The organism is Bacillus sp. NPDC057893, assembly GCF_042796455.1.
Classification (GTDB): domain Bacteria; phylum Bacillota; class Bacilli; order Bacillales; family Bacillaceae_G; genus Bacillus_A.
On record NZ_JBHVNG010000002.1, the window covers coordinates 55,993 to 113,663 of the forward strand.

General features: G+C 35.5%; 59 protein-coding genes, 1 pseudogene and 1 riboswitch (1 of these 61 running past the window's edge). Of the genes and pseudogenes, 39 read left to right on the top strand and 21 right to left on the bottom strand.

Annotation, left to right across the window (positions count from 1 at the left end; all coding sequences use genetic code 11):
* Positions 1-154, top strand: partial view of a YhdH/YhfP family quinone oxidoreductase gene (locus ACFVQC_RS08955; RefSeq protein ID WP_377891252.1) — the 3' portion only. It extends 845 nt beyond the left edge of the window; the window shows 154 of its 999 coding nt (coding positions 846-999); the start codon falls outside the window, past its left edge; the stop codon is at positions 152-154.
* Between the two features lie 35 nt (positions 155-189).
* On the opposite strand, the gene ACFVQC_RS08960 is transcribed toward ACFVQC_RS08955, so the two are convergent.
* Together ACFVQC_RS08960 and ACFVQC_RS08965 are read right to left on the bottom strand one after the other, a co-directional pair.
* A complete protein-coding gene (locus tag ACFVQC_RS08960) occupies positions 190-1,845 on the bottom strand; it encodes a Na/Pi cotransporter family protein (RefSeq protein ID WP_377891254.1) in 1,656 nt (551 codons plus the stop codon).
* Positions 1,846-2,306: 461 nt separating this feature from the next.
* On the bottom strand, positions 2,307-3,509 hold the full coding sequence (locus ACFVQC_RS08965) for an MFS transporter (RefSeq protein ID WP_002029919.1): 1,203 nt from the start codon (positions 3,507-3,509) through the stop codon (positions 2,307-2,309).
* Between the two features lie 317 nt (positions 3,510-3,826).
* Here ACFVQC_RS08965 and ACFVQC_RS08970 point away from each other — a divergent pair, with 317 nt between their 5' ends.
* From ACFVQC_RS08970 to ACFVQC_RS09000, 7 genes are all read left to right on the top strand, one after another.
* The gene (locus ACFVQC_RS08970) at positions 3,827-4,915 is read left to right on the top strand and encodes a DUF871 domain-containing protein (RefSeq protein WP_002063900.1); all 1,089 of its coding nucleotides are present in this window, start codon (positions 3,827-3,829) and stop codon (positions 4,913-4,915) included.
* 76 nt (positions 4,916-4,991) lie between these two features.
* Positions 4,992-6,932, top strand: coding sequence for a BglG family transcription antiterminator (locus tag ACFVQC_RS08975; protein WP_377898176.1), 1,941 nt, complete (start codon positions 4,992-4,994; stop codon positions 6,930-6,932).
* A gap of 109 nt (positions 6,933-7,041) precedes the next feature.
* Positions 7,042-7,362, top strand: a complete 321-nt coding sequence (locus ACFVQC_RS08980; protein ID WP_000131326.1) for a PTS lactose/cellobiose transporter subunit IIA — start codon at positions 7,042-7,044, stop codon at positions 7,360-7,362.
* A 1-nt stretch (position 7,363) separates the two neighbouring features.
* A complete protein-coding gene (locus ACFVQC_RS08985) occupies positions 7,364-7,669 on the top strand; it encodes a PTS sugar transporter subunit IIB (protein ID WP_097831287.1) in 306 nt (101 codons plus the stop codon).
* 76 nt (positions 7,670-7,745) lie between these two features.
* Complete coding sequence (locus ACFVQC_RS08990) at positions 7,746-9,056, top strand: PTS sugar transporter subunit IIC (protein ID WP_377898177.1); 1,311 nt, start codon at positions 7,746-7,748, stop codon at positions 9,054-9,056.
* Positions 9,032-9,310 (top strand): hypothetical protein, encoded by a 279-nt coding sequence (locus ACFVQC_RS08995; protein WP_144508364.1) that lies wholly within the window; start codon positions 9,032-9,034, stop codon positions 9,308-9,310. Before ACFVQC_RS08990 ends, ACFVQC_RS08995 begins: the two co-directional genes overlap by 25 nt.
* Complete coding sequence (locus tag ACFVQC_RS09000; protein ID WP_377898178.1) at positions 9,300-10,385, top strand: DUF871 domain-containing protein; 1,086 nt, start codon at positions 9,300-9,302, stop codon at positions 10,383-10,385. The genes ACFVQC_RS08995 and ACFVQC_RS09000 overlap by 11 nt, the downstream gene beginning before the upstream one ends.
* A 169-nt stretch (positions 10,386-10,554) precedes the next feature.
* Here the strand turns inward: ACFVQC_RS09000 and entC are convergent, their stop codons facing one another.
* The 4 genes from entC to ACFVQC_RS09020 all read right to left on the bottom strand — a co-directional run bounded on the left by entC (position 10,555) and on the right by ACFVQC_RS09020 (position 15,694).
* Positions 10,555-12,024, bottom strand: coding sequence for a cell wall-binding protein EntC (entC, locus tag ACFVQC_RS09005; RefSeq protein ID WP_377898179.1), 1,470 nt, complete (start codon positions 12,022-12,024; stop codon positions 10,555-10,557).
* Between the two features lie 717 nt (positions 12,025-12,741).
* Positions 12,742-13,893, bottom strand: a complete 1,152-nt coding sequence (locus ACFVQC_RS09010) for an ABC transporter permease (protein ID WP_420042240.1) — start codon at positions 13,891-13,893, stop codon at positions 12,742-12,744.
* A gap of 26 nt (positions 13,894-13,919) precedes the next feature.
* Entirely contained in the window at positions 13,920-14,594 is a 675-nt protein-coding gene (locus tag ACFVQC_RS09015; RefSeq protein ID WP_377891269.1) for an ABC transporter ATP-binding protein, read from the bottom strand.
* Positions 14,591-15,694 carry an efflux RND transporter periplasmic adaptor subunit gene (locus ACFVQC_RS09020; protein ID WP_377891273.1) on the bottom strand — a complete coding sequence of 368 codons (1,104 nt, stop codon included), beginning with the start codon at positions 15,692-15,694 and terminating at the stop codon, positions 14,591-14,593. Before ACFVQC_RS09020 ends, ACFVQC_RS09015 begins: the two co-directional genes overlap by 4 nt.
* A gap of 223 nt (positions 15,695-15,917) precedes the next feature.
* On the opposite strand from ACFVQC_RS09020, the gene ACFVQC_RS09025 reads away from it, so the two are divergent.
* From ACFVQC_RS09025 to ACFVQC_RS09040, 4 genes are all read left to right on the top strand, one after another.
* Positions 15,918-16,652, top strand: a complete 735-nt coding sequence (locus ACFVQC_RS09025; protein ID WP_377898180.1) for a YwaF family protein — start codon at positions 15,918-15,920, stop codon at positions 16,650-16,652.
* 89 nt (positions 16,653-16,741) lie between these two features.
* The gene (locus tag ACFVQC_RS09030) at positions 16,742-17,608 is read left to right on the top strand and encodes an ABC transporter permease subunit (RefSeq protein ID WP_377891277.1); all 867 of its coding nucleotides are present in this window, start codon (positions 16,742-16,744) and stop codon (positions 17,606-17,608) included.
* Position 17,609: 1 nt separating this feature from the next.
* Positions 17,610-18,614, top strand: a complete 1,005-nt coding sequence (locus tag ACFVQC_RS09035; protein WP_377891279.1) for an ABC transporter permease — start codon at positions 17,610-17,612, stop codon at positions 18,612-18,614.
* Positions 18,615-18,753: 139 nt separating this feature from the next.
* Positions 18,754-20,676 carry an ABC transporter permease gene (locus tag ACFVQC_RS09040; protein WP_377898181.1) on the top strand — a complete coding sequence of 641 codons (1,923 nt, stop codon included), beginning with the start codon at positions 18,754-18,756 and terminating at the stop codon, positions 20,674-20,676.
* Between the two features lie 36 nt (positions 20,677-20,712).
* Here ACFVQC_RS09040 and brnQ2 read toward each other — a convergent pair whose 3' ends face one another.
* The 4 genes from brnQ2 to ACFVQC_RS09060 form a co-directional block, all read right to left on the bottom strand.
* Positions 20,713-22,029: a branched-chain amino acid transport system II carrier protein BrnQ2 gene (gene brnQ2, locus ACFVQC_RS09045; protein WP_377898182.1), complete on the bottom strand. Its 1,317-nt coding sequence runs from the start codon at positions 22,027-22,029 to the stop codon at positions 20,713-20,715.
* A 218-nt stretch (positions 22,030-22,247) separates the two neighbouring features.
* A complete protein-coding gene (cotJC, locus tag ACFVQC_RS09050) occupies positions 22,248-22,817 on the bottom strand; it encodes a spore coat protein CotJC (RefSeq protein ID WP_377891286.1) in 570 nt (189 codons plus the stop codon).
* Positions 22,818-22,920: 103 nt separating this feature from the next.
* Positions 22,921-23,184 (bottom strand): spore coat protein CotJB, encoded by a 264-nt coding sequence (locus ACFVQC_RS09055; protein WP_002150382.1) that lies wholly within the window; start codon positions 23,182-23,184, stop codon positions 22,921-22,923.
* Positions 23,185-23,192: 8 nt separating this feature from the next.
* The gene (locus ACFVQC_RS09060; RefSeq protein ID WP_377891289.1) at positions 23,193-23,408 is read right to left on the bottom strand and encodes a spore coat associated protein CotJA; all 216 of its coding nucleotides are present in this window, start codon (positions 23,406-23,408) and stop codon (positions 23,193-23,195) included.
* Positions 23,409-23,516: 108 nt separating this feature from the next.
* On the opposite strand from ACFVQC_RS09060, the gene ACFVQC_RS09065 reads away from it, so the two are divergent.
* The 5 genes from ACFVQC_RS09065 to ACFVQC_RS09085 all read left to right on the top strand — a co-directional run bounded on the left by ACFVQC_RS09065 (position 23,517) and on the right by ACFVQC_RS09085 (position 25,907).
* On the top strand, positions 23,517-23,903 hold the full coding sequence (locus ACFVQC_RS09065; protein ID WP_377891291.1) for a VOC family protein: 387 nt from the start codon (positions 23,517-23,519) through the stop codon (positions 23,901-23,903).
* 272 nt (positions 23,904-24,175) lie between these two features.
* Positions 24,176-24,457, top strand: coding sequence for a YkvA family protein (locus ACFVQC_RS09070; RefSeq protein ID WP_000733843.1), 282 nt, complete (start codon positions 24,176-24,178; stop codon positions 24,455-24,457).
* Between the two features lie 11 nt (positions 24,458-24,468).
* Complete coding sequence (locus ACFVQC_RS09075) at positions 24,469-25,074, top strand: DedA family protein (protein ID WP_377898183.1); 606 nt, start codon at positions 24,469-24,471, stop codon at positions 25,072-25,074.
* Between the two features lie 105 nt (positions 25,075-25,179).
* Entirely contained in the window at positions 25,180-25,548 is a 369-nt protein-coding gene (locus tag ACFVQC_RS09080) for a DUF3992 domain-containing protein (RefSeq protein ID WP_377898184.1), read from the top strand.
* Between the two features lie 20 nt (positions 25,549-25,568).
* Positions 25,569-25,907 (top strand): DUF3992 domain-containing protein, encoded by a 339-nt coding sequence (locus ACFVQC_RS09085; protein ID WP_016094718.1) that lies wholly within the window; start codon positions 25,569-25,571, stop codon positions 25,905-25,907.
* 64 nt (positions 25,908-25,971) lie between these two features.
* Here ACFVQC_RS09085 and ACFVQC_RS09090 read toward each other — a convergent pair whose 3' ends face one another.
* The gene (locus tag ACFVQC_RS09090; protein WP_377891299.1) at positions 25,972-26,391 is read right to left on the bottom strand and encodes an S-Ena type endospore appendage; all 420 of its coding nucleotides are present in this window, start codon (positions 26,389-26,391) and stop codon (positions 25,972-25,974) included.
* Positions 26,392-26,696: 305 nt separating this feature from the next.
* On the opposite strand from ACFVQC_RS09090, the gene ACFVQC_RS09095 reads away from it, so the two are divergent.
* Positions 26,697-29,159, top strand: coding sequence for a LamG-like jellyroll fold domain-containing protein (locus ACFVQC_RS09095; RefSeq protein WP_377898185.1), 2,463 nt, complete (start codon positions 26,697-26,699; stop codon positions 29,157-29,159).
* 80 nt (positions 29,160-29,239) lie between these two features.
* Positions 29,240-29,443, top strand: coding sequence for a hypothetical protein (locus ACFVQC_RS09100; protein WP_000391508.1), 204 nt, complete (start codon positions 29,240-29,242; stop codon positions 29,441-29,443).
* Between the two features lie 131 nt (positions 29,444-29,574).
* On the opposite strand, the gene bcaP is transcribed toward ACFVQC_RS09100, so the two are convergent.
* Positions 29,575-31,011 (bottom strand): branched-chain amino acid transporter BcaP, encoded by a 1,437-nt coding sequence (gene bcaP, locus ACFVQC_RS09105; RefSeq protein ID WP_193657631.1) that lies wholly within the window; start codon positions 31,009-31,011, stop codon positions 29,575-29,577.
* Positions 31,012-31,213: 202 nt separating this feature from the next.
* Here bcaP and ACFVQC_RS09110 point away from each other — a divergent pair, with 202 nt between their 5' ends.
* The 10 genes from ACFVQC_RS09110 to ACFVQC_RS09155 all read left to right on the top strand — a co-directional run bounded on the left by ACFVQC_RS09110 (position 31,214) and on the right by ACFVQC_RS09155 (position 39,799).
* A complete protein-coding gene (locus tag ACFVQC_RS09110) occupies positions 31,214-32,395 on the top strand; it encodes a cation:proton antiporter (RefSeq protein WP_377891305.1) in 1,182 nt (393 codons plus the stop codon).
* A gap of 124 nt (positions 32,396-32,519) precedes the next feature.
* Positions 32,520-32,849: an outer surface protein gene (locus ACFVQC_RS09115; RefSeq protein WP_377898186.1), complete on the top strand. Its 330-nt coding sequence runs from the start codon at positions 32,520-32,522 to the stop codon at positions 32,847-32,849.
* A gap of 17 nt (positions 32,850-32,866) precedes the next feature.
* Complete coding sequence (locus ACFVQC_RS09120) at positions 32,867-33,730, top strand: MurR/RpiR family transcriptional regulator (protein ID WP_377898187.1); 864 nt, start codon at positions 32,867-32,869, stop codon at positions 33,728-33,730.
* Positions 33,731-33,886: 156 nt separating this feature from the next.
* Entirely contained in the window at positions 33,887-34,771 is an 885-nt protein-coding gene (gene murQ / locus ACFVQC_RS09125) for an N-acetylmuramic acid 6-phosphate etherase (protein ID WP_377898188.1), read from the top strand.
* Positions 34,772-34,794: 23 nt separating this feature from the next.
* The gene (locus ACFVQC_RS09130; protein ID WP_219917248.1) at positions 34,795-36,159 is read left to right on the top strand and encodes a PTS transporter subunit EIIC; all 1,365 of its coding nucleotides are present in this window, start codon (positions 34,795-34,797) and stop codon (positions 36,157-36,159) included.
* A 51-nt stretch (positions 36,160-36,210) separates the two neighbouring features.
* Positions 36,211-37,284 (top strand): DUF871 domain-containing protein, encoded by a 1,074-nt coding sequence (locus ACFVQC_RS09135; RefSeq protein WP_377898189.1) that lies wholly within the window; start codon positions 36,211-36,213, stop codon positions 37,282-37,284.
* 153 nt (positions 37,285-37,437) lie between these two features.
* Positions 37,438-37,842, top strand: coding sequence for a DoxX family protein (locus tag ACFVQC_RS09140; protein ID WP_001077751.1), 405 nt, complete (start codon positions 37,438-37,440; stop codon positions 37,840-37,842).
* A 181-nt stretch (positions 37,843-38,023) separates the two neighbouring features.
* The gene (locus tag ACFVQC_RS09145; protein ID WP_377891314.1) at positions 38,024-38,824 is read left to right on the top strand and encodes an MBL fold metallo-hydrolase; all 801 of its coding nucleotides are present in this window, start codon (positions 38,024-38,026) and stop codon (positions 38,822-38,824) included.
* Complete coding sequence (locus ACFVQC_RS09150; protein ID WP_377891316.1) at positions 38,824-39,228, top strand: nuclear transport factor 2 family protein; 405 nt, start codon at positions 38,824-38,826, stop codon at positions 39,226-39,228. Before ACFVQC_RS09145 ends, ACFVQC_RS09150 begins: the two co-directional genes overlap by 1 nt.
* 88 nt (positions 39,229-39,316) lie before the next feature.
* Positions 39,317-39,799, top strand: coding sequence for a PRK06770 family protein (locus ACFVQC_RS09155; RefSeq protein WP_377891318.1), 483 nt, complete (start codon positions 39,317-39,319; stop codon positions 39,797-39,799).
* 34 nt (positions 39,800-39,833) lie between these two features.
* Here ACFVQC_RS09155 and ACFVQC_RS09160 read toward each other — a convergent pair whose 3' ends face one another.
* A complete protein-coding gene (locus ACFVQC_RS09160; protein ID WP_377898190.1) occupies positions 39,834-40,745 on the bottom strand; it encodes a DMT family transporter in 912 nt (303 codons plus the stop codon).
* Between the two features lie 205 nt (positions 40,746-40,950).
* On the opposite strand from ACFVQC_RS09160, the gene ACFVQC_RS09165 reads away from it, so the two are divergent.
* Together ACFVQC_RS09165 and ACFVQC_RS09170 are read left to right on the top strand one after the other, a co-directional pair.
* Positions 40,951-41,445 carry an Lrp/AsnC family transcriptional regulator gene (locus tag ACFVQC_RS09165; RefSeq protein WP_128855706.1) on the top strand — a complete coding sequence of 165 codons (495 nt, stop codon included), beginning with the start codon at positions 40,951-40,953 and terminating at the stop codon, positions 41,443-41,445.
* A 57-nt stretch (positions 41,446-41,502) separates the two neighbouring features.
* A pseudogene (locus ACFVQC_RS09170) lies at positions 41,503-41,658 on the top strand (GNAT family N-acetyltransferase); the annotation flags it as partial.
* Between the two features lie 80 nt (positions 41,659-41,738).
* Here ACFVQC_RS09170 and ACFVQC_RS09175 read toward each other — a convergent pair.
* The gene (locus ACFVQC_RS09175; RefSeq protein WP_377891323.1) at positions 41,739-42,509 is read right to left on the bottom strand and encodes an SDR family NAD(P)-dependent oxidoreductase; all 771 of its coding nucleotides are present in this window, start codon (positions 42,507-42,509) and stop codon (positions 41,739-41,741) included.
* Positions 42,510-42,801: 292 nt separating this feature from the next.
* Here ACFVQC_RS09175 and ACFVQC_RS09180 point away from each other — a divergent pair, with 292 nt between their 5' ends.
* The 5 genes from ACFVQC_RS09180 to ACFVQC_RS09200 all read left to right on the top strand — a co-directional run bounded on the left by ACFVQC_RS09180 (position 42,802) and on the right by ACFVQC_RS09200 (position 46,457).
* Positions 42,802-43,161: a MerR family transcriptional regulator gene (locus ACFVQC_RS09180; RefSeq protein WP_377891326.1), complete on the top strand. Its 360-nt coding sequence runs from the start codon at positions 42,802-42,804 to the stop codon at positions 43,159-43,161.
* Between the two features lie 491 nt (positions 43,162-43,652).
* A complete protein-coding gene (locus ACFVQC_RS09185) occupies positions 43,653-44,009 on the top strand; it encodes a DMT family transporter (RefSeq protein ID WP_000790622.1) in 357 nt (118 codons plus the stop codon).
* 2 nt (positions 44,010-44,011) lie between these two features.
* Entirely contained in the window at positions 44,012-44,326 is a 315-nt protein-coding gene (locus ACFVQC_RS09190) for a DMT family transporter (protein ID WP_002150343.1), read from the top strand.
* Between the two features lie 138 nt (positions 44,327-44,464).
* Complete coding sequence (locus ACFVQC_RS09195) at positions 44,465-45,043, top strand: TetR/AcrR family transcriptional regulator (protein WP_219917256.1); 579 nt, start codon at positions 44,465-44,467, stop codon at positions 45,041-45,043.
* Between the two features lie 211 nt (positions 45,044-45,254).
* Positions 45,255-46,457 (top strand): MFS transporter, encoded by a 1,203-nt coding sequence (locus tag ACFVQC_RS09200; RefSeq protein ID WP_377891329.1) that lies wholly within the window; start codon positions 45,255-45,257, stop codon positions 46,455-46,457.
* A 33-nt stretch (positions 46,458-46,490) separates the two neighbouring features.
* On the opposite strand, the gene ACFVQC_RS09205 is transcribed toward ACFVQC_RS09200, so the two are convergent.
* Positions 46,491-46,829, bottom strand: coding sequence for a winged helix-turn-helix transcriptional regulator (locus ACFVQC_RS09205; RefSeq protein ID WP_001059473.1), 339 nt, complete (start codon positions 46,827-46,829; stop codon positions 46,491-46,493).
* A gap of 169 nt (positions 46,830-46,998) precedes the next feature.
* On the opposite strand from ACFVQC_RS09205, the gene ACFVQC_RS09210 reads away from it, so the two are divergent.
* Both ACFVQC_RS09210 and ACFVQC_RS09215 read left to right on the top strand, forming a co-directional pair.
* Complete coding sequence (locus tag ACFVQC_RS09210; RefSeq protein ID WP_264540151.1) at positions 46,999-47,538, top strand: ester cyclase; 540 nt, start codon at positions 46,999-47,001, stop codon at positions 47,536-47,538.
* A 23-nt stretch (positions 47,539-47,561) separates the two neighbouring features.
* Positions 47,562-48,110: an NAD(P)H-dependent oxidoreductase gene (locus ACFVQC_RS09215; protein ID WP_377898191.1), complete on the top strand. Its 549-nt coding sequence runs from the start codon at positions 47,562-47,564 to the stop codon at positions 48,108-48,110.
* 254 nt (positions 48,111-48,364) lie between these two features.
* Here the strand turns inward: ACFVQC_RS09215 and ACFVQC_RS09220 are convergent, their stop codons facing one another.
* On the bottom strand, positions 48,365-48,883 hold the full coding sequence (locus ACFVQC_RS09220; RefSeq protein WP_219917260.1) for a general stress protein: 519 nt from the start codon (positions 48,881-48,883) through the stop codon (positions 48,365-48,367).
* A gap of 32 nt (positions 48,884-48,915) precedes the next feature.
* Positions 48,916-50,655: an SgrR family transcriptional regulator gene (locus ACFVQC_RS09225; RefSeq protein ID WP_377898192.1), complete on the bottom strand. Its 1,740-nt coding sequence runs from the start codon at positions 50,653-50,655 to the stop codon at positions 48,916-48,918.
* A gap of 106 nt (positions 50,656-50,761) precedes the next feature.
* Here ACFVQC_RS09225 and ACFVQC_RS09230 point away from each other — a divergent pair, with 106 nt between their 5' ends.
* Positions 50,762-52,024 carry an MDR family MFS transporter gene (locus ACFVQC_RS09230; RefSeq protein WP_377898193.1) on the top strand — a complete coding sequence of 421 codons (1,263 nt, stop codon included), beginning with the start codon at positions 50,762-50,764 and terminating at the stop codon, positions 52,022-52,024.
* A gap of 51 nt (positions 52,025-52,075) precedes the next feature.
* On the opposite strand, the gene ACFVQC_RS09235 is transcribed toward ACFVQC_RS09230, so the two are convergent.
* From ACFVQC_RS09235 to gapN, 4 genes are all read right to left on the bottom strand, one after another.
* Positions 52,076-52,279, bottom strand: coding sequence for a hypothetical protein (locus ACFVQC_RS09235; protein ID WP_377898194.1), 204 nt, complete (start codon positions 52,277-52,279; stop codon positions 52,076-52,078).
* 301 nt (positions 52,280-52,580) lie between these two features.
* Positions 52,581-53,780 carry an ABC transporter permease gene (locus ACFVQC_RS09240; RefSeq protein WP_377898195.1) on the bottom strand — a complete coding sequence of 400 codons (1,200 nt, stop codon included), beginning with the start codon at positions 53,778-53,780 and terminating at the stop codon, positions 52,581-52,583.
* A gap of 60 nt (positions 53,781-53,840) precedes the next feature.
* Positions 53,841-55,265, bottom strand: coding sequence for an amino acid permease (locus ACFVQC_RS09245; RefSeq protein ID WP_377898196.1), 1,425 nt, complete (start codon positions 55,263-55,265; stop codon positions 53,841-53,843).
* Between the two features lie 146 nt (positions 55,266-55,411).
* A riboswitch (Lysine riboswitch) is annotated at positions 55,412-55,593 on the bottom strand.
* 179 nt (positions 55,594-55,772) lie between these two features.
* Entirely contained in the window at positions 55,773-57,212 is a 1,440-nt protein-coding gene (gene gapN, locus ACFVQC_RS09250) for an NADP-dependent glyceraldehyde-3-phosphate dehydrogenase (RefSeq protein ID WP_377898197.1), read from the bottom strand.
* Positions 57,213-57,671: the final 459 nt, after the last annotated feature.

A 57,671-nucleotide genomic window follows, 5' to 3' on the forward strand; every position in this document is an offset into this window, starting at 1 on the left:
GAGAAGAGAAGTGTGGGCATTGCTAGCAGGTGAGTGGAAAAATTCAGAGCTATTATCTTATACAGAAGAATGTACATTAAAAGAATTAGATGAGAAGTTTACACTTATACTGCAAGGAAAATTAAAAGGAAGAACGGTTGTAAATATGAAATGAAAAAAGAGACGCTAATTTGAGCGTCTCTTTTCCTATTATAATGATTGCTTTAAATTTACTTTTCCTTGTTCACCTAAAACGCCATCAGCAATATTTACAGCGTGATCACCGATACGCTCTAAGTTACTTACCATATCAACGAAAATGATGCTTGCATCACCTGAACAGCTACGTTCGTTCAGACGTAACACATGACGTTTACGAAGAACACGTTCCATTTGGTCAATTTTACGTTCTTTTGCAATAACCGTTTGAGCTAGTTCAGTGTCGAAGTTTGTTAAAGCATTAATTGCATCTTGTAATGTTGAAATTGTTAATTCAAGCATTTCATTTAGTTCAGCTAGTGCTTCATCCGATAGTGAAACACGGTTTGAAATTTGGAAATCTACAAGTTCTACAAGGTTTTCTACATGATCACCGACACGTTCAATATCTCCGACAACACCTGCTAAAACGGAATGTTTTTCAGAATCTGAAGGTGAAAGTGGTTTTTCTGATAGTAAAACTAAATACTCGGTAATTTTTTTATCTAAATTGTTAATAGCGCCTTCTAATTGAGTAGCCATGTTCGCGTGTTTTTTGTCTTGTGTATTTAAAAATTGGTTTGCTTCTTTTAATCCATCTAATGAAAACTCCGCCATACGGATAATCTCTTTTTGAGCTTCTGTTAAAGCAATAGCTGGAGATTGTTCAATAAAGATTGGATTTAAATGTTGTGGTTTGAAGTTAATGGATGCATCTTCACCACGAATAATTTTTGTTACAATCCAGGCTAATACTGCAATGAATGGGAACTGAATGATTGTATTCGTTACGTTAAATGTTCCGTGTGCAAATGCAATTGTCATTTCTGGATTTAAGTTTAATGACGTTTGGAAATATTGAATTAAACTTGTAAATGGTATCAATATAATCGTAAAGATAATGGTACCAATAATATTAAAGATAACGTGAACTAATGCTGCACGTCTTGCTGCAATTGAAGTACCGATTGCTGCTAATACTGCTGTAATTGTCGTACCGATGTTATCACCGAATAATACAGGAAGGGCAGCTTGTAAATCGATTGCACCCTGGCCAAATAATTCTTGTAAAATACCGATTGTTGCGCTTGAGCTTTGTACAATTAAAGTGAAGACTGTACCGACAATAATTCCTAGAATTGGATTATCACTCATGCTAACCATTAAATCTTGGAATGACTCTAAAGAACGAAGAGGTTTCATACCTGCGCTCATTAATTCTAAACCGAAGAATAACATACCAAAACCGAATACAACTTGACCTACAGAATGTACTTTTTTATTTTTAAAGAAGAATAGTAAAATCGCTCCAACTGCCATAACTGGGAGAGCGTATTCTCCGATTTTAATTCCGATAATAAATGCAGTAACTGTCGTTCCGATATTCGCACCCATAATAACACCAATTGCTTGTCTTAATGTCATAAATCCGGCACTTACAAGTCCGACCGTTAAAGCAGTTGTTCCTGAACTTGATTGAATTAATACAGTAACTAACATACCTGCTAGTACACCCATAAGTGGGTTCGTTGTAAAGCGATCTAGAATATCGCGAAGACGATCTCCAGCTGCTTGTTGCAGTCCATCGCCCATGTATTTAATCCCGAATAAGAAAATACCTAATCCACCAATGAACTGGAAGATCATTTCTTGAACATTATATTCCACGCATTCCACTCCTTAAATTTCATGTACGATGTAATTATTAACTGAACCTTGAGTAACTGTAAACGGTTTGCTAGTAAAATTTACACTAAATTTACAAAGAGGTGAAAAGTTTACAAATCTTTAAAGAAACACCTGGATTTAATTGGTTTTCATCTTTTACAAATGGAATTTTTGTAAAGAAATCATATTTATCACACTATTTGCGGATAGTAAAAATAGGAGAGGTAAACTATCCAAATTGGATGCGCTAAGTAAAGTGTCACCTTATTTATAATAATGGTTCTTTGTATATTTTTTGATTTAAGTTAGAAAAATATGTAGGGGAAATGGGGAGGTTTGAAATGAATGTATTAAATGAAAATGAAAAAAGCAGTGTGATTTTTTTAGGAATCCACTGCTTTTTACAAATGTGTATACATGATTTTTTTGGTTCAAGTACTTCGAAAAAGAACCAATTAGCATTACCCAACGGCTTTTTCTTTTGTTTTATCCCCCTGTTTTTGCTTCCGTAAGCTTGTGATGTAAATGAAAAGAAAAGCAATAAGTAACAGAGAGGAATATCGATATACAGTTGCATAGTTTGTAAAGTGTGCAATGAATCCAAAAATAATCGCTCCAGCACCAATTCCAAGATCAAATGCTGAGAAGAATGTTGCTGTTGCTACTCCTCTCCGGTGCGGTGCTACGCGGTCAATCATCCATGCTTGTAGTGCCGGTTGAATTGCTCCGAAACCACTGCCATAGCACGCTGCGGCAATAATTAAACTCGGAATTGTAGTTGTATACGACAGCAAGATAATCCCTGTAAACGTAATAATAACTCCTGGAATGATGACGAATGTATGACCTTTCGTATCATATAATCTTCCAGAAAACGGACGAGTTACAGCGATTGCAAGTGCGTTAAATAAAAAGAAGAGACTGATATCAGCAATCCCGACTTCCGTAGCAAATAATGTGATAAAGCTCCCAATTCCCCCGTACATTAATGTAATACATAATATTAATAATGAAGGAAGTAAAGCTTTACGCTCAATAAATCCATCGAGAAAGGTACCAGATGTTTGCTGTGGTGGTTGCGGCGATTTTTTGATTTGAAGTAGTTTCGTTAATATTAATGAAACTATTGTGCATGAAAGTGCACATAAAAAAAGAATCGTGAAGTTATATGCTTGCATAAGCCAAAGTCCGATAAGCGGGCCGAGCGCCATGGCGATAGTTCCAGAAAGACCGAAGTACCCCATGCCTTCACCGCGGCGAGCTTGCGGAATTAAATCTGAAACGACAGTTCCGTATGTAGTCGTTGTAATACCAAAACCAGCTCCGTGTAAAATTCGAACGGCAAGCAATAGGAAAACGGTTGAAGCGAAAAGATAACTGCCCATAGCGAGTAAACAAATAGCGGTACCGATCATTAAAATGATTTTTTTGTTGAATTTCTGCAGGGCATTTCCAGTTAGCGGCCTAATAAAAAGTGCTGCAACGGTAAACATGCCGACAACGAATCCGATATTTGAACTTGTGCCCCCAATTTCTTTCACATAAACAGGTAAAGTTGGAATTAACATTTGAAATCCTAAAAACATACATAAGTTTGCTAGAATTAGCGCAATAAACTCTTTTGTCCATAACGGTTCTCGTTTTACGAGTACTGCCTCTCCCATATATTCATCCCCTATATAAAAATTTTCTCTTTTCTTTCGAGTATATGTATTGGTCAATGTAACAGTCAAGGAAGGTGTCTTGAAAGCGGATAACAATTTTTAAGATGAAGAACTGACAAATTTGTGTAAAAGCTACACAACTATGAAAAAAAGATGTAAAGTATAGATGTATAGACTAGTAATTGTTATGAATGATAGAAATTTTTTTCTTTAAAGAAAGCGGATTCAAAAAGTAGTGGATGAGAAGGGGATATATACTTTTTCACTACATATATTTGAAAAGGTTTACAAAACAATGAAGAAAGAGGCGTGTACATATGAGACGATTAGGTATTTCTATTTATCCGGAACATTCAACAGTAGAGAAAGATAAGGAGTATTTAACATTAGCAAGTAAATATGGATTTACACGTGTGTTCACATGTTTACTATCTGTGGATGGGGAAAAAGAGAAAATAATAGAAGAGTTTAAAGAAACGATTTCTCATGCGAATGCATTAGGATTTCAAGTATTGGTTGATATTAGTCCGTCTGTTTTTGAGCAACTAGGTATTTCTTATAATGATTTATCGTTTTTCCATGAACTAGGTGCTTACGGTATTCGTTTAGATGTCGGCTTCTCAGGATTAGAAGAATCGATTATGACGTACAATCCGTATGATTTAAAAATTGAGATTAATATGAGCAACGGTACGAAGTATGTAGATAACATTATGAGTCATAGACCAAATCGTGAAAATTTAATTGGCTGTCACAACTTCTATCCGCACCGTTATTCAGGATTATCATACGATCATTTTATTAAATGCTCGAAACAATTTAAAGATTACGGCATGAGAACAGCTGCTTTTATTTCATCATTTGATGCAACATACGGACCTTGGCCGGTAACAGAAGGTTTATGTACGTTAGAAGAGCATCGTGAATTACCAATGACAACACAGGCGAAGCATTTGTTTGCGACAGAATTAATTGATGATGTTATTATTGCGAATGCTTATGCATCAGAAAAAGAACTAGAGGCGCTTGGTGAATTAAATAAAGATAAGCAAACTTTTGATATAGAGATTTATGAAACGACAACAGAGTTAGAAAGAATTATTGTGTTAGAAGAACCACATTTTTATCGCGGGGATGTATCTGAATATATGATTCGTTCTACACAAAGTCGTGTGAAATATAAAAAAGAAGAGTTTAAACCACACAATACACGTGAAATTAAGCGTGGCGATCTTTTAATTGATAATGAGCAATATGGCCAGTATAAAGGTGAATTACAAATTGCATTAAAAGATATGGTGAATACAGGAAAAACAAATGTAGTTGGGCGAATTATAGAAGAAGAGATTTTCTTACTAGATTATTTACAAGCTTGGGATAAATTCGGATTTACATTAAAGAAATAGATAAAATATAAAAGGGGAAAACTACTGATTTCAGCAGGTTTTTCCTTTTTATATATAAAGAGCGAGAGGAAGAGGTATGACAAAGGTGCATCAGCGATTAATTTCTATTTTAGAGGAGTTTTTAGAAGAGAAATCGATGTTAAATCGAGCTTTTTTAGCGAGCCGATTACATGTATCAACGAAGACGATTCAAAAGGATATCAAATTATTAAATGATATATTGAGAGAACACGGAGCGGAAATCGAATCACAAAGAGGGACTGGATACGAACTAGAAATTATACAAACGAAGAAATTTGAAGAGTTTTGTATGAGCCAATTTCAAAAACAGACGGAAAAGATTCCAATTTCTTATGAAGAAAGGATAGCGTATATTTTACAACGTGTTTTAACGACAGAAGGATATGTGAAGCTTTCGCAGTTAGCAGAAGAGATTTATGTGAGTAAATCTACTGTAAACTTAATTATGAAAGATGTTACGGATATTTGTAATCGCTATAAATTACAAATTGAAAAAAGGCCATATTATGGTATTCGTGCTGTTGGTGAAGAATTTAGCATCCGTTCTTGTTTATCACAATATGGTTTACCACGTTATGTCCATACTCCGTTTCATGAGCAATATGAGCAGACAAATACATATGTATCGTTACCTCATATATCACTTATCCGTTCAGTTATATTAAAGTATATTGAGGGAGGAACGATATATTTATCAGATATAGAAATTGATAATTTAGCGATTCATATTGCGATTGCGTTAAAGCGATGCCAAGATAATCATTACATTCAAGTACTGCATGTAGAGAAATCTGAACTGATAATAAAGAAAGAATATATAATTGCGAAACAAATTTTAGGGGGATTAGAGGAAGAGCTGAATCTTCAATTTCCAGAAGAAGAAATTTTATATGTGACGATGCATTTGTTGAGTACAGCTGTTACAGCGAGAGATCGCTATGAAAATGTAGAAGAGCTATTAGGAAAAGATGTATATGCATTCATGCAGCACATTCTTTTCAAAGTTGCGGAAGAACGGAATCTTATTTTTTATTATGATGAAGAATTATTATTTGGATTTGGTGTTCATTTAAAAACGTTATTAAACCGTTTGAAATATAAGTTAAATACGAGAAACCCCCTTTTGGCAGAAGTGAAAAAGAATTATCCGTATGCTTTTGAAATTGCGGTTCTCGTTGGAGATATAATTGGTGAATATACGGGAGAATCGATTCCGGAAAGTGAAATTGGTTATATTGCCATTCACTTTGGCGGAGCGATGAGCCGTTTGCAGGAAAAGAATCAAAAGAAAAGATGTTTATTAGTTTGTGCGACTGGGCAAGGAAGTGCACAACTATTGAAATATAAAATTTTATCACAGTTCCGAGATAAATTAGAGATTGTAGGTATTACAGGCTATTATCAATTGAAAGTAGAAGATCTTTATAAAGATAAAGTAGATTGTATTATTAGTACGATTCATATACCGAGTGGTTTGCCTGTGCCAGTTATAAAAGTGAACTCAATATTTGATGATAAAGAGATTAAATCGATTGGTCAGCAGTTGTTTACACATGTGGATAATAGTGTGAAGCAATATATTAAGGAAGATTTGATCTTTTTAAATCGTAGTGCTTCTACGAAAGAAGAAGTTATCCAGTTTTTATGTGAGAAAGCTGCTGAGAAAAATTATGTACCAGAAAATTTTTATGCTTCTGTTATGGAAAGAGAAAATACATCTCCGACAGCGGTTGGGAATTTAGTTGCGATTCCGCATCCGATGCAATTATTAAGTGAGGAAACATTTTTGATGTTTTGTACACTTGATAAGGCTGTTGAGTGGGGAGATAAAAAAGTACAATTGATTATTTTATTTAGTGTGAAGCGCAATAATAATGAAGATTTGCAAAGGCTTTATGATTTTTTATATGATATTATGTCTAATCAAAATACGATAGAGAAACTAACTCAGACTGAAGTAATTGAAGAGTTTCAAGAGAGTTTACTATCGTTTTGAAAAAGTATATAAAAACTTCCGTTACATAACGGAAGTTTTTTATGTTTAATTGTATGCGTTTTCATAATAAGATTAAAATATAGAAAAACAAAGCTTGGGGGAATTTAAAATGACTGATATGCAAACTCCATTTGCGTTAATTTTACATGGTGGCAATGCTAGAAGCGCAGCGCTTGAGGCAATCGCTTTTGCAAGACAAGGAGATTTTGAGAATGCGAGTGAAAAGATGGAACTTGCTAGTGAGGAAATTTCAGCAGCTCATCGCATTCAAACAGATTTAATTCAAGAGGAAGCAAGAGGGAATCATGCAGAAATAAGTTTACTATTAGTGCATGCACAAGATCATTTAATGAATGCAATTACAGTAAAAGAACTTGCTGAGGAATTTATTACTCTTCATAAACGAGTGGAAGAGAAAGTGACAGTATAATATGTACATTTTATTATGTTGTGCAGCAGGTATGTCAACGAGTATGGTTGTAAGGAAAATGCAAGAAGAGGCAAAGAAACAAGGGAAGGATTATAAAATTAAAGCAGTTGATTCGGAACTTGTGAAATTGGAAATTAAAAATGCTGATGTTGTTTTAATTGGGCCACAGGTGAAGTATTTGTTTCCAGCAGTAGAGTTTCTTGCGAAGTCATACAATATACCAGTTGCAATTATAGAGCAGCGAGATTATGGCATGTGTGATGGTTTGAAAGTACTTAAGCAAGCTGAACAATTAGTTTTAGCGTAATTATATTTTTTAAAATATAAACATTATAATGTTATAACTTTTATTTTTGTCAGATTGAACATAGGGAGGGTTATCGATGAATGGTTTTATGAGTTTTATGGAACAGAAGATTATGCCAACAACGCAAAAGATTGCGGGGCAACGACATTTATTAGCAATTCGAAATGGAGTTATTTCTACATTACCGTTAACGATTGTCGGGTCATTTTTCGTTATCTTTTTAAACTTACCAATTGATGCATATATGGAGTGGATTGCACCGTTTCGCCATATTTTAGATATTCCATTCCGATTTACAGTAGGTTTAATGGCTTTATACGCAGCATTTGGGGTAGGGGCCTCACTCGCGAACTTTTATCAGCTCAATCAGTTAAGTGCAGGATTGTTATCTGTACTCGCCTTTTTACTAGCATCAGTTGAACCTATTCAAATAATAAAAGCTGTACCAGGTGTTATTGATGCAGGAAGATATATTTCAGTAGGGACATTAAGTGCTACGTCTTTATTTGGAGCTATTGTGACAGCATTAATTGCAGTTGAAATTTATCATTTCATGATTAAGCATAATATCTCGATTAAATTACCAGATAGTGTACCACCAGCAGTTGCAAATTCATTTGCAGCATTAATTCCAACTTTAGTAGTTATTCTTTTATTCTGGGGCATTCGTTACGGTTTAAAATTTGATGTAAATACAACGATCACATATTTAATTGCGCCATTAAAGTCAGTGTTAGTAGGGAATAATTTATTCGGTGGTTTATTAACAGTATTCCTAATCGTATTCTTCTGGTCGTTCGGTATACATGGTCCAGCGATTTTAGGACCAATCATTCGTCCGATGTGGGATTCAGCAATTCTTGAAAATATGGAAGTATTCACGGCTACAGGAAATGCACATCAGTTACCAAACTTATTTACAGAGCAATTTATTCAATGGTTCGTATGGATTGGCGGATCGGGCTCAACGTTAGCTTTAGTTATTATGTTTATGTTCTCTAAATCTAAGTTCTTAAAAGAGTTAGGTAGACTATCATTCGTACCAGGTTTGTTCAATATTAACGAACCAATTATTTTCGGGGCACCAATTGTAATGAACCCGATCTTAATTATTCCGTTCGTTATTACACCGCTAGTTACAACGACGGTATCATATTTCGCAGTTGTTTCAGGTATGATTCCGCTCATGATGGCGAAGCTGCCATTTACGATGTTAGCGCCAATTGCAGCGATTATTAGTACGGACTGGACAATTATGGCTGGTGTACTTGTACTTATTAACTTTGTTATCTCATTCGTTATTTACTATCCATTCTTCAAAATGTATGAGAAACAACAATTAGCAGGAGAGGAGAAAACAGAATGCTCGGAGCAATTATCATCTTAATTACATTCGTGGTCGGACAATGCATTGCTCATTATTCAAAATGGGTACAAAGTAAATCTTTATTAGTGTTACTACTAGTATCGATATTATTTATCGGATGTTCAATGGGAGCTTATGTAGCATTTAGTTTACAATCACCATTCTTTATCATTGTACCAACGATTTTATGTGCGACATGTTTATCTGCAAAATATAGATTTACGAGCATGGCATTAATACAACGTGTGAAGGAGATGCAAAAGCATGGAGCGTAAATTAGGAATTTCACTTTATCCAGAGCATTCAACGAAAGAAAAAGATATGGCATACATTTCAGCAGCGGCCCGCCACGGTTTTTCAAGAATATTCACTTGTTTACTAACTGTTAATCGTCCGAAAGAGGAAATTGTAGCTGAATTTAAAGAAATTATTAATCACGCAAAAGATAACAATATGGAAGTTATTTTAGATGTAGCTCCAGCTGTATTCGATCAACTTGGTATTAGTTATAATGATCTATCATTCTTCGCAGAGATGGGTGCAGACGGTATTCGTTTAGATGTAGGGTTTGACGGATTAACTGAAGCAAAAATGACGAATAATCCGTACGGTTTAAAAATTGAGTTAAACGTAAGTAACGATATTGCGTATTTAGAAAATATTCTTTCGCATCAGGCGAATAAATCAGCTTTAATCGGTTGTCATAATTTTTATCCGCAAAAATTCACTGGTCTTCCGTATGATTATTTCATTCGCTGTAGTGAACGCTTCAAAAAGCATGGTATTCGCAGTGCAGCATTTATTACATCACATGCTGCTTGCATTGGTCCATGGGATATTAACGACGGATTATGTACGCTTGAACAACATCGTAATTTACCAATTGAAGTACAAGCGAAGCATTTATGGGCGACAGGGCTTATTGATGATGTTATTATCGGAAATGCTTATGCGAGCGAAGAAGAGTTAGAGAGACTCGGAAACTTAAATCGTTACATGTTACAGCTAAAAGTACAATTTGTAGACGAAGCGACTGAAGTAGAGAAGAGAGCGACACTGCAAGAATTACACGTAAGACGCGGCGACATAACAGAATATATGGTACGTTCTACAGAAGTACGTAAAAAGTACAAAGACGACGATTTCCCAATGCGAGAAAGTGTACCGCAGGAAAGAGGCCAAGTTGTAATTGGTAACAACTCATTCGGAAAGTATAAAGGTGAACTACAAATCATCTTGAAAGAAATGCCGATAGATGAACGGAAAAATATTGTCGGTACAATTGCTGAAGAAGAACTGTTTTTACTAGATTATGTTGGGGCTTGGACGCAGTTTACTTGTGTGGAATAGGGAAGAAAAGGAGGGGATGCTATGGCATCCTCTTTTTTCTGTTGAAATAGTAGTCTATCGTATATAGAATTCAAAGGGATAGATTTAACTTGGACGGGAGAGAAAGAATGTAAGAATCATAGAAAAGAGTCGATCTCAACATTGAGATCGACTCTTTTTTACATAATAATTAGTTTAAAACTTTCACTGTAACTGTTTTACGTCCCCAGTTACTTGATGTACCTTTATCTGGCATTAAAACGTCAATTTTATTTCCTTTAATAGCTCCACCAGTATCACCAGCGATTGCTACTCCGTAACCTTCAACCCATACTTTTGAACCTAATGGAATTACACTTGGATCAACTGCAATAAGTTTCATGTTTGGATTAGCTGTTAAGTTATGGCCTAAAGCTGATTTTACTTGGTCGCCTGCTTTATAACCATTTTCAAGTGGATCTGCTGTGTAAGCTGTTGCTACAACTTGGAACTCACGAGAAGAAGATTGTGTGTTTTTCTCAGTTTCTTTTGCAACAGGTTGTTGTGTAGCTGGTTTTTGAGCCTTATTAGCCGCTTCACGATCAGCTGCCTCTTGAGCCTTAGCTGCTTCACGAGCTTCAGCTGCTGCCTCTTGAGCCTTAGCTGCTTCACGAGCTTCAGCTGCTGCCTCTTGAGCCTTAGCTGCTTCACGAGCTTCAGCATCTGCCTGAGCTTTAGCCGCTTCACGAGTTTTAGCTGCTTCTTGAGCTTTAGCCGCTGCTTGAGCTTCAGCTGCTTCCTGAGCTTTAGCTGCTTCACGAGCTTTAGCTGCTTCTTGAGCTTTAGCTTCTGCTTGAGCTTTAGCTTCTGCTTGAGCAGAAGCATCTGCCTGAGCTTTAGTTTCTGCTTGAGCCTTAGCTGCTTCACGAGCTTTAGCTGCTTCCTGAGCTTTAACTTCTGCTTGAGCTTCAGCTGCTTCACGAGCTTTAGTTGCTTCCTCTACTTTAGCTTTTGCTTGAGCTTCAGCTACTTCTCCAGCTTTAACTGCTTCACGAACTTTAGCTGTGTCTTGAACTTTAATTGCTTTTTCAACTTTAACTGCTGGTTGAACTTTAACTGGTGCTTTACCTGTTAAGTAAGGAACATGAACATAAGCTGTTTTTCCGTTATATTCAAATTGAATCCAGTCATTTTGCACTTCGTGTGTTGTTTCGATTACATCATCTTGTTTCAACTTACCAAGAATTTCTGAGTCTGTGTTTGCACCAGCACGTACGTTTAATACGTTTGCTGTTACGTAGTAAGTATCTTTTGTGTAGTCAGCGCTTATGAAAGCCTCTTTACCACTATTTAATTTAACTTTTGACCATCCGTTTTCTGTATGTAAAACGTTAACTTTATATCCATCTAATAACTTTCCGACAACTTGTGATTCAGTAGTTGGGTTTTCTCGTACATTTAGTACATCAGTCGTTACGATTGTTTCTGCTTTAGCAGATGTTGTGAAAATCCCAAGACCAAAAACCGCTGCTGTTGCTATACCCATAAATTTTTTCATAATAGCCTCCATTGCATTTGTTTTCGTTGACCTCATTATAGCAACCATTATTTTCTTATTTGCGGAAAACACAAAACTACAAAGCATTCGTAACGAGGCATTAATATTCTGTAATAATTCCATTAATATCCTGATAGCGTTCTCTTTGCGTTTTTTAGGGGATTAGAACATATAATTCATAAAATCAATACTGTTTTAATTACTAATAGATTAATAATGTATCGGAAATGTTACTAAACTGTTTCTGTAACGTTACAAAAAAGGGATATTTAACTGTTTGAATCGAATACTAGTTATAAAAATATAATCTTTTTGCGTGTAAAGTCATATATATAGGGGTAATTTTAATGAAATAGAGATATAATTGTTACAAAATAAGTTGTAGTATGGAAAAAATTACGCCTTGAATTTGTTCTTTTACATATTATTTTTGCAATAATAGGATTGCTTGATAGCTGTAACGCGAAATGAAAGTTTAAATGATAAAAAGATATTCGTAACATGAAACATATATAATAGAAGAAACATGATTTAAAGGGACGATATCGTTATTAATTGGTTCACGAATTGCAGTAGAATTATCCCGCTATTTGTGGGCAGTAAAACTCCCACCTCAAAATTTGGCTGGAGCAAAGAAGTTAGGTGGGAGACTAACTGCCCGTAAACGCCCGATTGGTGAAGGTTAATACTCAGAGGGGGATGAACAAAACTCCCACTGAGTATAGTTTTACTTTATATAATAGAAGTTAGAGGTTCTTATTTTTGTCAAAACGTCGATAAAATTACATTTGCCTTTAATAAAATAAAAAACGTAGGAGTGTAAACTCCTACGTTTTTTATTTACTCATATCGTAAACATTCAATTGGATCAAGTTTTGCAGCTTTGTTTGCTGGCAGTAAACCGAATGCAATACCGATTAGCATTGAAATACCTACTGAAAGAAGTCCAAGTTCTTTTGAGATAACAAGTGGCCATCCGGCAAAGATTGAGACGATCCAAGCGAAGAAAATACCGAGCATGAATCCGATGAAACCACCGAGTCCCGTTAAAATACACGATTCGATTAAGAATTGCGTTAATACTTTACCGCGTGTTGCACCAAGTGCTTTACGAATACCAATCTCACGTGTACGTTCTGTTACAGATACAAGCATGATGTTCATTACACCGATACCACCAACAAGTAAGGAGATAGCAGCGATACCACCGAATACCATTTTCATCATACCGATTGATTCATCTAGTTGCTTCGTAAATTCACCCATATCTTGAGCTTCGAATTTATGCTCAAATTTAGGAGCTTTCATTTCGTTTAAAACAGAAGCGGCTTGTTTTTCTACACTTTTACGTTCTGCTGGTGAAGTTAATATTAATCTTACAGAGTCATACTCAGTTACTCCTGAGATTACAGGAGCGTTTTCAAGTGATGTATAACCTTCTGACATAGCCATTCCGAAATCATTTTTTGTTTCATACACACCGACTACTTTATATGGCTTTCCTTTTATGTCAGTGTATAAATTTGATTCCCAGCCGTTAAATAATTTATTGAAAGCTTCTTCATTTAATATAACAGCAGGGATTGCTTGCTTTAATTCACTATCATTTAATTCACGACCGTGAACTAATTTTATTTTCGCATCTGTCATAAAGGCGCCTGTTCCACCTTTTAAATCAAGAGAGACATCCTTTGAACCAGAAGATGCTTTTACTTTCATACTTACATCGGGATAAACATCTTTAACGCCTGGCACAGTTTGAAGACGTTTTAACATATCAGCTGTAATTTTGGCACTATCAGTTCCGTAATCAGGGTTGTTGTAGTAAATCGTTACTTCAGTATCTTTTCCTTGGCCTAATTCTTTTTTAAACTTTGCGTTTGTACCATCACCCATTGAAATGATAGTAATAATAGCGCTAATACCGATAATAATTCCTAGCATTGTTAAGATAGAACGCATTTTATGAGCAAAGATAGAGGAAAGGGCCATGCGTATATTTTCACTCGTGTTCAAAATTAACCTCTCCAATCTTGGACGATATTTCCGTCACGAATTACAATTTGACGTGCTGCAGCTTCCCCGATTTCACGATCGTGGGTAATTATAATGATTGTTGAGCCTTGTTTATTTAATTCGTAAAAGAGGTCCATAATTTGTGTACTTGTTTTCGTATCAAGTGCACCAGTCGGTTCATCGGCTAAAATGAATTTCGGATTATTTACGATTGCACGTGCGACTGCGACACGTTGTTTTTGACCACCTGATAATTCGTTCGGCAAGTGAGTAGCACGATCAGCTAAGCCTACTTTTGCTAAAGCTGCTAATGAGCGTTCACGTCTTTCTTTTTTATCAACTCCAGCGTAAATAAGAGGTAATTCAACATTTTGCATTGCTGTAAGTCTCGGTAATAACATGAAGTTTTGGAATACGAAACCGATCTCTTTATTACGGACGTGCGCAAGTTCTGTTTCAGACATGTTTGAAATGTTTTGCCCAGCTATTTCGTACGTACCTGTCGTTGGTTTATCTAAGCAACCGATAATATTCATTAGTGTTGATTTACCAGAACCAGATGGCCCCATAATAGAAGTGAATTCTCCTTGGTTCAGTGTTACATCAATTCCGTGTAATATTTGAACGGACTCTGCACCATTTTGGAAGGACTTCGTGATGCCTTTTAAGTCAATCATTGGACGACAACCTCCATACCATCTTTTACATCTTTTTCAGGTTTAGAGATAATTTGCTCTCCTTTTTTCACTCCAGAAACTTTTGCTTCGCTATCTGTCTCGAATTCAACAGTAACCGCTTGTTCTTTCGCTTTACCATCTTTCACAACGAAGACAACATTTTTGTCACCTTTTTTCACAATACTGCTTTTCGGAACAATCGTACCAGTTGCTTCGCCAGATTTACTTGTTACGTAAACGTGGAAGCCGTTTTGTAATTCTTCACTATTATCTAACGTGACAGTGAATTGATAGTTAGAAACAGTTTTATTTTCGTCCATGCTCTTTAATGGTGTAGAACCGATTTCCGTTACTTTTCCTGTCCAAGTCTTACCAGCGACCGTTTTTGATGAAACAGTTACTTCTTGCCCAACTTTCATACTAGCAAGCTCATATTCAGAAAGTTGACCTTTTACTTTAAATTGACCAGCGTGACGAAGTGTAATGCCACTCATACCTGTTTTTTCATCGGCAGTTTTCACGATATCATCAATTACGCCATCAACAGGGCTCGTTACAGAAAGTGTGTTTACTTTCTCTTTTGCTACTTTAATCATTTCATCAGCTTTTTCTACTTCAAACTTCTTCATTTCAAGTTGTGATTCTAATTGTTGCACTTCGATTTCCGATGCTTTTAATGCTTCCTGAGGAAGGCCTGCATTTTTATCTTTTTGTAATTTTTGTTTTGCTGCATTTAGTTGTTTGTTTAGTAAGTCAACTTCTTTGTTAGCAAGTTTCTTTTGCATTTCTGCTTCCGTTACACCTTGTTTAGCAGTAGGGTCATTATATTTAAATAGAAGCTGACCTTTTTTCACTTCATCACCTTTTTTAACAGCTAATTCATATGTGCCTTTTGTTGGATCGAATGAAATTGTTTCAATTCCATTTGGAATAACTTCGCCGCCAAATTTTTGTGCATTTTCAATTTGTTTTTCCGTAACTTTATAACCGCTATATGCCATTGCTACTTCTGAACTACCGCCAGCTAAAGCAAAATATGATCCAGCTGCAATTCCGATTGCTACTACACTAGTAATTAACACTTTATTTTTCTTCTTCATCTATTTATCACCTTTTCGTTCGTTTTAGTATCTACATTAAGTATAGAAGAGGTGAAGAATATGACAAATCGTTTTAGCTTACAATAACCTTACAGTTTTGTAAGGTATGGATATGTAAATGTAATGTTGAGTTTGTACTAGTGAAACTTATACTTTAAGCAAATGAATTGACTCGTTGTTTCTTTCTTACAATAATATTGTATGAAGGAGAGGAGGAAGGAAAATGGAAGCTTATTTTAGTGCGTATCCATTAAAACCATTTATTCCATACTCAAGACAACATGCCATTATATTATTTATTGTGTTGGTGGGGATAGTTTTTCTTTATCAATACCAAGATATATTACGTCAAAGTGAGTGGAATATAACGGTTCGATATGCGATTGCATTTCTATTTATAGGAAGTGAGATTGGACTTCATATGTGGGAATGGAAAGCCGGGGTTTTTGAGCTAGGCACTTCATTACCATTTGAGTTATGTACGATAAGTTTATTGTTAGCGTCGATTATGATTGTAACGAAAAGTTATCGAATATATGAGATTGTATTTTTCACAGGAATTATCGGTGCATCACAAGCCATTTTAACGCCAAACGTGCAATATGCTTTTCCGCATTTTCGTTTCATTGAGTTTTTTATCGCACATATATTGCTCATTTGGGCACCGCTCTTTATGACTTGGGTGGAAGGATATCGTCCAATATTACAATCTATTAAGCGTACGATGATATTTTTAAACATCTTAATTCCTATCGTTTCGTTTGTGAATTTTAAAACAGGTGGTAATTATATGTTTTTAGCTCATAAGCCAGAAACTGCTTCATTACTTGATATGTTAGGTCCGCATCCTTACTATATTATTTCATTGGAGATTGCGGCTTTGATTGGATGTTTTATTTTGTATATACCGTTTGCGAAAAGAGAAAAGCATGTGCATACGGAATCGCTGGGATCATAACCTAGCGATTTTTTTATGTTTGAATATTTACAATTCAGAAAATTAAGAATAATATTGAGGGGTAAATCATAGAGAGAGAAGGGGGAAAAATGGTCAAAAAAGTATTTTTGAATGGGATGGAAATGACGATTCAATTTATTATTTCGATTTTGGGGATTATTTGTTTAGGGGCACTGCCGAAATTATTTTATGGATTTGAGCTGGATGTATCAGCGTACATAAAAAGTCTAAAAGAAGTATTTGCGAAATTAATGGATATTTCCAATATGCAATATGCAAGTGATAAATTTTTGTTTCCACAGTTGTTTGTTCATTATAAAGAAACAATGGTTATTTTCTTGGCTGCATTTTGCATTTCATTATTGGTAGCATTTTGTATCGTTTATATGATTATGAGTAGTTCACCGCGTATACAACATCGAATTAAATCATGTCTCATCTTCCTAGAATCCATTCCAGACATTCTTCTTATTTTAGGATCACAAATTTTAGTTATATGGTTTTTTAAACAAACAGGTTTTTTACCTTTTCAAATTGCGGCAATAGGAGGCGAGTCGATTAGAGGATTGCCGATATTTTGTTTGAGTATCCCGACTACGATTATGTTTGTAAAACTGTTAGTGCTCCGCTTTGAAAATGAGCTAGAAAAAGATTATGTACTATTTGCTAAGGCAAAAGGGTTGAATCGTTTTCATATTTTAAATCGTCATATTTTGCGAAATGTGTTGCTTAGTACACTTTTCTTTGCGAAAACGAATGTTTTTTTTATGTTATCAAATTTATATATTATAGAATGGATTTTTAATACGGGTGGTATTTTTATGTTTTTGAAAGCATATCCGGATATTAGGATTGAGATTTTCATCGTTAGTGTGCTGCTTATTTATATTCCGATTTTTATTCTATTTAAACTGTTTCATTACCTAGTTCCAGCTGCGATGAAGGAGAGATTATAATATGTGGACGTATATAAAACGTGATAAAAGATTTTGGATAAGCATTGGATTTCTTCTCATATTAGTTCTTTTGAGCATCGGAAATACGATATGGAATGATGGACAGATTAAAAAAGTTACACTGCAATATGATGCGGCTGGAAATCCAGAGGTGCCACCGTTTTCACCTTCATTACAATTTTTACTCGGGACAGACAGGAAAGGATATGACCTTTTACATTTAGTCATTGAAGGCGCGAAGTGGACGATTGGTATATCTATTTTAATTGCGGCACTTAGAATGGTAATAGGTGTTTTTTTCGGTGTAGTGCTTGGAACATATATAAAAAGAGGTTTTTCGAAGATTGAGGCTTTTTTTGATAGTTTCACAGTTATTCCGACAGTTATGATTGCGTATTTCTTTCTTAAATCTGTGAATAGCTTTAAAAGCGGAGTCGAAACAACAACCTTTTTTGAAAGAGCTTCATTTCAAGTGATATTACTTGTATTGCTTGCGATGCCAGTTATTGCACTGTATGTTGCGAAGGAAGTTCGTAAATTACAAACGGAAGAATTTATTGATGCCGCGCGCATATTAGGTGGATCAAGAAGACATATTGTTATAAAGCATCTTTTTCCGCATCTCTATATGACGTTTATACTCGTATTTCTTCAGCAGTTTACGCAGACTCTTACTATTTTACTGCACTTAGGGTTACTAGAAGTATTCTTTGGTGGAACTGTTCAGTTTTTAGGACCGGTAGAAGAAATAGACTCTTACACGCATGAATGGTCAGGTTTAATTGGAGTCTATTTTAGATCTTTAACAGTGCATCCATGGATTCCTCTCGTCCCAATTACATTTTTCGGGCTTACTATTTTTTCAGGAAATATGATTGTAAAAAGTATAGAAGAGGCGATGATGAAAGTAAGGTTAGGGGGAGAGATAAAGAAGACAGTTGTAGAAGAAGAACAATCTGCTGCGCAGTCAAAAGAAGAGTTATTTACTTTTAAACATACGATGTGAAGAGCCTAGGAAACTAGGTTCTTTTATTTTGTTATATTACAATATCGTAAGAGAGGTGTAATGAAAATCGATAGGGAAGAAATAGAATTTCGTATACACTTCATGTATAGAGAAACGCGAGAGCAGGTGAAGGTATACGATGGATTTTTTAGAAGTATCAAAACGTAGTATAAAACGAAATATTAAAGATTATTTTCTATACTTTATTTCGTTAGTAGGCAGCATTATTATTTATTTTACATTTGTATCGATTAAACGAAATGAAAGTGTAGTAGCGCTTTTGAAAGAATCGGATAAAGTGGAAACGACATTTACGTTTGCACAAATTTTGTTGATTATCTTTTTAGCGATTTTTATTTTTTATTGTAATAGCTTCTTTTTGCGAAAGAAGAAAAAAGAAATTGCGTTATACAGTTTATTAGGAATTCGTAAAGAGGAAATTGCTAAGCTACTCTTTTATGAAACATTATTAGTTGGTGCTGCGGCAAGTGTATTAGGTATTATTTCTGGTTTATTTATAGCGAATATATGTGCAGGGCTTCTTGTGAAGTTAATGGGAAGTGCGTTTACTTTTACATTTACGATTTCATTTTTATCTATAGTAGAGGTCCTTATAACGATAGGTGCGATTTTCTTTATTGCATCATGGAAAAGTAAAAAGTTAATTTATGAGCATCGTTTAGTTGAATTACTATATGGTGAAAATCAGAAAGAAGAGGCACCTACGTATTCAAGTAAGAAGGCAAAACGAGCGATTGTTTTATTAATTACAGGTTATATAATTGTGTTACTCACACAAGTTTTTGGATTTGGAGCAATCTTTATTACAGGTCTACTTATTTTTGGGTGTATTGTAAAAGGTACGTTTTTACTATTCGAGCAGTATACAGTGAAATCACTCCATAAAATAAAGGGAGATAAAACGAAATATTGGAATGGAACGAACATTTTATCAATTTCTTCCTTGTTCTTCAGAATAAAAGGAAATGTAAAGATGCTTGCGCTATTATCTTTATTAAGTGCAGTGACACTATGTACAATTGGAATTAGTTCTAGTATGTATTATGGGGCGCAGAAAACGGCGACATTAATGAATCCAGTTAGTTATGAGTATGTAACAACTGGAAAGGAGTTAGATAAGAAAGTTAGAAAAGAAATTCAAAAACATGAGTTAGGAATCAAAAATGAAACGTCTGTAGCTATGCTCTCTATGAAAGGAAAGATAGAGGGAGAACAAATACTAACTGGGTACTTAATAGGGAATGGTAATGTACAAGTTATAAAAGTGTCGGATTATAATAAATCAGCTTCTATGTTAGGTAATAAACAAGTTATTCTAGGTTCTGAAAAGGAAGTTGTTTTATTAGATCCGTATAAATCATATAACATAGAAAAGAATTCGCTTGAAGGAAACGACGTATCCTTCGAAGGGATGAAGAATGGTATAACAATCGTTGATCATCGTGAGGAAACAATCGTGAGTGCGAAACTTGCACCAGTTGGACTTGTTGTTCAAGATTCGTTATTTAATAAGCTGCAGCAAGGAAATGCTGTTTCAACAGTTAGCGGATTTATCGTTGAAGGAAACGGTAGTAGAGAGCTAACGAAAGAGTTAGGGACTATCCTATCTAAGGAAGCAAAATTCCAATCCTTTGAAGAGGCGAGCGAATCTGAATTGCAAGATGGTGCAGTGTTATTATTTGCTAGTGTATTTTTAGGGATTGTCTTTATTCTTGCAACGGGTTGTATTTTATACTTTAAACAAATAACAGAAGCGATGGCAGAGCGACCAGCTTACGAAATGTTAAAGAAAATTGGACTAACGAAAAAGGAAGCAATAGAGTCTGTAAGAAAGCAAGTAGGTGCAATTTTCTTAGTACCATTACTCCTTGCGATTTGTCATACATTCTTTGCATTTTTAAGTTTGATGGGCTTTACAGGAATGTTCGAATATAGTCTTCCGTTACTAGGTAGTATAGGAGTGTATGTCATGATTTACTTTAGTTACTATATGTTAACGGTTCGATCGTACACAAATACAGTATTCAGCGATAGAAAATAAAAAGAAGCAAGCATGGATTTCATGCTTGCTTCTTTTCTATTTTGTAGAAACTTCACCTTCAGCTTCTGTTTGCGGAACAAAGTATCCGATTATACCACCAATTATTGCTGGAACGATCCAGCCGATTCCTAAGTTATAAAAAGGAATTGTGTGTACGATATTAGCGATAAATCTTGGTATCATTCCCACATTATCAAGTGCATGAATACAGCTAATAATGAATGCCGCGATCATCGCTCCGATATAGACAGAAGGTTTACGTTTCGTATATTTATCAATAAATGATACGAAAATTAAAATGATTGTAATTGGATATAAAATAATTAATACAGGTAATGTAATTTTAATTAATAAGCTTAAGCCTAAGTTTGAAATGATGAAGCTAAAGATACAAACGTATAGTACCAGTTTCTTGTATGAAACATTCGTTAACACTGTTGCGAAATAGTTTGCGAATGCACTTACAACACCGATTGCAGTCGTTAAACAAGCAAAGATAATTGCGATACTTAATAAAACATTCCCGCTTGTCCCAAAGAATTGATACATAACAGTAGCTAATAGCTGACCGCCGTTTTCAAATTGTCCTAAGTTCCCGTTTGAAGCGCCAATATAACCGAGTAAGAAATAAACAATTGTTAAGAAAAGGGCAGCAATGCTTCCGCAAATAATTGTATATTTCGCAATCGATTTCTTATCTTGTATACCGTTTTGACGAATTGCATTTACGACAATTGTTGATAATACGAGAGCTCCGATTGCATCTAAAGTTAAAAATCCTTCAAGAAATCCTTTGAAAAAAGGGATGTCTTTGTAGTCACCGATAGGCTCAGCGAATGATCCTGGTGAAAGAATTGCTTTTGTTGCCATAATTGCAATAATTACAAGTAAAATTGGCGTTAATATTTTTCCGATATGATCTACTAATTTGGATGGATTTAATGATAAGAAGTAGACGACTGTAAAGAAAATAGCACTAAAAACTAACATAGAATACCATTGGTCCGGGAAGAGTGGTGCGATTCCAATTTCGTAAGATACAGTTCCAGTTCGTGGAATAACAAATAGTGGGCCGATTGAAAGATAAATAATGATAGCGAATACTGCTGCGAATTTTGGATGAACACGGCTTGCTAAAGTATTAAAACTACCACCGGCAAGGGCAACAGCGACGATAGCTAGTAAAGATAAACCGACATCTGTAATAATAAATCCTGTAATGGAAACCCACATATTTTCTCCGGAAGAAAGGCCGAGAAGGGGCGGGAAAATCATATTACCAGCACCGAAGAAAACTGCGAATAGTAATAAACTAATCGAAAGTATTTGCGCTGGTTTTAAAGTTGTACGCATATAAAAAAAATCCTCCTAATGAGTGTTTTTGTCGAAAATTCAAATAATTTGTCGAGTAACTGTTATTATTTTAAAGGTCTGATGACTATAAAGCAAGAAGGAATTTTATAAATATTAAAAAATAATGCATTAAATTGAATAAATATACTATTTATATGTTAATTAGGAAATATTTAACTTTGTAACGTAAAAAAACACATATCGCTAGGATATGTGTTTTAAAAATAAATTTGCCTATCACGTTCTTCTTTTAAAATTTCTACAGCCTCTCGGAAACGTTGAGAATGGACAATTTCTCGTTCACGTAAAAAGCGTAAGCTATCATTTATATCGGGATCGTCTGATAAATCAATTAGCCATTGATAAGTCGCTCGTGCTTTTTCTTCAGCTGCAATATCCTCGTATAAATCTGCGATAGGATCTCCTTTCGCTTGAATGTAAGTGGCAGTAAAAGGAACACCACCTGCATTATGGTAAAACAAGGCGCTGTCATGATTCGCATAATGCGCGTCTAATCCGGCAGCTTTCATTTGTTCAGGTGTTGCATCTTTTGTTAATTTATAAATCATTGTAGCAATCATTTCTAAATGTGCGAACTCTTCTGTACCAATATCGGTTAGTAAGCCAACGACTTTATCAGGAATTGTATAACGTTGATTTAAGTAGCGAAGAGCAGCGGCTAATTCACCGTCCGCACCACCGTACTGTTCAACTAATAATTTTGCGAGTTGAGGATTACAGGTGCTTACTTTCACCGGATATTGTAATTTCTTTTCATAAATCCACATAGTTTCTCTCCTTTATCCCGCTATTTGCGAGCAGTAAGACTCCTATCTCAAAATTCGGTTGGAGCCCTGCTGTTCGTAACCTCCCACTGATTAAAGTTTCACTTTATATTTGCCATGGCCACGGTCCTTTGCTCCATTCCCATGGAGCGTTAGAATAACTATTTCCAAATTGCTGAAGTGGCCCGTATTTTTCTTCAATTCTTTGTTTTAATACTCTTCGTTTATAGGAGAAATCATTGAATTGATTTATAGCTGCAATATCGTCGGGATGCGTATCTAAATAGAGGGTAAGTTCAACTAATACAAAGTCTAGCTCTTGTAGTTCTTCAATCCATTTGTAATATTCATCAGGCAATGTTTGTGTCACGTTTTTATTCACCGTCCTTTTTTGTAAGGATTTTCATAATAATCATAAAATGCAGGCCATAAAGTCCCTTTTCTTAAAGCTTCTTTTGGCGAGAATTGGGGTAAGTTAGGTGGCTGAAAGCCCATAAATAGGTGGGGGGGAGTTGAGTAATATTTCTTTCCAATTGGAGGGCAAGGATCGTTTGGGCTATGGTAAGGTATGTAGGATTTCATATATTTATCCACGTTACACTCCTCCTTTATAAATGAAATATTCATCACTACGTATTGTATTCGTACATAATTGTAAATTATGACTCATATAGAAAACTAATAGAGACAGGGGGAGTGCGGATGGGAAGTATTACAACATGTATTGTATTAGAATCTAAAAACTTAAAGGAAACATTATATTTTTATGAAGGAATTCTAGGATTTAAACCGAGCAAGGAGAGGCCACAAATACGTGTAACAGGTGTGTGGTATGATATTGGTTCAACGAGAATTTGTTTTGTTGTAAACAGGGGACTGGGAGAGCATAGAGAGACTGTTATATCATCAGTGAAGGAACTATTGTTAAAAACTACAAATATCGAGCGGTTAAAGAAAAAGTTAGAGTTTTATCAAATATCATTTGTAGAAGAGCGCCATGGTGAAGAAGTAAGAATAATTTTCTATGATCCGAATAGTTATAAGCTCCAAATTGTCTCAAAAGAGAATATGGAAGAAAGTCTTTTTTGATTTTATAATCGTAATAGGCAATGTAAGTAATGAAAAAAATATTGACAAGCCCCTCCAAATATCTTAATGTGATTGTATAAAATTGTGTATATAAAGGGGAGTAACTTATTACAGTAAAGTCGTCATTACAGGGAGAAACCCTCGGCTTTATTGGCAACGATTCGTTGTTAGTGAGACCTTTACCAGCAATGGTAAAGGCCCCTTATTGTCTTTTTAGGACCCTTACCATATTTGGTAGGGTCCTTTTTGTATACAAAGAGAGGAGATAGAAAATGAAAAAACTTATTAGTAGATTAAGAGTTGTATTTCATGTCCGCCGTTTTGTTCCATTTTTATTTGACTTTTTTACTTCAAAAGAGGTTTCCATAAAGAAGAAAATCTTATCTATTGCTTTTTTAGTTGGTTACGTTGCTATGCCGCTCGATTTAATTCCAGACTTCCTGCCGTTTATCGGTATTTTAGATGATATTGGAATTGTGTTATTCATTTTGAACCGAATTGTAAAGATGGCACCAGTTCAATTGCAAGAAAAGCATAATGTGAATATAGGATAGGGGTTAAAAGTATGGAGCAAATTATTTTAGATATAATCGAGTATTTAAAGCAGTTTTCTTATTTTGGAGTTGTGTTAGCTTTAACTTTTGAGTTTATTCCAGCAGAGGTAGTTTTGCCGCTTGTTGGGTATTGGGTGTACGAGGGAGATATGAATTTTTGGCTTGCGGTGTTAGCCGGAACACTTGGTGGAACGACAGGACCATTAACGTTATATGCACTCGGTTATTACGGTGGTCGTCCTCTGTTAATAAAATACGGGAAATACTTCTTTATTAAAGAAGAACAAATTCAAAAAGCAGATGATTTCTTTGAGAAATATGGGCCGGTTGTAGCATTTTTAGGACGCTTCATCCCGGGAGTTCGAACACTTATTTCCGTTCCATGTGGTATGGCGAAAATGAATATATGGAAATTTAGCATATATACATTTGTAGCAATGTTCCCGTTAACGACTTTGTATATTTATTTTGGAATGAAATTAGGTCCGCATTGGGAAAAAGCAGGGGCTATTGTTGGGGAGTACATGTTACCTATATTAGTCGTTGTCCTTGTAATTGTGGCTTGTATCTTAATCTATAAATATATGAAAAAGAGGGGCAAAACGGAATCTATTTAAAGATAAAGGCGCATAATTTTTGGTGAATATAGATGAATAATACAGGCAAAGGACTCTGAAGGACATACACATATAGGGAATAAAAAAGAGAGAGGGGAAACAACTATGTCTTGTGAGTGCTCAGGAACAGCGTTAACGTGTTGTCCAGATAAAAATTTTGTACAAGATAAAGTGTGTAGTCCATGGTCAGGAACTGTAGTTGCAACTGCAATTACAAATGTGCTGTATAACAATAATATTAATCAAAATATGATTGGAACAGGGTTTGTTAGGTATGACGTCGGGCCAGGTCCAATCACGCTGACAGTTTTAGATGCAACAGGAGCTACACTTGATACACAAACATTAAATCCTGGAACGAGTATTGCTTTTACGTACCGTCGTTTTCAGACAATTGAAGTAACTTTACCTGCTGGAACAGCTGGAACATATCAAGGAGAGTTTTGTATAACAACACGTTATCCACTTTCATAAGAGAAAAGGAGAGGACTAAGATGTGCAATTCTAACTTATCATGCTGTTCCAGTAAAACACTTGTTCAAGATCAGGTGTGTATAGATTGGGCTGCTACTGGTGCGGTAACTGAAACGGTATATACGAATAATATTACGCAAGATTTGTATGCATCTGGTTATGTAAAATATGATGTAGGTGTAAATCCAATTACAGTAAACTTTCTAGTGGGAGCGACAGTAGTTAATACAATTACTGTACAACCACAAAGTAGTGGCTCTTTTACAGTAAGGTATTTTACTACTATTCAAATCGTAACAACAGGAACGGCAACGAGCCAAGGGCAATTATGCCTTACGGTACGTTACCCGATTTCATAAGGAAAAGCATACCGTAATGGTATGCTTTTTTTATATAGTTTGTAAGTTGAGGTAGTAAAGAATTTTATAAACAAAATGAGAATTGGCAACAATATTTTCCCTCTATATATTGAGTTGGGTTATTTGGAATATTAATGATTGTCACAGATTGTAATGATTGACCTGTATATGACATTGTGTTGCCAGGATAGACAGTAAAATTATTTGTCACCTGCCCAATAATTTGAACGGTAACCCCTCCAGTACTACTAGTGCTATTATACACAGAAATGGTACCTGATATTTTAAGTAAACCATCTCCTTCCCATAAAACTAATGTGGAATTTTCAGAAGGTGGAGGGATTTCTTTTGTTATAAAAAAATTACCAGCAAATTCATTCGTGACTAGTTCACAGCTTGGTGGTTTAGGTGGATTAGGTGGATCGTAGGGAGGGCAGATGATAGATAAAGGGGCATAGCAGCCGATATTTTTTTTACAAGCCATTAATAGTTCCTCCCTTCATAGCTACTATTTATTACTATTAAATGTTGTAAAGCGATAGGTTGTGTTAATAAAGGGGCGAAAAATTTCACGAAAGATGTTTAATAGGCTTACAGCTCATAATAAGTTATGAGAGTCTGTAAGACAAAAGGTGGTTGTATAAGATAATACAAGTAATGTGGGATGTCACACAAAATTGACTGTATATTTACAAAACTTAAATAAATTTCATTCTTAGTTTAAACGAAATTAATATGCGTTCGATACAATAATCATTGTAATTAATTCATTATATGAGGAGGATTCACGTGGAAAGAACTGCTTTACGAAAAGTAAAAGGCCTTATTGGATTATTGATGGTTTTTGTATTAGCTTTTGTATCATTGCCGTGGAATACACCAGTCAAAGCGGAAGAGAAAAAACAAGAAAAGTCGCCAAGTGAGAAGAAGCTTGTTTTTCCAGTTGTAAGTGATGTGCATATTAAAGATAATGAAACGGATGGTATGTTCCGCTGGAAACGAGCGATTGAGCAATTTAATACGCTGGCAACAAAGCAAGATGCGTTTGTCATTGTAGGTGATTTTACTGATTCGGGTTCAGTAAAGCAATATGATCGTTTTATGCAAGTGTATAATGACAATGCAAATAAAGATGCGGTACGAATGAATTCTCTAGGTAATCATGATTATTGGAACGGTTTATCTGTAGAGGGAGCGCAGAAGCGTTTCTTAGAAAAGACAGGAATGGAATCGATTTATTATCATAAAGTGGTAAAAGGCTATCATTTTATCGTAATGTCTCCAGAAAATGAAACGACACATGGGTATTATTCGGACAAGCAAATTAATTGGTTAAAAGAAGAAATGGCAAAGGCACAAAAAGATGATCCGGAAAAACCGATTTTTGTGTTTTTACATCAACATATTAAAGATACAGTGTACGGTAGTCAAGAATGGGGAACGAAAGATAGTGCGAAAATTAATGCGGTATTAAAAGAATACCCACAAGTAATTACGTTTTCAGGTCATTCACATTATCCGTTAGATGATCCAAGATCGATTCATCAAAAAGACTTTACGTCTGTTGGAACATCTTCTGTAAGCTATATGGAAGTTGAAGGCGGTAAAGTACAAGGGAATATCCCACCAGGAGCTAGTACATTAAGCCAAGGTTTATTAGTAGAGGTAGATGACAAAGAGGTAACAATTAATCGCCGTGATTTCCATACAAACTCTTGGACAGGTGAGCCTTGGAAAATTAAATTACCAACGAAAAAAGAAGGATTCAACTATGTAGAAGATCGTGATAAAGAAAAGCCATACTTTGCGAAGGATGCAAAGCTTGCTGTATCAAATGTAACGGAAAATGCGGCAACAGTAACATTCCCACAAGCGTTGGACAACCTTCTTGTTCATTCTTATCGCTTGCAAGCAAAGGATAAACAAACAGGTGAGATTAAAAATAAGTTATTAGCATTCTCAGAGTTTTATCGTGATCCAGTGCCGAAAGAACTTACATTTACACTTGCAGGATTAGATGGCGGGAAATCATATACACTTGAAGTAGTTGCAATTGATTCGTTTGGCAATGAAAGTGCGCAACCGTTAACGGCAGAAATCACAACGAAAAAAGATAATATTGATCCGAATGTGAAAGTACCAAAGGCAGACGTTTTTGATGTGAATTTCTTAGATGGTACATTTAAAGATAACTCACCGTTTGGAACAAAAGGTGAGGTGAAAGGCAATGTATCTATTGAATATGATAAAGCGTTGAAAACAAATGTAATGAAATTAAATGGAAAAGCAAATACATTTGGGTACCTTCCATTTTCAGCAACACAAAAAGAAAAAGTAGCAAATACATTCACATTAGAAACTGTATTTTCAATGAATGAAATTCGTGGACAAGGAATTTTGCAAAATACAGAGAGTGGTGGAATTGGTTTTGAGTCTACAGGTGATGGAAATGTAGAATTGTGGGCTCATATCGGTGGTAGTTATAAACGAGTTGGAACTAAATTAGAAGCCAATAAAACATATCATTTAACAGGAACGTATAATGGAAGTGAAGTAGCAATTTATGTAGATGGTAAAAAAGTAAATAGTCAGCCAGCTCAAGGGAAAGTATATCATCCGAACGTACCATTTGCACTTGGTGCAGATCCAGATAGCAATGGAAATGGTGGCATTCCGTTAAATGGACAAATTGCGTTAGCAAAATTATATAGTAAAGCATTAAGTTCTTCAGAAGTAGTAGCAGCATATAACGAGTTTTCTAATCGTACAAAGTTAGAGCAAGTAAATACGTTATATGAAGAGATTGGAAAAGTGAAAGAAGTATTGGCAGGTACTTATGAATTTGGTGAAAAGCCAGGTCAATATTCTCAAGAAGCTTTTAAAGAATTACAAAAAGGCTATGACAATGCAAAGAAAGTGTTTGAGAATATAGCGAGTACAGGTGAACAAGTTGTTCAAATGTATAATGAATTAAAAACATCAAACCAAACATTTGTACAATCAAAAGTGGCAGAAGAACAGCCAAAAACACCGAAAGAAAAATTACAAGTGAATGTTGAATTTGCAAAAGCTTTAGTAAAGAAAGCGCAAGATGGAAATATAAAAGACGGTTCAGTTAAATCATTAAGTCAAAAAATCACTGTTGCAGAAGCTGTGTTAAAAGATAAAAAGGTAAAAGATGAGTATGTAGAATCAATGAATCGTACGTTAGAGAATGCTATTTCACTTGTTGAAAAAAGTATCAACAAGTAAGGTATAAGAAAAAGAAGCTTATCATGATAGGCTTCTTTTTTGTTATACTAAAAGTAGTATAACAAAAGGGAGCGAATAATTTGGAAGAGAAAAAGCTAAAAAGAATTCTTGAATATGTATGGATCGCCGTCGTGCTCCTTGTAGGATATTATTTATTAAAAGATAAAAGTATATGGGTTCTATTTTTAATGACATTTTTATTAGCGGGATTAGGAACGCTATTTATTAACTTTTTCTTTGATAGTGTAAATGCGTGGAGGAAGAAAAAGAAGGAGACGAAGTAAGGGGAAATACGTATGCAAAAGTTGCAGGTTATGTACTTACTTGCATCGGTATATTTTTCAGTTTACAATCGTTAACTAAAAAACATAATAGACATGAAAATAGCTCGCCGTTTCATAGGCGAGCTATTTTATTACGCATTTTTCTTCTCATCATTTGTTTTTTCATTAGCTAAATGACTATGTTTTCTAGAGTAGAAGAAGTAGACGCATAGACCGATTATAAGCCAGACTGCAAAGCTGATCCATGTCGTTTTGGATAAATTAATCATTAAATATAAACAACAAAGAATAGCGACAATTGGTAGTACAGGTACGAGTGGTGCGCGAAAGCCACGTTTTAAATCAGGATGAGTTTTCCGTAAAATAAGTACAGCAAAGCAAACGAATGTGAAGGCTGTTAACGTACCGATGTTTACTAAATTCGCTAGTAAATGTAAATCTAAAAGCCCTGCTAATAAAGCTGCAAATACCCCGGTAATCCATGTGTTTAGTAAAGGGATTTTTACTTTTTTATTTACGCGTGATAACGCTTTTGGGAGTAAGCCGTCTCGGCTCATTGCATAAGAAACACGAACTTGTCCATACATAACGACTAAAAGAACGGTTGTCATTCCTGTCATCGCACCAACTGCAAGTAGCCCCGCAATAGTATCTTCGCCAACGAAATGCAGTGCAAATGCAACTGGATCAGAAACATCTAATTGCGTATAAGGAACCATACCTGTTAAAACGAAAGATACGATCATGTATAAAACTGTACAAATAAGAAGGGAACCGATAATGCCAATTGGTAAATCACGCTGCGGTTTTTTCGTTTCTTCTGCCGCAGTTGCGATTGCATCAAAACCTAAAAAGGCGAAGAAGACAGTGGCAGCACCAGTAATAATACCGTCGTACCCGAATGGAATGAACGGTGTCCAATTTTCAGGCTTTACATATTTTGCGCCTGCTATGATAAAGGCGATAATAACTGCTAATTTTATAAGGACCATAATATTATTAATGCGTGCGCTTTCGCGTATACCAAAACTTAAAAGCCCAGTAATGAGAAGTAAAATACAAACAGCCGGTAAATCAATGAGACCACCTTTTCCCGTTCCGGGGGCCGAGGAAATAATGGCGGGAAGGTGTATATTGAATCCTTGAAGCAATGATTGTAAATATCCAGACCAGCCAACAGCTACCGCTGCAACTGCGAGTAAATATTCGAGCATTAAACACCAACCAACGATGAAGGCGACAACTTCTCCTACGGTCATGTATGCATAAGTATAAACACTTCCTGAGACTGGTATAGAAGAAGCAAATTCGGCATAACAAAAAGCTACGCAAGCACAAGTAAATGCAGCAATAAGGAATGATAGCATAATACCAGGACCAGAATGTTTTGCTGCTACAATACCTGTTAATACAAAAATCCCTGTCCCAATTACGGCGCCGATTCCTAAAAACGTTAAATCGAGTGCCGTTAATGTTCTATCTAGCTGCCGTGGTGATTCAGTACTAAGCGCTTTTTTTCGTAATAATGACTTCACTTTGAACTCTCCTCCTTTAGTTTTCATCTCCATAACTGCGAATATAGTACGAGCCCATCGGAAAAGAGTATGTAAGTGAATGAAGATACAGTTATGGTATGTAGTTTTTTTGAAATTTCTGGATTAATCTTATTATAATTCAGAATATTTTGTCAAATAAAACTTTAACAAATAAAATGCTGGCTGTAAGGAGAAGCTATGTGCAGAAATAGATGCAGGTTAACAATCAGTAGGGATGAAGAATAACCCACTGACTAAAGTTTTATTTTATATAGTAGGAGAAGATGCTATGTTATTTTATTTTGAACTTGTTGTCATTTTACTTTGTACGAAATTAGCTGGTGATATTAGCGTTAGGCTTGGACAGCCTTCTGTACTTGGTAAATTAATCGTTGGTATTATTATCGGTCCTGCAGTACTCGGTATTATTAATAGTTCTGAACTTATTGATGAGCTTAGCGAAATTGGTGTTTTGTTACTTATGTTTATGGCAGGACTCGAAACTGATTTAGAAGAGTTAAATCGTAATTTAAAATCTGCATTCGCAGTAGCGATGGGAGGAATTATTTTCCCATTCCTTGGTGGGTATTTAGCAGGGCTTGCTTTTGGAATGTTGCAGTCGCATGCGATTTTTTTAGGATTATTACTTTGTGCCACATCGGTTAGTATTTCTGTTCAAACGCTAAGAGATTTAGGGAAAATGAACACGAGAGAAAGTACAACAATTTTAGGCGCAGCAGTATTTGACGATGTGATTGTCGTTATTTTATTAGCGTTTGTCATGAGTTTTTTAGGCACACAAGATGTAAATGTAACACTTGTAATTGCAAAAAAAATCATCTTTTTTATAAGTATCGTTTTCATCGCTTGGAAAGTTGTTCCGTGGATTATGAAAATGCTCGTACCACTTCGCGTAACAGAAGCGTTAATTAGTGCTGCACTTATTATTTGTTTCTCTTTTTCGTATTACAGTGAAATGATGGGAATTGCAGGTATTATTGGAGCATTTGCAGCTGGGATTGCGATTTCTCAAACAGAGTATAAGCATGAAGTGGAACATAAAATTGAACCGATTGCGTATGCGGTATTCGTACCGGTTTTCTTCGTAAGTATCGGAATGGAAATTACATTTCAAGGTATCGGAAGCCAACTTTGGTTCATTATCATTATGACGCTCATTGCGATTTTCACAAAGTTAATTGGATCAGGTTTAGGAGCAAGACTAACAGGATTTAACTTACAATCTTCTATTAGTATCGGTGCAGGGATGGTATCACGCGGAGAAGTAGCGCTCATTATTGCAGCAAATGGATTAACTGCGAATTTATTAGCGAAAGAAAATTTCACAGCTATTGTCATTGTTGTTATATTGACGACGATTATTACGCCGCCGCTTTTGAAGAAGTATTTTGTATAGAGAGGAAGGGCTTATCTGATGTAGGTAAGCTCTTTTTTTATTGCAAAATGCAGTGGTCATGTAGCATGAATGGATTGTAATTATGATAAAATCTATGTATGTGATATGACAAGGAGAGGGAAGTGTGAAGATTACAAAGGGGAAAGTTATAGGTGTAATCATACTTATTGCACTATGTATACCATTTACTGCATGGAAAGAGTCAAAAGTGAAAAATTTTCCAGTTTCTATTTTTTCTTCCTATGTAGAAGACGAAAACCCGAAAGACTATAAGTACACTGCTTTTGTACCTGACTTTGCAATTTGGATACATGGATGGGAAAAACAGCGATCTGAAGGTGAAATAACGTCATATAAAAAAGGGGATCGAACTGCAATTGTTCACCATCCACCTGGCAATGATGGTTTTTATCTATATGATACAAATGATATTAGAGAATATACGCAACCGTAAGAAGTGGAGGTTAAATAGTGAAAGCTTCAACATTACTATTTAAAATTGAAAATAATATGGATCAATTTTCACCAGCTGAAAAGAAGGTTGCCATGTACATAATGGAGAACGCAGAGATTGTTCCAAATTTAACGACAAAAGAAGTGTCTACAAATGCGGGATCGAGTGAGGCGAGTGTTGTACGCTTTTGTAAAACAATCGGTATTGGAAGCTTTAAAGCATTTAAAATCGCGCTCGTTCGTGAATTAACAATTGTTGATTATAATATTAACGATTTTTCAGTGATGAATACAGAAGATGGACCGTACGATTTGTTTAATAAAGTTACATATGTGAATAAAGCTGCAATTGAGGCGAGCGTTACTGCGATAGATAAAAAGGAACTTGAGAAAGCTGCAGATCGTATTGTAAATGCAGATAAAATTATCTTTTACGGAGTAGGCGGATCAGCTACTCCGGCGATGGACGGGGCTTATAAATTTACAAGGCTCGGGTTTACAGCGATGATGCTATCTGATTTTCATATGATGTTGCCGCTTGTGACGAATTTAAAAGAGGGCGATATATTTGTTGCGATTTCAACTTCTGGTCGTACGAAAGATGTACTTGAAATGGCGCAATATGCGAAGAAGCGAGGAGCTACAGTTATTGCGATTACGAAGCTAGATCAATCATCTCCTTTATATAAAGCTGCAGACATTCGCCTTTGTATGCCGGATGTAGAGCAAGATCATCGTATTGCGAGTATTGCTTCGAGAATGACACAACTGAATATGATTGATGCTTTATATGTGATTACTTTTAATCGTATTGGTAATAAAGTGTTGGATCAATTTATGGAGACGCGAGAAGAAGCGTTGCGGTTACGGAAGTTAAAGTAGAAGAAAAGATGAGGAGACTCATCTTTTTTTATTATCTTTGACACAAATATGTCATGTTGTGAAATTTTATTTCATAAAATAAGAAAGAGTTATTGATTTTTAGTTTCTTAAAGTTATAATAAAAGTGTGAAATATAATTTCAAAGAGGGTGGCAATATGTTAGAAAATTTATCGACAGAACACCGTAATGAGAAAACGACGAATCTAGATGAGATGGGTATAAAAGAAGTGTTACAAAGTATGAATGAAGAAGATCGAACGGTTGCGTTAGCAGTTGAAAAAGAGATAGAACAAATTGAAAAGGTAGTACAGACTGTTATTAAATCTTTTGAAGAAGAGGGCCGATTAATTTATATTGGGGCTGGTACGAGTGGCCGTTTAGGTATTTTAGATGCGGTTGAATGTCCACCGACATTTGGAACGGATGATAAAATGGTGCAAGGATTTATAGCAGGTGGATTGAAAGCGTTTACTAAGGCGGTAGAAGGTGCCGAAGATCGTGAAGAGTTAGCAGAAGAAGATTTGAAAAGTATTGGATTAAACGAGAAAGATACAGTGATTGGTATTGCCGCAAGTGGTAGAACCCCTTACGTAATTGGCGGATTGAAATACGCACATAGTGTGGGAGCTAGTACGGCGAGTATTTCTTGTAATAAAAATGCTGAAATAAGTAAGTATGCAAAACTCAATGTAGAGGTGGAGACAGGCGCAGAAATATTAACAGGCTCAACACGTTTGAAGGCTGGTACAGCGCAAAAATTAGTGCTTAATATGATTTCAACAGCGTCAATGATTGGTGTAGGAAAAGTATATAAAAATTTAATGGTAGATGTTCAATCTACGAATGAAAAGTTAGTAGAACGATCAAAACGAATTATTGTGGAAGCAACTGGCGCTAGTTATGAAGTAGCTACAGAGTATTATGAGAAAGCAAATCGAAATGTGAAAGTTGCAATCGTTATGATATTACTACAGTGTGAATATGGGGAAGCACTAGAAAAATTAAAAGCGGCGAAAGGATTTGTGAAGAAGGCACTTTAAACTATGGGGAGGGGGATTCTGTTATGAAGAAAGAAGAGATAATGGCCAGTAGGATTACGGAGCAACTTGGGGGAGTACAAAATATTCGTGGCATTGCTCATTGTATGACGAGGTTACGATTAACGCTTCATGATGAAAGTAAAGTGAACATGGACCTTTTGAAAAAGGTTGAAGGCGTTATGGGCGTCATTGAAGATGAAACGCTTCAAGTTGTTGTTGGTCCAGGAACGGTAAATAAAGTAGCAGCTGAAATGGAAGTTTTAACAGGATTACGAATTGGTGAGGTTGCAGATCATCATCTTGAAGATATTGGTCAAGAGATTAAATCAGAGATGAAGAAGAAAAATAATACACCAGTGAAGAACTTTTTACGAAAAATAGGTAACATTTTTATTCCGTTAATACCTGGTCTTGTTGCATCAGGAATTATAAACGGAGTTGCTAACTTCGCGAAAAACGCAGGTGCTGATCCGAATGCTACATGGCTACAAATGTTACTACTTATTGGCGGCGGTATCTTTACATTTTTAGGGATTTTAGTCGGTTGGAATACAGCGAAAGAATTTGGCGGGACACCAGTTCTTGGAGCGATTGCTGGTATTTTAATTTTTAATCCGGCGATGGCAAATGTGAAATTATTTGGTGAAGCAATGGTACCTGGCCGGGGCGGATTGTTTGCAGTTATTTTTGCAGCATGGCTTATGGTAGTAGTTGAGAGAAGAGTACGAAAAGCAGTGCCGAATGCAGTAGATATTATTGTAACACCGCTTATTACTGTATTAGCTGTAAGTATAGTAACGATGTTAGCGATCCAGCCAGCAGCGGGATTCTTATCTGATGGTATTACGAGCGGTATTAACGCAATTTTAAATGTTGGCGGAGCATTTGCGGGAGCTGTGCTTGCAGGAACATTTTTACCTCTCGTTATGGTCGGATTACATCATGGTTTAACACCAATTCATATGGAATTCATTAATCAAACACATGTAACACCTTTATTACCAGTACTCGCAATGGCTGGCGCTGGGCAAGTAGGAGCAGCGATTGCGATTTATGTAAAAACAAAAAATAAACGACTTCGTAATGTGATTAAAGGTGGATTGCCAGTTGGATTTTTAGGAATTGGCGAACCGTTATTATATGGGGTTACATTACCACTTGGGAAACCATTTATTACTGCTTGTTTAGGAGCGGCTGTCGGTGGGGCATTCCAGGCAGTAATGAAAACGGCTTCACTCGGAATCGGTGTATCAGGATTATCTTTAATTCCGTTAATTGCTGATAATAAATATTTATTATATTTCTTAGGGTTAGTGATTGCATATACTTTCGGATTTATCTTTACGTACTTCTTCGGCTTTAAAGAAGAAATGGCAGAAAACATATAGAGAAAGGGATTCCTTTCTCTTTTTTTTATATTAGTAGAAGGAGAGATTTATATGTTAGGAGTTTCAATTTATCTTTCAAAAGAGCGAGTAGAGAAACAAGAAGAATGGTTAAAAATGGGGAGGGAGAACGGTTTTTCATCTATTTTTACATCTCTTCACATTCCAGAAGATGATCCGAATACGTATAAAGAATTAATACAAATACTTGGGAAACAAGCGCTGAAGTATGGAATGGAATTAATGGTCGATGTCTCTCCGAAATCTTTACACCATTTGGGAATAACGTATGAAAATGTGGAAGAGTTAGTAGAGTGGGGCATTACTGGTTTGCGAATGGATTACGGTATTGCACCAAAAGAAATTGCGCTCGTATCTTATAAAATGAAAGTGGCTTTAAATGCGAGTACGATTACAGAATCATTTTGGAAAGAGTTACTTGCGGAAAATATACGAGTAGATCGTGTAGAAGCGTGGCATAATTTTTACCCGCGTCCAGAAACGGGACTAGCAAAGTCCTTCTTACAAAAACAAAATCAATATTTACAGGAGCACGGAATAAAAACGATGGCATTTATTCCAGGAGATGGGGAAAAACGTGGCCCGCTATATGAAGGATTACCGACTTTGGAAAAACATCGACATATGCGCCCGCTTGAGGCGTATTTAGAGCTTGTTCAAGAGTGCAATGTTGATAAAGTGTTAATTGGAGATATAAGCGGAAGTCTCGAAAGTGTACAAGAAATCGCGAGCGCGAGTAGAGGGATTATTCCGGTGCGGTATGAGTCATTTATAAATGAAAGTGAAGTATTAAAAGTGGTAGAGCAAGTGCATACAAATAGATTAGATCCAGCACGTGACGTAATTCGTTCTGTAGAATCGCGAGAAGAAAATAAAGTGATTTTACAGCCAATGAATACAATTTCAAGAAAGAGAGGCAGCATTACAATTGATAATGAATTGTACGGTAGATATGCTGGTGAAATGCAAATTGTTATAAATGATTTGCCTGAAAACGAGAAAGTGAATGTTGTTGGAATGGTGATTGAAGAAGATGTATCTTTATTGTCTTATATAGGTGCTGGGAAAAAATTTCAACTTATTCTAAGTAATAGAACGAAAGCTTGAATTAGCACTATTTTGTAAAAAACATTATCCGCAAAGAGGATAATGTTTTTTGTTTTCTTTCAAAAAAATATTTGACGAATGAAAAGAAATACCGTATTGTTTTGTCTTGTGAATAAATGTTCACCATAACAAAACGAAAAAGGAGAGTTCAGAATGAATCAATATATTGGTAATTTAATTATTCGTATCGTGTTAGGAGTTACGTTTTTTGCACACGGTTTAGCAAAGTTTCAATCAGGTATCGATAACGTAGCAGGGTGGTTTACAAGCATCGGCTTACCAGGTGGTCTTGCATACGGCGTAGCAACAGTTGAATTAGTAGGTGGTATATTATTAATCATCGGTTTAGGTGTACGATATGTAGGATTGTTATTCGCTCTTATTTTGGCTGGGGCTATCGTAAAGGTAAATGGAGCAGCAGGATTATTAGGAGATGGAAAGAATCCAGGATATGAATTAGATCTTGCATTATTATCAATGGGTGCGTATTTATTCGTTGTAAAAGCAGAAGGATATGTAGATCGTTTCTTAAAAGAGAAAGTAATGAAAACGAAGTAAATTTCATTTTTTTAGTGTTGACTTGACGACTCGATGTAACTATAATGATTACATCGAGTCGGTTAGTGATAAAATGATTCATATATTTTTTATCCTAGATGTAACTAAAATAGTTACATCTAGGATAAAGCTTAAAGAATAAAGGAATATAAAAGAGTAAATGAAAAGTGGAGGAAATAACATGTCAAAATTACATTTAGAGGTTTTTACAGGATCTGGGCAAGCATTTCAAGTTACATCCACAATTGTATACGGAGAAAAAGATGCAATTCTTATCGATGCACAATTTTTATTAAGTGATGCGCATCGTTTAGCAGCTCAAATTATTGAAACAGGAAAGAATTTAACTCATATTTATGTGACTCATTTCCATCCAGATCACTATTTTGGATTAAATGTATTACATGAAGCATTTCCAGAAGCGAAAATTGTAGCGTTGCGAAATACAGTAGAAGATATTCGCAATACGTTTGAAAAGAAAGTGGAACAATGGAAACCGTCTATTGGGCATAATGTTCCTCATCAGCCAATTGTTCCAGAAGTGTTAGAGGGAGATAAGCTTACGTTAGAGGGAAATGACTTAATCATTAAAGGTGGTCTACAAGGTGATACACCTAATAATAGTTACGTATGGATTCCGTCATTAAAAGCAGTAGTTACAGGAGATATCGTGTATAACAATACTTTCGCATGGACGTTAGAAACAGATGCTGAAGCTCGTCATAAATGGTTAGAAACATTAAGTGAAATTGAAAATCTTCATCCGGAAATTGTTGTAGCTGGACATCGTGATTATGATGCACCAAATACAGCAGATGCGATTAAGCATACTCGTAAATATTTAGTAGCATTTGATGAAGTTCTTGCAGGAAATCCTTCAAGTGAAGAAATTCAAACGGCAATAAAGGAACGATTCCCACACGTTAAAGCGTTAGAAATTGGACTTGTTTTAGCGGCAAACGCATTTGGGGTGAAAAAATAATGGTACAAAAAACAAATTTAGAAATTGTTAGAAGCACATATGAAGGACCATCTTCTTCAAATGCAAAACATTTAGCAGAAGCTCTCTCTGAAAAAGTAGAGTGGACAGAGGCAGAAGGTTTCCCGTACGGTGGAACGTATATTGGTGTAGAAGCAGTAATGGAAAATGTATTTAGCCGTTTAGGATCAGAATGGGATAATTATAAAGCGAGTGTAAATACGTATCATGAAGTAAACGGAAAAGATGTAATCATTGCTGAAGGTGTTTACTCAGGAGTTTATAAAGAGACGGGAAAATCCTTTGAAGCAGACTTTGTTCACGTATGGAAACTTGAGAATGGAAAAATCGTGAAGTTTAAGCAATATGTGGATAGTTATATTGTACGAGAAGCGATGAAGGCTTAAAATAAAATAAGGAAACAAATGGAATCGACTATGTGCAGGCGATTCCATTTGTTTATGTAATTATTAGGGGGAATGGGGAGTACATAATATGAAAAAATGGATTATAGGGACAATTACAATGATTGTAATTGCGATAGGAGCTGTATTCGGTGTTACTAAACTTCTTAATTATATAGAAGAAGAGGAGAAGAGTCTTAAAGCACAAAATGTAATGGGGCAACAAGGGAAGAAAGCAAAGGAAGAGAAGCAACAAGCTAGTGAAGATGAAATTATTTCTACAATGCATAGGATGGTACATCAAAAAGTGAAATCCTCTGAAAAATGGGGATTTATTGAAATGACAAATAAGGAAATTCGTAGTGCGAAGAACGCAATAGAAAGCAGTACAAATTTTAAACATAAATCAAAGTTACTTTCTACTTTGGAGCGTTGGGAGAAAGGAGACTTTTCACAAACGGTTGAGGAGCATAACTTTTTGTGGGAAATTCAAGGTGGTGATACCGGAAAGGCAACAGAACGTTTATCGCCAGAAGAAGAAAAACAGTATGTGAAAGAAATGAAAGGTAAATAAAAAGCATCGCCACTCTGGTGGCGATGTTTTTTCATTAAGAATGCTTTCGCACTAAAGTTCTAGTTGGCTGAGAAGCAACGGTTTTAAAATGAGAAAATAAATAACATCCTGTCACGACGATAATTGTCCCGAAAATTTGAATCCATGTTAGTTCTTCTCCGAGGAAAATAAATGCTAAAATAGCTGTGAAAATTGGATTGAAATTTAGAAAAATACCCGATGTAGTAGCTCCTAATTTCTGTACACCAATGTTCCAAAATACCATACAAAGGACCGTTGAAACGAGTCCTGTATATAAAAGTGATGTTATGAAGGAAGAATTAATATTGGAAACAGTGAAGTTGCCTATGTTAAATGGGAGTAATAATAGAACGCCGAAAATACCAGAATATAATGTCGCCATTAGTGGTGTAACTGTTTTTGTCGCCCATTTACTGCAAACAGAATAAATGCCCCAAATAAAAACTGCTGCAATCATCCATAAATCTCCGCTATTAAAATGTAGTGAAAATAAAAGAGCGAAATTTCCTTTTAAAAGAACGAGGATGACCCCGAAAAATGAAAGAATCATAGAAAGAATTTGAAGTGTATTTACTTTTTCTTTTAGAAATAGCACAGAAAATAATGCAATCGAAATAGCGTTCAATGTAGAAATAAGACCTACATTCGTTGCGGATGTTTTTTCTAGTGCTAAAAATTGAAAAATGTTGAAAAGAGCGACGCCTGTAATTCCCATAATTACTAATGGGAGTATAGCAGCACGCGGTGGAATAACTTTCTTCTCTTTAAACCATACGAGTGGTAATAAACAAACAATCGCAATCATCCATCTTAAACTTGTCAGTGTCATCGGAGACGCATGATCGACAAGTGATTTCCCAACGACAAAATTTCCTCCCCATAATAAGCTCGTTAATAATAATAAAAAGACGTAAAAATATGGCATGCTAAAAACCCCTTTATTGAAATAAGAATGAACTGTAAATAATTTTAGCATTTTTCTTTATTATCTAATATATTCTTTTGTATAATGGTTAAAACTCAATAAAATGTTTTGTTAGAAATCTTATTTGCAGAAAAACATTCAGTTTTATATAAGTTATGAGATGTTTCTTCGAATAATCGTCGGTAAGAAAAAAGGGGGGATTTTGATGGAGTCATCTGTTATTAAGGTGCTAGATGATTTGGATATACAAATTTTAGATATATTACAAAAGGAGTCGCAAGTAAGCAATGCGGAACTTGCACGCCGCGTTAATCTATCACCGGCTGCTATGCATGCAAGAATAAAAAGGTTAGATGGGGAAGGTTTCATTGATAAGCAAGTGGCGATCTTAAATCAAGAAAAGCTTGGATTTGATCTATTATGCTTCATTTTTATGAGCACAAATATTCATCAGTCTGAAAAGCTTGAAGTGCTAGAAAGAGAATTAGAATCTATGCCGGAAGTGCTAGAATGTCACTGTTTAACAGGAGAGTATGATTATTTATTAAAAGTGGCGAATCGTGATCGGAAAGAGCTTGAGCAGTTTATTAGAAAGTTAAATAAGCTCGGTATTACACGGATACAAACGAGTTTAGCACTGCGTGAAATTAAATATTCGACGGTATTGCCGATACGAAATGAGGAACCAAGCATCGATTAGATTGCTTGGTTTTTTGTTTTTGTAAAATTCAGAAAAAGTAATCGATGGGGAGAAGAGGTGGTTGTATTAACATATGAAACGGAATTCTTTCAAAAGTGCGGGTTTGATTTTGTGAATAAAGAAGCGTTGCCAGAGAAAGTGTGGATTGATTGCAGACATTGCCCAAAGTTTGATTATTGTGATGAAGTGGCGATGATTAGGTATGTTGGGTGAAATTTTTAGAGAGAGAAAAAAAGCCCACTATTATTTAAGAAATAGTGAGCATCTATATTTTAGTCAGAAATGAGATGTTGTTAAGAATTTGAATTTGTTTTTCTTACTGCAAAATTAAAAATGGGATTTTTAAGCTCATAGTTATAAGTAGAACCATCGACAAGCCCTACAACTTTATCGCTATCATAAAGGTCGAGCATAAATTGTGCCATTTGTTTTGCAGTGTGGAATTTTGGTACAACATTATCGTATTGGAATTCATCAATATCAAATGAGCGTTTCGCGAACTCTGTTTCAGTTGCACCAGGAGCTAAAACTTTTGCTTGTAATTTTGCACCTTGTTCTTTCAGTTCGTGAGATAATCCTTCTGTAAATGCACTTACATAGAATTTCGTAGCGCAATACGTAACAGCATTAGCGACAATGGTATATCCACCGCCCGATGAAACGTTAATAAGCTGTGTTCCATCAATCATTGAATAATCTCGAACGAAAAGAGAAGATAGTATTGTTAGTGCTTCTATATTTACATGCAACATCGTTTCTATTTTGTTTAAATTTTGTTCAGCAATTGAGGCGAAATTACCAAAACCTGCGTTGTTAATCCACGTTTCAATCTGGAAACTTTGTAGACTTTCATAAAGTTTATAAACATTTTCCGTGACGGATAAATCAGTTTTTCGAATGACAACATCCAACTCCGGATGCATTTCATTAATTTTTAATTTTAATCCGTTTAATTCTTCTTGTCTTCGAGCTACAAGTATTAAATTTTTTCCGCGAGATGCAAAGACTAAAGCTGATTCATAGCCAATTCCAGAACTAGCACCAGTAATAACAGTATATTTCATATAAAAGCCTCCTAAATTCAAATTATTTTATTATGGTTAGATTGTATTTGTTAGAGTATACTCTAAGTCAAATGTTTTTTATAAAGTGAAACTTTAATCAGTGGGGGATTCATCCCCCACTGATTATTAGCCTTCACCAATCGGGCGTTTACGGGCAGCCCGACTCCCACCTTGCTTCTTTGCTCCAGTCGAATTTTGAGGTGGGAGTTTTACTGCTCGGCAAATAGCGGGATAAATTTGATAAGAGCGCAAAATATATGAGGGTAAATGGTATGCGGAGGGGGTTTTTAGTATGTACACAATTAGCGAGGTAGCTAAATTATTAGGAGTGAGCACACATACATTACGTTATTATGAAAAGGAGAATATATTAATTGCAAATCGCGATGCAAATGGGAATAGATTGTATGAAGAGTCACATATAAAGTGGTTGCAGTTTGTAATGAAGTTAAAACAAACACAAATGCCGATAGCAAAAATAAGAGAATACGCTAGATTATATACAGAAGGAGAGCATACAACGGAAGCTCGTTTACAACTTTTAGAAGATCATAAAAAATCTATTCGAACTCAAAGAGAAAACTTAGAAATTACAGAGAAGATGCTCGAAAATAAAATTATTGCATACAAAGACTCGTTGGAAAGTAAATAGCGTACAAAATATTTCGTTCTTTGTTGCATGTTGAAAAGGGAGTACAGGTCTTTGTTTTGGAATTTATCTATGAGTATTTTATTATAATGTGCCGATAAATTAAAAAAGAGCAGTTAGCTAAAAGCAACTGCTCAATTCAAAGGGATCTCCAAGGGGGAATGGAGAAAATATTTTGTTACTACCATTATTGACAGATTATTAAGAAATATACATGTGGATTTGAGAAATTTAAAATATTTTTTGGTTAATAGAATCCGGGTGTTGACACTTTATCAATTGGTCATGTAGAATGTTTGTGAATGACATTCAGTCATTTTTTCTGTGAAAGGGTGTAGATAAGCAACTTTTATATGTAGTTAGCTTAATAACGGAACAAATATAAGGATAAATGAGGATGATATTGGTTTTTTAAATAGTAGTTAGAGTGAGATTATATTTTTTAAATTAAAAATGACTGACGGTCAGTCAGTAAATAATAGAAGGTGAGAGATATGAAAAATAAAGCTTGGTTATATGTGATACTAACATGTATCTTTGAAATATTTTGGGTGTTCGGTTTTAATACAGCTCATACTTGGTGGCATTGGGTCATTATTGTAGGAGTTATTGCTGTTGATTTTCATTTTCTTTCTAAAGCGTGCGAACATCTTGCAACAGGGACTGTATATGCTGTGTTTGCCGGAGCTGGTACGGTAGGTACTTTCTTAATGGATGTATTCCTTTTCGGCGGCAGTTTCAGTGTAGGAAAACTATTCTTTATCGTGATGGTCGTGGCGGGTGTTATCGGTTTAAAACTGGCTGATAATAAAGAAGAAACCGCGGAAGAAATTGTGAAAGGAGCTGCTTAAAAATGGGTTGGATTTTCGTATTTTTTGCTGCAATTAGTGAAATAGTCGGTGTGATAGGCCTTAAAATGTATAGTAAAGATAAGACGCTAGCAAATGGAGCGATTTATATAGGTGGATTTGCAACTTCCTTCGCATTCTTATACACTTCTTTCTTGTTCTTACAAGTAAGTGTGGCTTATGCGGTTTGGATTGGCATTGGAACAGCAGGCGCAGTTTTATTAAATATGTTTCTGTTTGGTGAATCGAAAAGTAAGGCGCGTTTGATTAGCGTAGCTCTTATCGTATGTGGAGTTACGGGATTAAAGGCCCTTTCATAAGAAAAGGATATTAAAGTTAAATCTCCTAACGATTTGTTGGGGGATTTTTATTATGAAAAGTGCACTATGATTGACAGTACAGCTAGTTATTTTATAAAATGAGTGACAGTCATTCAATACGCGTGTGAAAGGGTTTAGATGATGAATAAAAAAGAAAAAATTGTCTATGCAGCTATTGAAGTGTTTCAGGAAAAGGGCGTTGAAAAAACGAAGATTTCTGATATCGTGAAATTGGCTGGCATTGCACAAGGAACTTTCTATTTATATTTTCCTTCTAAGTTATCTGTTATGCCTGCAATAGCAGAAGTGATGGTTGAGAAGATGATACTTGCAGTGAAAGAAAAAGTACAGAACGATGCAGCTTTTTCAAGTAAAGTTGAGCAAGTAATAGATGCAGTATTTAACTTTATAGCTGAATATCGTGAAATACAGGCATTAATGTATGCGGGCCTTGCATCTACTGAACATATAAAAGAATGGGAAGCTGTGTATGAGCCTCTTTATATGTGGCTAAGCGAATTTTTAAGCGAGGCAAAAGAAGCTGGTGAAATTCGTGATTCGGTTCACGCAGAGCGAACAGCCAAGTTATTTATCGCTCTTGTTGAATCAGCAGCGGAACAAGTTTATTTATACGATCATAAAGATGATGAGCAAGTCGAGCTACAAAAGGCAGAAGTATTAGATTTTTTAACACATGCACTACATATAAAGAAATAGTAAGATGAACCTGTCTGAAAAGGTAGGTTCATTTCTGCGAAAAACTGAATGATAGTCATTCACCGTGTGTTTATGTATGTGTGGAAGGATAAAGTGAAACTTTAATGAGTGGGGGCATCTCCACTCATTATTAGCCCACAAATAGCAGGATAAAGAAAAAGCTTCTTGGGCATTATTTTTGAGAGGAACTTACGGGAAGAGGTGTTAAAAAGTGAAGAAACCGATAAAAGAACAAAAGATGGTATTGATCATTCTTTTGAGTAATATATTTATCGCTTTTTTAGGGATTGGATTAATCATTCCGGTTATGCCATCCTTTATGAATGATATGAATTTAACAGGAAAGACGATGGGCTATCTCGTTGCAGTATTTGCAATGGCTCAGCTTATTACTTCACCTATTACGGGTCGTTGGGTCGATCTTTATGGTAGGAAGAAAATGATAATCATTGGATTATTTATTTTTGGTGTTTCAGAGCTGCTTTTTGGATTAGGAAAAGATGTGTGGATGCTTTATGCAGCGAGGGTGTTAGGCGGAATTAGTGCTGCGTTTATTATGCCGGGTGTTACGGCATATGTTGCTGATATTACCTCTATGGGGGAACGTCCAAAGGCGATGGGATATCTTTCAGCGGCTATTAGCACTGGATTTATTATAGGGCCTGGAATCGGCGGGTTTATTGCAGAATACGGAATACGTGTGCCTTTCTTTGTGGCAGCAGTGATTGCTTTTGTCGCATGCGTGATTTCTATATTTATTTTGAAAGAGCCGTTAACGAAAGAAGAACTTGCAGAGATTTCCGCTAATACGAAAGAATCAAGTTTTATCGGGGATTTAAAGAAATCATTAAATCCAATGTATGCAATCGCATTTATTATTGTATTTGTACTCGCATTTGGATTATCAGCATATGAAACTGTTTTTAGCCTGTTCTCTGATCATAAATTTGGTTTCACACCGAAAGATATTGCTGCCATTATTACAATTAGCTCAATCTTTGGGGTAGTTGTGCAAGTATTTATGTTTGGCAAATTGGTTGATATGTTCGGTGAGAAAGTATTAATTCAAATATGTTTAATTGTAGGTGCAGTATTAGCATTCGTCTCAACTGTAGTCTTTAATTATTGGATTGTACTTCTCGTTACTTGTTTTATTTTCTTAGCATTTGATTTACTTCGTCCAGCTTTAACGACATTTTTATCAAAAGCAGCTGGAAAAGAGCAAGGATTCGTTGCTGGTATGAACTCAACGTATACGAGTTTAGGAAATATCGCAGGACCAGCGATGGGCGGAATATTATTTGATATAAACATTAATTATCCATATGCATTTTCAGGTGTTGTTTTAATCGTTGGTCTCGGCATTACATTTATGTGGAGAGAGAAACAGCTAGCTCAAAGTTTCGCGAAGTAATAAAGCCCCTTACCGTTGTAAGGGGTTTTTGTTTTACAAACTTAATCCAAACCGCTTTAATTCAATAAATATCCCCTCTAATTGCTTTCCTTTATCCGTTAATGTGTATTCTACACGAGGCGGAACTTCTGGATATACTTTTCTCGTTATAATCCCTTGTGCTTCTAATTCTTTTAGGCGAAGTGACAATGTTTTCGGACTAATCCCATCCATTGATTTTTGTAAATCACTAAACCGTAATGTCCCTTCGATAAGAAGGTCACGAATAATTAAAAATGTCCATTTTGTACTAATTACGTCAAGCGTTTTAGCGATAGGACATGGGATTCCAGGTAAGCCTTTCGTTAATACAACCGGATCTATATTGTTCATGGAACTAGCCTCCATAAAAAAAAATTGAATAAATTTGCTTTATAGTATCACAAAACTATCCTTTTGGTAACTATATGAAAAAAATATCACTACTTCCATAAAGGAAGTTAGTGCATATACAATAGCAATACGAAATACAAAGGGTTTGTATGAGGAGGAGGTGATTTCCATGGGTATAAAAAAGTTGTTTGCGTTCCTTAGTTTTTTTGTCATTTGTATTGTGCTTGTAGCATGTAGTGGTGAGCAAAAAACTGAAATTCAGTTATTAAAGGAAATGCCGAAGCCAAAAGCAATGACAATTGATCCTTCATTAAGTAAAAAGGAAGCGACAGAAATCGTCCATGCAGTTCAGCGTTTTTACACATTTTGGGATACAGGTAAAGAGGAACTTATTCCGCAGACTGTTACTGAAAATTTTACCGATAATACATTGCCAAAAGGCCGTCCACAAGGTACTGAAGGCTTAAAATTTGCGGCGCAAAATTTTCGTAAAGTCGTTCCTGATATACATTGTGAGATTGAAGATTTATTAGTTGTTGGAGATAAAGTAACAGCTCGTCTTTCTTTTACAGGAACGCATAATGATAAGAAAATCAATTTTTTTGCAATTGATATTTTGCATGTGAAAGACGGAAAGATAACGGAAGATTGGCATTTAGAAGATAATCTTACGCTGAAGCAGCAACTGGGCTTAATAGCTGAAGAGTAGATCAAATAGGGGAGAGAAAAGCGATGAAAAATATTTTTATTATAAATGGACATGAGAAATACGGTACGAAAGAAGGACGATTAAATAAAACGTTAGTTGATTATATGGTAACGGTATTAAGCGAGAATCATCATGTGAAAACAACAACGATTCAAGATGGATATAGTATTAAAGAAGAACAAGAGAAGTTTTTATGGGCCGATGTTGTGGTTTATCAAACACCAATTTACTGGTTTAGTGTACCGGGATTATTTAAAACATATATGGATGAAGTATATGAATACGGCTTGTTTTTTGAAGGTGCGAATGAATACGGAACAGGTGGTTTACTAAAAGAGAAGCGGTATATGTTTTCTACAACTTGGAATGCACCTGAAAAAGCATTTGGAGATAAGACGAAGTTTTTTGAAGGAGCAAGTTTAGAATCAACGCTTAGTCATTTACACCGTGTGCAGAAGTTTCTCGGTATGAGTCTGTTAAAGAGTTTTGCTTGTTATGATGTGGTGAAGAATCCTAAAATAGAGCAATACTTATTAAACTTGAAAAATCATTTGGATGAAGTAATTAAATAATAGTTTGCATCCTTGTGCGCAAGAAGGTTCATCTTTAAAAATATAAAAGAAGGTACTACTAAGAGTGTAGTACCTTCTTTTGCATTCGTGAAAATCGCTTCGTTTTTATTGGCTTAAAGTCTTCATAAGCGGAATCTAATATTTTATCCCGCTATTTGCCGTGCAGTAAAACTCCCACCTCAAAATTCGGCTGGAGCAAAGAGGCTAGGTGGGAGTCGGGCTACCCGTAAACCCCCACTGATCATAGTTTCACTTTATGAAATACGTTGAAAATCTTTACTCATACAGGACTGTTTTAGTTTTTTTGATTTTATCAAATATTTAATATCAGAGGTGTTATCATATGAAAGCTGAATATGATAATAGTTAATATACTCAAATAATGCAAAAACATAAACGAATAGGGCGAATGATAGCCCGCCCAAAGGTAATTGGGGATACCAAATTAAAAAATCGATAATAAACATAATAAGTCCTGTGATAATCAATCCTATATTAAACTTTTTTAGTATTTTTAAATATTGAATAATCCAAATAGGTGTAACAGATGTTTTTTCTTTTTTTAATCTTTTCCACTTTACGTACCAGTAAGCAGTTCCTTGTAGTAAGAGAAACTCTAAAAGAAGAAACGAGACCCAAAAAGAGTATAGGGAATATAGATATAGTGTAGGATAAGCATAATTAAGTAAGTAACTTGTAAAAATAAAAGTAATGACTGAAAATAATTCACCTGTATATAGATAGGAAAGCCTTTTTTCTAGGTTGCTTTTCATGGTTCTTCTCCTTTTATAAAAAACTTTGCATTTTAACGCAGGGATGGCTGTATCCATAACTTCGCAAAATTCGCCCAACCGAATGAATCAATTGTTACGTTTTTTAAAGCAGAAGGATATGTTTTTCTTTTTAAAACGTGATAGTTAAATAAAATAATGTATTCAGTTTGTAAAAACTCTTCAATCTCATACATGAGTTCATAGCGCTTTTCTTTACTTTCTTCTAATAGGAATGTATCTAGTAAGCAATTAATTTGTTTTTCATAGTGCGGATCCATGAATCGACTTATAAAACAACTTTTATTTTTAAATACATTTAAAAATGCAATTTCATGCTCGGTAGCAAAAACTTCTCCCATGAAAATAATATCAGCGTGTTTATCGATAGAACGATCCATATAATCTGAAACGAGAAATGGATGGAGTTCTACTTGTATACCTAAACTATCACAACATTCTTTTAGGAAGTTTGCGTCGTTTGCACTATCTTTAAATGCGAAGAAGTAAATATGTATCGTTTCGCCATTATAGGTGCTCTTTTTCAAATACTCTTTCGCTTTTTCTAAAGAGTAGGACCTATTAGGAGCTTGGCGGCTTCTTTCAGGAAAGAAGCTTGATGCTGTGATTGTTCGATTTCCTTCTAAATCACGGAGGATCGTTTCAACGTCATATATTTCTCTCCAAGCTTTACGAAAGTAAATATCGTGATGTGGACCAGGTTTTGTAAAGTTGAAGCTAGCGTAAATACAACCTATTTCTTCTATTTGTATATTGTGTCTTTCGTTTTCCTTTTCATTTGGTAGTTCATAATCAGCATCAATTTGCACATGATCTGGAATACGCCAAAACTCAATGCGGTCTAGTAACGCACGTTCTTTAAAATAATGGGTAAAAGCTTCAAGCACGATATTATCTTCAGAATAATGAGTAAGTTTGAAAGGCCCAGTACCTATGTAATGATAATTTTGGATACTCGCATCATGCGGTAAAATTGCGAGTTGCATGGAACTCACATAATGTAAGAAAAATAAATTCGGTTTTGCTAAATGGAATCGTATTTGTAGTGGTGACGGTGTTTCAATTTGAACAATTTCTTCTGTTAACCATTCGAAAGGAGATTGAATTTGCTTTAATCTTTCAAATGAAAATTGCACATCTGTAGAAGTTAAAACCGTTTCATTATGAAAATGTATATCTTTTCGTAAATAGAACGTCCATGTAAGCTGGTCTTCACTTAATTCCCACGTATGAGCAATGTGTGGTTCCATTTTTTCGGTAACATAGTTATAAACGACTAATGTATCAAAAATTTGACTAGTAAGATGGCTCTCTGTTGTGACAGTCGCAAAAGCCGGATCTAGCGGCATTACTTTTCGTGATATGGGGATTTTTAATATATCGTACATATCATTTGAAGGTTCATAGCCAAAATGATGATGTAGTTTATTTTCTATCTTTTTTTGAAGTGCAAGAGGCAGTGGCTCTTTTAAAAGAAGAAAGACATCCTTTAATTTTTCTTGCGCTAACAGTTCATCTGTATAGAATTCAATCGCTTCTACGAAACTATGTATAAATAGAATTTCTGTTTTATTCCCGCGACCTCGCCCTGGTGTCCATGTAATTAATTGTTCCTCATTCATTTTTTTTAATAAAATTTTCACGTTTTTCGTACTGCAATATAAAACATCCGCTAATTCTTGTAAGCTATTTCGTATATATTGTTGGTCTTGTGCATGTAATCTCAGTCTAATGTAATAGTCCATAATCTTCATACGTGTACACTTCCTTCTTTATAAAAGGGGAAACTCTTTAGAATATTCTAACCTTTTTCTTCCTTTTTTTCAAAGTAAAATGAATAAGCATAAGGAGGGGGAAACGATGGGGTTTTGGAGTATGCATCGAAATATAAAAATTAGAATTATAACTTCGTTTTTAACACGTACTGTGTCCACGATGATTTTTCCATTTATGGCGATTTATTTTTCAATAAAGTTAGGTAGTGCGATTGCGGGTGCTTTACTATTAATTAATGTAATAGCTTCATTAATAATTGGTTTATATGGTGGATATATTGGCGATCGACTTGGGCGTAAAAAAGTAATGATTATCGGTCAAAGTATACAAGTTGTTTCTATTGCTTGTATGGGAATTGCGAACTCAGATTATGTAGATTCACCGTGGCTAACATTTGTATTTATGCTAGTGAACAGCTTAGGATCTGGGCTTATGAATCCAGCGACCGAGGCGATGTTAATAGATGTGAGTACACCTGAAAATCGAAAAATCATGTACAGCATTAACTACTGGGCTATTAACTTATCCATTGCAATTGGAGCGATATTTGGTGGGCTACTTTTTGAAAACTATAGATTACAATTGTTTATCGTATTAACGGTTGTTGCGATCATTACTTTATATGTGATGGCTGTATATATGGAAGAAGTGTATGTGGCTCGGAAAACAGAAGAGAAGAAAAATGTATTAAGAGATATGGCGGATAGTTATAAAGTTGTTATGAAAGACCGGGCGTTTTTAATTTTTTGTGCAGCGAGTATATGTACATTATCGTTAGAATTTCAAATTAATAATTATTTAGGAATACGTTTGCAGAAGGAATTTGAAACGGTGCACTTTTTCTTTGGTAATGGTTTTACGTTTGATTTAACGGGGATTCGAATGCTGAGCTGGATTTCAGCAGAGAATACAATTTTAATTGTTTTATGTTCAGCGCTTCTTATTAAAATGCTGAAAAGCTTCAACGATTTAAAAATCTTATATGTAGGGTTATTCATTTATACAATTGGATTTACAATACTCGGAACGAGCAATAGCTTATGGATTTTATTAATTGCAGGGCTTTTCCAAACGGTAGGAGAGATAATGTATGTGCCAGTTCGTCAATCCATTATGGCAGATATGGTGCCGGATGAGGCAAGAGGTTCTTATATGGCGATTAACGGAATGGTCTTTCAATTTGCAAAAATGAACGGGGCATTAGGAGTTATGTTAGGTTCATTAATTGCATCTTGGGGCATGAGTGCTCTGTACTTTATTGTTGGTATGAGCAGTATTTTATTATTTATGAAGGCGATAGGGAAAGAGAAGTATCAGGATGAAAGGAATGTTTCTCAGATTGGGTAAACTATATAAAAAGCGAACCAGTTATACTGAGGATCGCTTTTTATATCATTTTTAAAATGGATCAACTTCAGCTAAATTTGGATTGGTATTTGGATTTGTTAATAAGTTTTTCAGCTCACCTACTTCTGAGAGAGCGACGAGGATATAACCACTAATGAGGACGATGAGTCCGATGACCCGTAATGTTTGCAATTTAATGTCACGGCTATTTTCTTCTGAGTTGTTTTGGGGCGTTGAAGGCGGATTGTTGTTCATAATAGAGCTCCTATCTTTTTTATTTACCCCGCTATTTGCGGGCAGTAAGACTCCCACCTCAAAATTCGGCGAATGCGAGGAAGTTAGGTGGGAGATAATTGCCCGATTGGTGTGGGCTAATAATCAGTGGGGAATGGGTAAAACCCCCACTGATTAAAGTTTCACTTTATATGTGCGAAATCATTATTTAACGTATGGATAGGAATTGTATAGTCATTTTCACTATATGAGAAATGCCTACGAAAAGTGATTAGAAATTTTAGGACGAGAAAAGAGGCTGTTATGTGCAGCCTCTTTTTCGTTAAAATGAAGAAATGCGTTTCTTCGTTTTTGGTACAATAATAAACCTTATCCAAAGTACACCGATTACCATAATAATCAAAGCATGTAGTAATTGTCCTGTGGCAATGAGTATAACACTTGAAAATACAATGAGTTGAATGCTTAGCAATATAAAGATTAAGCGAAGAAATTGATTCATTCGTTTTTCAGTATCAATTGGATATAATGCTACGATAATATTTCCTGAAAAATATTTCCACAGAGAACGAAGTTGCATAGAAATCATATATAGGACGATATAAGCGATAGCGCCTTTTACGTATATGTTTGGTATAAAATATAAGGCGAAAGCACCGATCAACCCCAAGCGAATATATATACCGAAATAATCATTTCCACGTAAAAACGCTAGTGTATGTAAATAGAAGAAAGTTGCTCGTTTTTTATGTAATAAAGGTTCAATCCAATTGGTAAGCCATTTTCTTTTGTTTACTTGTTTTTTTAACTGCGGAACATCGGTGAAGATGCTAGCGAATTGATAAAAGCGTATGTCTATTTTTTCTTCTTGCTCGATTATGTATTCCCACGGTATTCGTTTTGTGGGTTGTTTTTTCGTATATAGAAGTAGGAAAGCAAGAAGTAAGAGTACTCCGCCTAATACGATCACATTTGCTGTATAAAACAGCATGTAAATGATTAGGGCGTTACAAACAATACGAATGATAAACCATATGCTTTTTTCATAACTATCACGCCACATCCAATGTATGTACATGTTCCAAGCTTTCGTAATCATTAAAACGATAAAGATTGTACACAAGAAAGGTACAGTTAATTGTAATGATTGCATAGCAAGCGGTACGAGAATAAGGAACGTAAATATTAGCGGGAAAAGCTGAATGATGTAATTATATAGAAGAGATTTTTTGAAATAAGATGTTAATTTCTCTTCTAATGCAAGCAAATAGACAGCATCAGGTTGTTGAATAAATGTACGGATTGGGCATCTCGTTATAATAAATGTAAGTACGACCGTTATGAGTATTAAAGATATTCCTTTAGAAGGAGATGTTTTTAGAAACTGAGCATAATAGTATGCACCAACGCATGAAATAAAGATAAAGCTATATAGTAAACCGTTAATCATACGTGCAAAGTATGTAATGATATTTTGAATATGTTGTTGGAAGCGGCTGCTCCATAATGATTCGATTGACATGTTTTTCACCTCTTTATTCTATTATATATGTTTTATAAAAGAAAAAACGAGCAAATTGCGTTACGCAACTTGCTCGTTTTTCTTTTCGTTATTTTTTTTCTGATCACGATTCATTAATGGATAGAAGGCAAAGCCGATTACGAATAAACCAATTCCGAGAAGGAATGTTTTTATATCGGACGCGCCTGTTTTAATAACCCATAACGCATAGCAAATTGCAATGACTGCGACTACACCATCTATAATTCTTGCCCGTAACTCATTTTTATAAGTTTCACCAGTTGCGACCAGTTTTAACTGGAAGATTGGTGAAACGAGATATGGAATGAGGTAGGCTAAAGTTGATACTGTAATAACGAATGTATAAGCTTCCGCAATGGTTCCAGATAGTGTTGAGAATAAGAACACTTGCGACATAATGTTTGTTAATCGTAGTGAATGAATCGGACTTCCTTTTTTATTTGTTTTTGCGAAAAAGGAAGGGAAGAAACCTTCTTTTGCTGCTTGATAAGGTACCTCTGAGCTTAATAAAATCCAGCCTAATATTGAACCGAATAGGGAAGTAAGAGCAAGTAATGCCATAAGTTTCCCGCCGCCGTGACCCATTGCAGCGTTTAATGCATCTGCTAATGGACGTTCAGAAGCTTGTAATTTATCAACGTGAAGTACACCCATTGTTAAAATTGTAATTCCTAAATAAATTGCAACTGTTATTAATAAACCAGCAACAGTCGCGCGTTTTACCGTTTTGGGAGAAGTAGCTCGGTTGGATAAAAGAACCGCTGATTCAATCCCAATAAATGCCCAAAGCGTTGTAAGAGCCGCTAAATTTACTTGTGAAAGGAGACCGTGTGATACGCCTTCTTTATCGATCATTGGTGTGTACCATTGTCCAAACTTTGAAGCTTCGAATGCAAATAAAGTAACGACGATGAATAAAAGGAATCCAGTTACTTTCGTTGTTGTTGCTAAGAAGTTTAGTTTCCCAGCTCCGCTTACACCGTTTGTTAATATTAAATGAGTTCCCCAAAGCAAGACGGAACAAATAGTAAATGTAATGAGCTTTCCAACTTCTATATCGAACGAGCCGATTGAAAATAATAGTCGCGTATCTTTCATAATCGGGAAGAAGAGTGATAAATATCCCGCGAAAGATGTAATGATGGCAACGTTACTTGCCCAATTTGCAACCCAATATCCCCATACCATACTGAAACCAGCCATTTTCTTTCTTTTTGGTGTTGAGAATAAAGCATATGCATGACTTTGTGGTCCCGTTGTTAAATCAGGACGACGAATTGCTAAATTACCGAAAACAAGAGCTAGCATTAAAACACCAAACCCTGTTGTGAGCCAAGCTAAAGTGACACCGAGTGGGCTTGCGGTTTGTGCTAACGTACTTGGCACCATGAAAATACCAGCGCCAACCATGTTACCAACAACGAAAGCTGTTAGTACCCAAAAGCCCCATTTTTTTTGTTGCATAGAAAATACCTCCAAAGTTAGTATAACCAAGTCAAGCGAGGAGATATGTATGTCTTCCTGATAAGGAAGAGAAGGTCCAAACAAAACAAAAAAAGCACGTAATTTGCCGCTACATGCTTTCTATCTTATAAGAAACCCACGACATACCTCTCGATAGCTCTCCACAAACGAAACGTTTGTGACAGTTCTGCACTTATTAAATGCAGACCCAGCAAGCGTGCATGGTGGACACGATTTACTTCGGCAATCATTCCTTTCTCATTTCTTCATCAATGCCACTACATCTCCTGAAATGATACTCTTAATGACTGCAACCTCTACCTCACCGAGATACGAATGAGGATTTATGTATTAAATTAACATGTTTAAGAGTAACAAATGTATTTTTATACGTCAATGGATATAGTAATAATCAGATTATAGAGAAGAGTTTGTTATTGAGAATGAATAAGGTTTTGAAATAAAAAGAAGCTGATCTAAACATTAGATCAGCTTCCACATATAAGATTAAACGAAGTTTAATACAGTTACTTTTTCACGTGTCATAGACTCAAGGCTCTTACGAATACCTTGTGCGCCCATACCTGAACCTTTTACACCGATGAATGGGAAGTGGTCAGGGCCGCGCTCTGTGCGTCCGTTAATTTGAACAGAACCAGTTTCGATTTTGTTAGCAATTGCAAATGCTTTGTTAATGTCTTTTGTGAAGACACTTGCTTGCAGACCGAACTCTGATTTGTTAGCAATTTCAATTGCTTGTTCATCAGAAGAAACACGGATGATTGGAAGGATTGGGCCGAATGGCTCTTCCCAAGCAACTTTCATTTCTTCTGTTACGTGGTCGATTAATGTTGGATAAATTAAGTTACGCTCACGTTTGTTACCGATAACGATTGTTGCACCTTTTTCTACAGCGTCATCAACTAAACCTTGAACGAAGTCAGCAGATTTATCGTCGATTAATGGAACGATTGTGCTGTCTTGTTCTGGAGATCCAACTGATAATGTAGCTACTTGTTCTTTTAATAAGCTAACAAGCTCGTCCGCTACGTTTTCGTGTACAAGTACACGTTTAATAGCTGTACAACGTTGACCAGAGTAAGAGAATGCACCGCTTACGATATGATTTGCAGCATCTTGTAAGTCAGCATCTTCACGAACGATACCAGGGTCTTTACCACCAAGTTCTAATACAAGTGGAATCATTGCAGCTTTTTTCGCTAAGTGCTTACCTGTGTTTGTACCACCTGTGAACGATACCATATTGATGCCTTCGTGTTCTACTAAGTAGTCACCAATTACAGAACCGCGTCCAGTAGCTACGTTTACAAGACCTTTTGGAAGTCCAGCTTTATGAAGTGCTTCAACCATTTTAACACCGCTAATTGCACCTTGAGTTGCTGGTTTAAAGATAACAGCGTTACCCATCATTAATGCTGGTGCAAGTTTTGCAGCAGATAAGTTTACTGGGTAGTTAAATGGTGCGATTGCTAACACGACACCAAGTGGTGCGCGTTGAATGATAGCAAGTTTAGATTTCGTTCCGCCAGGGAAGCTATCGCCCATCATGCTTTCTCCGTGCATATGAAGAGCTTCTTCAATCGTGTAACGAATGAAGTCAGCTGTACGAACAACTTCTTTTTTCGCATCTTTATATCCTTTACCGACTTCTTTCATAATGATATCGGCAATTTCATCTTGCATATTTACGAGCACATCAGCCCATTTATATAAATATTTTGCGCGATCTTGTAGAGAAGCTTCAGCCCATGATTTTTGAGCTTCTTTTGCAGATGCAATTGCTTCATCTACTTCTCCGCGAGTAATTGCTTGTACTTGACCAATTACTTCGTGTAAGTATGGAGATGGAATTTCAATTGTTTGACCTGAAGAGCTTTCTCTCCATTCTCCGTTTAAATAAAATTTGTACGTATTGCTAGTTGTCATGATTAGTCCTCCTAAAATAGCAACTTGTAAGAGTGAGTATAAGGTGATTGTAGGGGGTTTGATAACATTTTTCAAATGAAATGTTTGTGAAAACGATTTCTTATTCTTTTTTTATTTTGTATGCCCTTTCTTGCAGAAGATTCCCTCATTTCAAACTTATTTATCGTGTTATGAACCATTCTTCATTTTTTGTGATAAAAAATTATTTTAATCTATAACGAAAAAAATAATTGACAGAATACTCAATAAAGTTGTAAGATTATAAATGGAAAATAAATGAAGGGGGTGTGCGTAATGATTGTAATCGTAAATGTAATGGGCTTAGCTGTATTAAACGGCGGAAAACATTCATATTATTACGCAACCCGTGCGGATATATAGGACTTTTTTGTCTTATGAGAAGCGTACGTTGCGTATATCGTAACGTACGCTTTTATGCATTCCTTTGCATATCGTCAA

Bases quoted from the DNA above. Each gene is read 5' to 3' on its own strand.
- murQ (WP_377898188.1), top strand. From the start codon at position 33,887: ATGTTAGAAAATTTATCGACAGAACACCGTAATGAGAAAACGACGAAT.
- ACFVQC_RS09015 (WP_377891269.1), bottom strand. From the start codon at position 14,594: ATGATTGACTTAAAAGGCATCACGAAGTCCTTCCAAAATGGTGCAGAG.
- ACFVQC_RS08985 (WP_097831287.1), top strand. From the start codon at position 7,364: ATGTACATTTTATTATGTTGTGCAGCAGGTATGTCAACGAGTATGGTT.
- ACFVQC_RS09145 (WP_377891314.1), top strand. From the start codon at position 38,024: ATGTCAAAATTACATTTAGAGGTTTTTACAGGATCTGGGCAAGCATTT.
- ACFVQC_RS09165 (WP_128855706.1), top strand. From the start codon at position 40,951: ATGGAGTCATCTGTTATTAAGGTGCTAGATGATTTGGATATACAAATT.
- ACFVQC_RS08990 (WP_377898177.1), top strand. From the start codon at position 7,746: ATGAATGGTTTTATGAGTTTTATGGAACAGAAGATTATGCCAACAACG.
- ACFVQC_RS09025 (WP_377898180.1), top strand. From the start codon at position 15,918: ATGGAAGCTTATTTTAGTGCGTATCCATTAAAACCATTTATTCCATAC.
- ACFVQC_RS09190 (WP_002150343.1), top strand. From the start codon at position 44,012: ATGGGTTGGATTTTCGTATTTTTTGCTGCAATTAGTGAAATAGTCGGT.
- bcaP (WP_193657631.1), bottom strand. From the start codon at position 31,011: ATGGAGATGAAAACTAAAGGAGGAGAGTTCAAAGTGAAGTCATTATTA.
- ACFVQC_RS08970 (WP_002063900.1), top strand. From the start codon at position 3,827: ATGAGACGATTAGGTATTTCTATTTATCCGGAACATTCAACAGTAGAG.
- ACFVQC_RS09185 (WP_000790622.1), top strand. From the start codon at position 43,653: ATGAAAAATAAAGCTTGGTTATATGTGATACTAACATGTATCTTTGAA.
- ACFVQC_RS09155 (WP_377891318.1), top strand. From the start codon at position 39,317: ATGAAAAAATGGATTATAGGGACAATTACAATGATTGTAATTGCGATA.
- ACFVQC_RS09180 (WP_377891326.1), top strand. From the start codon at position 42,802: ATGTACACAATTAGCGAGGTAGCTAAATTATTAGGAGTGAGCACACAT.
- ACFVQC_RS09235 (WP_377898194.1), bottom strand. From the start codon at position 52,279: ATGAACAACAATCCGCCTTCAACGCCCCAAAACAACTCAGAAGAAAAT.
- ACFVQC_RS09110 (WP_377891305.1), top strand. From the start codon at position 31,214: ATGAAGAATAACCCACTGACTAAAGTTTTATTTTATATAGTAGGAGAA.
- ACFVQC_RS09245 (WP_377898196.1), bottom strand. From the start codon at position 55,265: ATGCAACAAAAAAAATGGGGCTTTTGGGTACTAACAGCTTTCGTTGTT.
- entC (WP_377898179.1), bottom strand. From the start codon at position 12,024: ATGGAATTATTACAGAATATTAATGCCTCGTTACGAATGCTTTGTAGT.
- ACFVQC_RS09030 (WP_377891277.1), top strand. From the start codon at position 16,742: ATGGTCAAAAAAGTATTTTTGAATGGGATGGAAATGACGATTCAATTT.
- ACFVQC_RS09205 (WP_001059473.1), bottom strand. From the start codon at position 46,829: ATGAACAATATAGATCCGGTTGTATTAACGAAAGGCTTACCTGGAATC.
- ACFVQC_RS09040 (WP_377898181.1), top strand. From the start codon at position 18,754: ATGGATTTTTTAGAAGTATCAAAACGTAGTATAAAACGAAATATTAAA.
- ACFVQC_RS09160 (WP_377898190.1), bottom strand. From the start codon at position 40,745: ATGCCATATTTTTACGTCTTTTTATTATTATTAACGAGCTTATTATGG.
- brnQ2 (WP_377898182.1), bottom strand. From the start codon at position 22,029: ATGCGTACAACTTTAAAACCAGCGCAAATACTTTCGATTAGTTTATTA.
- ACFVQC_RS09220 (WP_219917260.1), bottom strand. From the start codon at position 48,883: ATGAAAAGCAACCTAGAAAAAAGGCTTTCCTATCTATATACAGGTGAA.
- ACFVQC_RS08995 (WP_144508364.1), top strand. From the start codon at position 9,032: ATGCTCGGAGCAATTATCATCTTAATTACATTCGTGGTCGGACAATGC.
- ACFVQC_RS09210 (WP_264540151.1), top strand. From the start codon at position 46,999: ATGGGTATAAAAAAGTTGTTTGCGTTCCTTAGTTTTTTTGTCATTTGT.
- gapN (WP_377898197.1), bottom strand. From the start codon at position 57,212: ATGACAACTAGCAATACGTACAAATTTTATTTAAACGGAGAATGGAGA.
- ACFVQC_RS09090 (WP_377891299.1), bottom strand. From the start codon at position 26,391: ATGGCTTGTAAAAAAAATATCGGCTGCTATGCCCCTTTATCTATCATC.
- ACFVQC_RS09130 (WP_219917248.1), top strand. From the start codon at position 34,795: ATGAAGAAAGAAGAGATAATGGCCAGTAGGATTACGGAGCAACTTGGG.
- ACFVQC_RS09080 (WP_377898184.1), top strand. From the start codon at position 25,180: ATGTCTTGTGAGTGCTCAGGAACAGCGTTAACGTGTTGTCCAGATAAA.
- ACFVQC_RS09035 (WP_377891279.1), top strand. From the start codon at position 17,610: ATGTGGACGTATATAAAACGTGATAAAAGATTTTGGATAAGCATTGGA.
- cotJC (WP_377891286.1), bottom strand. From the start codon at position 22,817: ATGTGGATTTATGAAAAGAAATTACAATATCCGGTGAAAGTAAGCACC.
- ACFVQC_RS09195 (WP_219917256.1), top strand. From the start codon at position 44,465: ATGATGAATAAAAAAGAAAAAATTGTCTATGCAGCTATTGAAGTGTTT.
- ACFVQC_RS09215 (WP_377898191.1), top strand. From the start codon at position 47,562: ATGAAAAATATTTTTATTATAAATGGACATGAGAAATACGGTACGAAA.
- ACFVQC_RS09085 (WP_016094718.1), top strand. From the start codon at position 25,569: ATGTGCAATTCTAACTTATCATGCTGTTCCAGTAAAACACTTGTTCAA.
- ACFVQC_RS09240 (WP_377898195.1), bottom strand. From the start codon at position 53,780: ATGTCAATCGAATCATTATGGAGCAGCCGCTTCCAACAACATATTCAA.
- ACFVQC_RS09020 (WP_377891273.1), bottom strand. From the start codon at position 15,694: ATGAAGAAGAAAAATAAAGTGTTAATTACTAGTGTAGTAGCAATCGGA.
- ACFVQC_RS09010 (WP_420042240.1), bottom strand. From the start codon at position 13,893: ATGGCCCTTTCCTCTATCTTTGCTCATAAAATGCGTTCTATCTTAACA.
- ACFVQC_RS09135 (WP_377898189.1), top strand. From the start codon at position 36,211: ATGTTAGGAGTTTCAATTTATCTTTCAAAAGAGCGAGTAGAGAAACAA.
- ACFVQC_RS09000 (WP_377898178.1), top strand. From the start codon at position 9,300: ATGGAGCGTAAATTAGGAATTTCACTTTATCCAGAGCATTCAACGAAA.
- ACFVQC_RS09140 (WP_001077751.1), top strand. From the start codon at position 37,438: ATGAATCAATATATTGGTAATTTAATTATTCGTATCGTGTTAGGAGTT.
- ACFVQC_RS08980 (WP_000131326.1), top strand. From the start codon at position 7,042: ATGACTGATATGCAAACTCCATTTGCGTTAATTTTACATGGTGGCAAT.
- ACFVQC_RS08975 (WP_377898176.1), top strand. From the start codon at position 4,992: ATGACAAAGGTGCATCAGCGATTAATTTCTATTTTAGAGGAGTTTTTA.
- ACFVQC_RS09175 (WP_377891323.1), bottom strand. From the start codon at position 42,509: ATGAAATATACTGTTATTACTGGTGCTAGTTCTGGAATTGGCTATGAA.
- ACFVQC_RS09075 (WP_377898183.1), top strand. From the start codon at position 24,469: ATGGAGCAAATTATTTTAGATATAATCGAGTATTTAAAGCAGTTTTCT.
- ACFVQC_RS09150 (WP_377891316.1), top strand. From the start codon at position 38,824: ATGGTACAAAAAACAAATTTAGAAATTGTTAGAAGCACATATGAAGGA.
- ACFVQC_RS08965 (WP_002029919.1), bottom strand. From the start codon at position 3,509: ATGGGAGAGGCAGTACTCGTAAAACGAGAACCGTTATGGACAAAAGAG.
- ACFVQC_RS09070 (WP_000733843.1), top strand. From the start codon at position 24,176: ATGAAAAAACTTATTAGTAGATTAAGAGTTGTATTTCATGTCCGCCGT.
- ACFVQC_RS09230 (WP_377898193.1), top strand. From the start codon at position 50,762: ATGGGGTTTTGGAGTATGCATCGAAATATAAAAATTAGAATTATAACT.
- ACFVQC_RS09065 (WP_377891291.1), top strand. From the start codon at position 23,517: ATGGGAAGTATTACAACATGTATTGTATTAGAATCTAAAAACTTAAAG.
- ACFVQC_RS09225 (WP_377898192.1), bottom strand. From the start codon at position 50,655: ATGAAGATTATGGACTATTACATTAGACTGAGATTACATGCACAAGAC.